Origin of the sequence: Bradyrhizobium niftali (genome assembly GCF_004571025.1) — a bacterium.
Classification (GTDB): domain Bacteria; phylum Pseudomonadota; class Alphaproteobacteria; order Rhizobiales; family Xanthobacteraceae; genus Bradyrhizobium; species Bradyrhizobium niftali.
On sequence record NZ_SPQT01000007.1, the window covers coordinates 112,703 to 168,880 of the forward strand.

Consider the following 56,178-nt stretch of genomic DNA (forward strand, 5'->3'; position numbering starts at 1 on the left):
GCGGGCCTTGAGCTCCTCGTCGGAGAGCTTGATGAGCTCGGGCTCCAGCGCGTTGATCGCGTTGACGCGGGACTGATATCCCTTCACCCGCCGGTCGTTGGCGGAGCCGAAAAATTTGCGGGCGAGCGCGCCGATCATGCCTAGTTCCTGTGTTCGCGATTTAACCGCGTTGCAGCCAAGAAGTTGTCACCCGCCTGCCTATCAACTCACCGTGACGCCTGATGGCGCCAGAGCCCGGACTGCGGGGGTCATCCGCCATATGGGTGGGAATTGGGCAAGTCTCGGTTCAACGGCCAAAAACGCAGCAAAATAAACGCCATCGCCATGGTCGCGACCGGGCAGAGATATGGCCCGGTCAGGGCCTTGTCAACGGCGGGCGCATTGCGGCTAATTCATCATTTTGACAGACTTTTCGCGTTGCCAAGCCCCCCTGAATTGGGCGAGTGTCCGCCCCGCTCGAGCAGCCCCCTGCTTCAACATAAGGATTTTCCATGACCACCTCGTTCCCGGTAACCAAAACCGGCCTGCGCTTCGGGCTTGCCACCGCCCTCGTGGGCTGCCTTGCGCTGGCGCTGATCGCGGGTCCCGGCCGGGCTGCCGACGATCCGGTCCTGGCGAAGGTCAATGGCGCGGAAATCAAGAAGAGCGACGTGGCCATGGCCGAGGAGGAACTCGGGCCGAGCCTTGCCCAGATGGACCCGGCGACCAAGGACGAGAACGTCCTGTCCTTCCTGATCGACATGAAAATCGTCAGCAAGGCTGCCGAAGACAAGAAGGTCGCCGACGGCGAGGAGTTCAAGAAGCGCCTGGCGTTCGCCCGCAACCGCCTCCTGATGGACAGCCTGCTCGCCAACGAGGGCAAGGCCGCCACCACCCCCGACGCCATGAAGAAGGTCTACGAGGAGGCCTCCAAGCAGATCACCGGCGAGCAGGAGGTGCGCGCCCGCCACATCCTGGTCGAGACCGAGGACGAGGCCAAGGCGGTGAAGGCCGAGCTCGACAAGGGCGCCGATTTCGCCGAGCTCGCCAAGAAGAAGTCGAAGGATCCGGGCTCCGCCGACGGCGGCGACCTCGGCTTCTTCACCAAGGAGCAGATGGTGCCGGAATTCTCGACGGTGGCCTTCGCGCTGGAGCCGGGCAAGATCTCCGACCCCGTGAAGTCGCAGTTCGGCTGGCACATCATCAAGGTCGAGGAAAAGCGCAGCCGCAAGGCGCCGGACTTCGAGCAGGTCAAGGCCCAGATCGAGCAGTACGTCACCCGCAAGGCCCAGGCCGACTACGTCGCCAAACTGCGCACGGAAGCCAAGGTCGAGCGGCTGGACCAGCCGGCGGCGGACGCGAAGCCGGCCGACGCGGCCAAGCCCTCCGACAGCAAGATGGCGCCCCCTGCGAAGAAGTAAGAATTCGCTGTCACTTCACGGACGCCAATAGTATCTAACGTCGAGATGGCCGGGCAAATGCCCGGCCATCTGCATATCCAGACCTCACCAAGGCGCCCCGCGATGTCCTCCTCCGTCTCTCCCCTCGCCCCGAAACACGTTCCCGACATGCCCGTGATCGCGGGCGTCCGCCTTGCGACGGCCGAGGCCGGCATCCGCTACAAGAACCGCACCGACGTACTGCTGGCGGTGATGGACAAGGGCACCGCGGTAGCCGGCGTCTTCACCAGGTCGAAATGCCCGTCCGCGCCGGTGGAATGGTGCCGCGCCAAGCTGAAGGGCGGCAAGGCGCGCGCCCTGGTCGTCAATTCCGGCAATGCCAACGCCTTCACCGGCAAGACCGGGCGCAGCTCCACCGCGCTGACCGCCAAGATCGCGGCCAAGGCCGTCGGGTGCAGCGAGAGCGAGATCTTCCTGGCCTCGACCGGCGTGATCGGCGAGCCGCTGGACGCGACCAAGTTCGACGGCGTGCTGGGCCGGCTGGCCGAGACCGCCGAGCCCGGCGACTATCTCGCCGCGGCCAAGGCGATCATGACCACCGACACCTTCCCCAAGGTCGCGACCGCGACCGTCAAGCTCGGCAAGGCCAAGGTCACAATCAACGGCATGGCCAAGGGCGCCGGCATGATCGCGCCCGACATGGCGACGATGCTGTCGTTCATCTTCACCGACGCGCCGATCGCGCCGGCCGCCCTGCAGGCGCTGCTCAAGAGCGGCGTCGAGGACACCTTCAACGCGGTGACGATCGACGGCGACACCTCGACCTCGGACACGCTGCTGGCCTTCGCGACGGGCGCTGCCGCCGAGCACGGCGCGCCCAAAATCAGCCGCGCCAGCGATCCCAGGTTGAAGGCCTTCGTCAAGGCCTTCAACCAGGTGCTCGCCAACCTCGCCGAGCAGGTTGCCCGCGACGGCGAAGGCGCGCGCAAGCTGGTCGAGATCACGGTCGAAGGCGCCAAGACCAAGGCGTCGGCGCGCAAGATCGCGATGTCGATTGCGAACTCGCCGCTGGTGAAGACCGCGATCGCCGGCGAGGACGCCAACTGGGGCCGCGTGGTGATGGCCGTCGGCAAGGCCGGCGAGCCGGCCGATCGCGACAAGCTCTCGATCTCCTTCAACGGCATCCGCGTCGCCAAGAGCGGCGCGCGCGATCCTGACTACGACGAAGCGCAGGTGTCGGAGGCGATGAAGGCGCCGGAAATCGCGATCAAGGTCTCGCTCGGCCTCGGCAAGGGCCGCGACCGCGTCATGACCTGCGACCTCACCAAGGAGTATGTCGCGATCAACGGGGATTACAGGTCATAGTCTCCATGACCACTCTCAAGCTCACACTGGTGGTGGCCTGCGCGCTTGTCGACGCCGACAAGCGCGTCCTGATCGCGCAGCGCCCCGAAGGCAAGTCGCTGGCCGGCCTCTGGGAATTTCCCGGTGGCAAGCTCGAGCCCGGCGAGCGGCCGGAGCAGAGCCTGATCCGCGAGCTGCATGAAGAGCTCGGCATTACCGTCGCCGAGCCGTGCCTGGCGCCGCTGACCTTCGCGAGTTACGGCTACGAGACCTTCCACCTGTTGATGCCGCTCTATATCTGCCGGCGCTGGGAGGGGATGGTCACCGCACGCGAGGGCCAGACTCTCGCCTGGGTCCGTGCCAACAAGCTGCGCGACTACCCGATGCCGCCCGCGGACATTCCGCTGATCCCGCATTTGATTGATTTGCTGATGTGAGGTCGAGGCGCTCAGCGCGTCTCAATCTCCATTGTCGTCCCGGACAAGCGCGCCCAAAGCGCGCGCAGATCCGGGACCCATAACCACAGGGTCATGTTGTCGAGGAAGTAGTCACTCCGAGTCGTGACAACAACTACTTCCTGTGGTTATGGGTCCCGGCCTTCGCCGGGACGACATCGAATTCTTGGGCGGCGGTCTCGGCAATGACGGAGAAAACGATTCAGCTCTCCCCCGCCTTCTTCACCGCCTCCGCCAGACTCGCCTTCGCCGACCCCGGCTTGAGCGGCTGCTGCTGGCTTGCATGCGGGGCCCAGCCGGAGAGCCAGATGATGTCGAACGTCGCGCGGATGCGGCCGTCGGCATCGGCGAAGCGCTCGGCATAGATTTCGGCCATCCGCAGCAGCGTCGCGCGCCGGCTCGGCGTGCGGCGGCGTTCGATCAGCACATTGGCCGCGCCCATGCGCCTGATATCCTGCATCAGCACAAAGGCATTGGCATAGCGCACCACGACGCGATCGACGTCAGTGACCGGCAGCGCAAAGCCCGCACGCTGCAACAGCGCGCCGATGTCGCGCAGATCGGCGAACGGCACGACGCGCGGAGACACCCCGCCCTCGCATTCGGCTTCGGCGGCAGCAAAAGCCTGCCGCAGCTCGGTCAGGCTATCACCGCCGATCATCGCGGCCAGCAGCAAGCCATCCGGCTTCAGCGCACGACGGACCTGCGCCAGCACGCCCGGCAGGTCGTTGACGAATTGCAGCGCAAGCGCCGAGACGACGAGATCGAGGCTGTCGGGCGTGAAGGGCAGCTTCTCCTCGCCGGTTTCGCCAAGTGCAATCCGCTGAAGTGACGGCAGCCGCGCGCGCAAGGCGGCGAGGCCCTCACCGGGCGTCCAGAGATCGGCCGGAGCGTGAAACTCCCGCATCACCGCGGCGAGCCGGTCGGACATGTCCTCGGCGACGCGATCGAGCAGGAAGCTCACCGCGCCTTGTGCCTGCGCACGGCGCTGCCGCGCGTGCAGCAAGGCACGATCGAACAAAGCGGGCGGGGTTTGCGGGGTCTGAGCCATGCCGCTGGTTACGCCGATCAAGCTCCTTCTGGCAATCGCTCTCGTGACCCGGCTCTGCGCAGCAGCGCTCTTAGCGCTGCTGCGCAGAGCCGGGTCCCATGCATCGGAGCACTCGGCGCGTTGCGCTGCGTCCGGGGCACGAGAGCGTGGCTTGAGCCCACGCCGACGTAACGCTAGCCTTCCCCCATGGAAGCCGACGCCGCCCCTTCCCGTTCCATCACTGCCCCTCTGCGTGCCGCATGGACGGCCGGCCGTCACGCGCTGGCGCGCGCGGCACGGCTGACGCTCGACATTGCGCTGCCGACCTTGTGCGTGTCCTGCCGTGAGCCGGTCGATGGCGAGGGCGCTTGCGCGGCCTGCTGGGCGCGACTGTCGTTCATTGAACGGCCCTATTGCCCGCGCCTTGGCATCCCCTTCGTCTATGACCCCGGCCCGGACATGCTGTCGATGGAGGCGATCGCGAGCCCGCCGGCCTACCAGCGCGCGCGAGCAGCCGTGCGTTATGACGACGTTGCGCGCACGCTGGTGCATGCGCTGAAATACCAGGACCGCACCGATCTGGCGCCCGCCATGGGCCGCTGGATGGCGCGTGCGGGCGGCGAGCTGCTCACCGGGGCCGACATGCTGATTCCCGTGCCCTTGCATTGGCGAAGGGCCTGGCGGCGACGCTACAACCAGTCCGGAGCGCTGGCGCGAAGCATCGAGCGGCAGAGCGGCGTCAAGGTCCGCGGCGAGGTGCTGCGCCGGGTGCGCGCCACCGAGCAGCAGATCGGCCTGTCGCGGGCCCAGCGCGCCACCAATGTGCAGGGCGCATTCCAGGTATCCCCCGACCGTCAGGCCGAGGTGCAGGGCCGCCGTATCGTCCTGATCGACGACGTCCTGACGTCTGGGGCGACGCTGGAGGCCTGCGCCCGTGCCTTGCTGCGGGCCAAAGCGGCCCAGGTGGACGTGCTGGTCTTTGCCCGGGTTGTGGAGACCCGGTAAAGTCCCATATAATTCAATGAATTCATGACATGAGAGCGCCAGACGACATGACCGCTGCTGTCGAGATCTACACCAGGCCGGGCTGCGGCTATTGTTCCGCGGCCAAATCGCTGCTGACCCGCAAGAAGGCGACCTTCGCGGAGTTCGACGTCGCCAAGAACCCGTCCTGGCGCGACGAGATGTACGACCGCGCCGGCGAGGGCTCGACCTTCCCGCAGATCTGGATCGGCGGCAGCCATGTCGGCGGCTGCGACGACCTCTACGCGCTCGACCGCGAGGGCAAGCTCGACGGCATGCTCGAAAGCGTGAAGGCTGAATCATGAGCGACAACAGGACCTTCACCGCCGCGATGGTGCAGATGCGCACCGGCCTGATGCCCGAGCCCAGCCTCGCGCAGGCCACCAGGCTGATCCGGCAGGCTGCGGCCAACGGCGCCGACTACGTGCAGACGCCCGAAGTCAGCAACATGATGCAGCTCAACCGCAAGGCGCTGTTCGAGCACCTCCAGAGCGAAGAGAACGACACCTCGCTGAGGGCTTATCGCGCGCTCGCGGCGGAGCTGAAGATCCACATCCATGTCGGCTCGCTGGCATTGCGTTTCTCGGATGAAAAAGCGGTCAACCGCTCGTTCCTGATCGGGCCCGAGGGCGATGTGCTCGCGAGCTACGACAAGATCCACATGTTCGACATCGAGCTGCCGGACGGCGAGAGCTATCGCGAATCCGCCAATTACCAGCCGGGCGAGACCGCCGTGATCTCCGACCTGCCCTGGGGCCGGGTCGGGCTGACGATCTGCTACGACGTGCGCTTCCCCGCGCTCTACCGCGCGCTGGCCGAGAGTGGTGCGTACTTCATCACCGTGCCCTCGGCCTTCACGCGCAAGACCGGCGAGGCGCATTGGCACGTGCTGCTGCGTTCGCGCGCGATCGAGACCGGCTGCTTCATCTTCGCCGCCGCGCAGGCCGGCCTGCACGAGAACAAGCGCGAGACCTATGGCCACTCGCTGATCATCGACCCCTGGGGCGAGATCCTCGCCGAAGGCGATGTCGAGCCCGGCATCATCATGGCTAAGATCGATCCGGCCAAGGTCGAGACCGCCCGCCGCGCGATCCCCTCGCTCCAGCACGGCCGTCGCTTCGGCGTCGCCGACCCCAAGGCCGGGCCGGATCATCTGCATCTGGTACGGGGATCGGCATGATCCGCTACGCGCTTCACTGCGACCGCAACCACGCATTCGAAAGCTGGTTCCAGAGCTCGTCGGCCTACGATTCGCAGGTGAAGCGCAAGCTCGTGACCTGCCCGATCTGCGGCTCGGCCAAGGTCGAGAAGGCGATCATGGCCCCGCGCATCGTCGGCAAGAAAGGCCGCGGGCCCGCCACGCCTCCGCCGGAGCCCGCTGCCGCAACCGCCACGCCCGAGGCCGCACCGTCAGGACCGACCTCCCTGATGATGGCACAGGAGCGCGAGCTGCGCGCCAAGCTCAAGGAGCTGCGCGACCACATCGTCAAGAACGCCGACAATGTCGGCGAGCGCTTCCCCAACGAAGCCCGCGCGATGCATTATGGCGACAAGGAGCACCGCCCGATCTACGGCGAGGCCTCGCCCGAAGAGGCCAAGTCGCTGATCGACGAAGGTATCGAGGTCTCACCGCTGCCGACGCTGCCGGAAGACAGGAATTGACGCGCGAAGCGCGTCATCTCGGGATGGTCCGCAGGACCATGCCTCAGATGCGCAATTGCGCATCGGGGGATCTCGAGAGTCCGGGTTGGCCCTTCGGGCGCCCCGGAATGACGACTACACCCCCACCAGCACCGCCACGCCGACCACGATCAGCGCGATGCCAAAGATCTCGCGTGGCGCGATCGGCTGCTTGAACGAGTAGTACGCCACGCCTTGTGCGAACAGCACCTCGATGAGGGCGAGCGTGCGGACATTCGCGGCCGCGGTCAGCGCGAACGCCAGGAACCAGAACTGTGAGGAGAAGGCGCCCATGAAGCCGGCGAACAGCGACGGCTTCCACAGGCCAAGGATCGCCTGCAGGATCTTGGGCGCGCGCCAGAGCAGGTAGATCGTCAGAATCAGAGTCTGCACGAACAGGCCCAGCACCAGCGTGAAGGACGCCGCCGTCACGAAGGACACGTTCGGCACCGTGATGATCGCGCCGCGGAAGCCGACCGCGGACAGCGCGAACGCCGCGGCCGCCACAAGCCCCAAAATAGTCGGCTTCAGCTCGGCAAAGCTTTTCTCACCGCCGGGTCGCAGCGCCGTGATGACGACGCCGACGGTCGCAACCACGATCGCCAGTACCTTCAGCAAGGTGAGATGATCGCCGAGGAAGACGAAGCCGAAGATCGCAGTCTGGATCGCCTCGGTCTTGAGGTAAGCCGTCGTCACCACAAAGGAGCGGTCGTTCATCGCGAGCAGCATCAGGCCCGTGGCGACGATCTGGCTGAGCGCCCCTAACAGCAACCAGGGCCAGAACACCGACGGCGGCATGCCGAGATGATCGCCGGTCGTGACCAGCACGACGCCAAGAAACAGCAGCGAGAACGGAAAGCCAAACAGGAAGCGGATATTGGTCGCGCCCCACGTCCCCAGCGGCTTCGTCAGCGAGCGCTGCATCGCATTGCGCGCGACCTGCCCGAGCGCGGCAATGACGGTGAAGGGAATCCAGAGGCTGGTGATGGTGAGCATGGGGGAGCGGGTGGGGGTTAAAGCGGGGAAGGACCGCAGCCAACCTGCAGCCAGCGTCGAGGCTGGTCAATTACGCGGATGTCATGGGTGCGATGCTCTCGCAACAAACTCAGTGTCGTCCCGGCCTAGTGCGCAATTGCGCACGGGGGGCCGGGACCCATAACCACAGGATTTGGTTTGGCGAAGACTCGTGGTTGCCAGCGCCGCGCGACAACCGCTCCCTGGGGGTATGGGTCCCGGCCTTCGCCGGGACGACACCTCTGGTGTTGCTGGAGCGAGCCCCTTACGAACGCCTCAGCCGCAACTGGCAGCCCTCACACCATCCCTTCCGCCACCACCATGTAGTTCACGTCCATGTCGGAGGAGAGGGTCCATTTGTCGGCGAAGGGGCTGTAGACGACGCCGGTCTGCTCGGTGATGACGAGGCGGTTGTCGAGCAGGTATTTCGTCAGCTCGTCCGGGGTGACGAACTTGTTCCATTCGTGGGTGCCGCGCGGCAGCCAGCGCAGGACGTATTCGGCGCCGACGATGGCGAGCGCAAAGCTCTTCCAGTTCCGGTTCAGCGTCGAGACCACCATCAGCCCGTTCGGCTTCAGCATCGCGGCGCAGCGCTTGAGGAAAACGCCGACATCGACGACGTGCTCGACCACCTCCATCGCCAGCACGATGTCGAAGCGCTCGCGCGGGTCGATCTCCTCCACCGTGGTGCAGCGGTAGTCGATCGCAAGATGGCTCTTGTCGGCATGCAGTTTTGCAGCCGCAATATTGCTCTGCGAGGGATCGACGCCGATGACCTGCGCCCCTAGCCGTGACAGCGGCTCACAGAGCAGGCCGGCGCCACAGCCGATGTCGAGCACGCGCAGGCCGCCGAGACAGTTGAGGCTGCGCACGTTGCGCTCGAACTTGCGGCAGGCGGCGTCGCGGATGTAGCCGAGCCGCAGCGGGTTGATCCGGTGCAGCGGCGCCATCTTGCCCTTGGGGTCCCACCACTCCGCCGAGAGTTTTGAGAATTTCGCGATCTCGGCGGCGTCGACGGTCGAGCCCGTTGGGGCGCTTGCGGTTGCGGAAGTATTTTGCTGCATGCTCATGGTTACGCGCGGTCCTACCGCGTGGTGATCGAACTACGGAAGGCGAGCGGCGAGGCGATGGTCCTGATCGTCTCGATCCCCTCGCCGACACCGCGAATGGTCACGTCGCCGTAGTTGAGAATTCGTCCAAGAATCGTCTGATCGACGTCGACGCTCTCGACCTTGTCCAGCGCCATCTCGAACGTGCGGCGCTTGATGAAGCCGGTCTTGTGCACAACCCTGAGGTTGGTGACGTCGGTCTCGGTGGTGAAGCGATGGAACCAGCCCTTCACGGTCCAATAGAGGGCCGCCAAAGCCACGAGGCCGGAGCCGACAAGGCAGAGCAGGACGAGCCCTTCGACGATGGTTTGCCGGGACAGGACGAACAGCGCCAGGGCCAGGATCCAGGCCACGATGGCCGGAAAATAGAAGATCCAGTGCGCATTGGTCGAATACAGCACCTTCTCGCCGGGCTGAAGAATCTCGTCGATATAGCGCGCCATGATCCCGGTTAACCCATTACCCCCAAGCCAGACCTCGAGCCTGCCCCCGCAGGAACCCGCTTGCCCCCGGCCCCGCCGCTATGTATACGCGCGGTCGGTGTCCGCGAGGCCCGTCCAGTGCGGGTCACCATACTGATCCTTATGAGGGAATGCACGCGTCGTCATGAGCCGCCTCGTGATGAAATTCGGCGGCACATCCGTCGCCAACATCGAACGCATCCGCAACGTCGCACGCCATGTGAAGCGTGAGGTCGACGCCGGCCACGAAGTGGCCGTGGTCGTCTCGGCGATGTCGGGCAAAACCAACGAGCTGGTGGCCTGGTGCACCGAGGCCTCGCCGATGCACGATGCGCGCGAATACGACGCCGTCGTCGCCTCCGGCGAACAGGTGACGTCCGGCCTCCTCGCCATCGTGCTCCAGAGCATGGGTATCCAGGCCCGCTCCTGGCAGGGCTGGCAGATCCCGATCAAGACCAGCGACGCCCATGCCTCGGCCCGGATCGAGGACATCGACGGCGGCGAGATCATCAAGCGCTTTAGGGATCGCAAGGAAGTCGCGGTCATCGCCGGCTTCCAGGGCATCAACCCCGAGACGAACCGGATCACCACGCTCGGCCGTGGCGGCTCCGACACCTCGGCGGTGGCGATCGCCGCCGCCGTCAAGGCCGACCGCTGCGACATCTACACCGACGTCGACGGCGTCTACACCACCGACCCGCGAATCGTGCCGAAGGCCAAGAGGCTCGACAAGATCGCGTTCGAAGACATGCTGGAACTGGCCTCGCAGGGCGCGAAAGTGCTCCAGGTTCGCTCGGTGGAACTCGGCATGGTCCACAACATGCCGATCTTCGTCCGCTCGAGCTTCGACAAGCCCGAGGATATCGACCCGCATGCCAACCAGCCGCCCGGCACGCTGATCTGCAGCGAGGAGGAGATCATGGAAAGCCACGTCGTCACCGGCATCGCCTTTTCGAAGGACGAAGCCCAGATTTCGGTGCGCCAGATCGAGGACAAGCCGGGCGTCGCCGCGTCGATCTTCGGCCCGCTGGCGGATGCCAACATCAATGTCGACATGATCGTGCAGGGCGTCTCCGAGGACGGCAAGACCACCGACCTCACCTTCACGGTGCCGGCCGCCGACTACACCCGCGCCAGGGACACGATTACCGCCGCCAAGGGCAAGATCGGCTATGCCCGGCTCGATACCGCCACCGACGTCGCCAAGATATCGGTAATCGGCAGCGGCATGCGCAGCCATGCCGGCGTCGCCGCCCAGGCGTTCTCGGCCCTCGCCGGACGGAATATCAACATCCGGGCCATCACAACCTCCGAGATCAAATTCTCGGTTCTGATCGACACCGCCTATACCGAGCTTGCGGTGCGGACCCTGCACACGCTCTACGGCCTCGATCAGGCTTAGGCTAATTTTCTCTTAGCGGTCGCAGCAAACGCGAAGGTGTACACACCTTCGCGTCTGGCAGGCGTTTTGCTTGGCAAAACAAGCCCCAATTCGCTATACGGCGAACAGGGTGGGCTGCCACATACTGTGCCCCAGTTGAGGCGGTGCTGATTCGGTTCAGGCGCCAAATCTGAAGAAGATTTGGACCCGGGCCGGCGCCGGATGAGCAAATTCGTTGTTTTTCTGGATTTTCGGGCGAGCCGCCGGGGCCCCTTTCGGGCCCGGCTGACGGAGGAGACTGAGGGTACATGCGGAGCGCGTCGGGAGGTCCCCGCGTCTTGTTGAGACGGCTCCGCGAAACCATGGCGGAGCAGGTCTCGGCCCAGGAGCGGCTGGACAAGATCGTGGTGCTGATCGCCGCCAACATGGTGGCCGAGGTGTGCTCGGTCTATGTGCTGCGCGTCGACAACACGCTCGAGCTCTACGCCACCGAAGGTCTCAACCGCGAGGCTGTGCATCACACCGTGCTCAGCGCCCATGAGGGCCTGGTCGGTCTCGTCGCCAGCGAGGCGACGCCGCTCAACCTCAGCGATGCTCAGAGCCATCCGGCCTTCTCGTTCCGCCCCGAGACAGGCGAAGAAATCTACCACTCCTTCCTCGGCGTGCCGATCCTGCGCGCCGGCAACACGCTCGGCGTGCTGGTGGTGCAGAACCGCGCCAAGCGCAATTATGTCGAGGAAGAGCTCGAGGCGCTGCAGACCACCGCGATGGTGCTGGCCGAGCTGATCGCTTCCGGCGAGCTGTCGGCGCTGGCCCAGCCGGGCCTAGAACCTGCCGCCCGCCATTCGGCGCAGAAGGTCGGCGCGATCCTGTCGGAAGGCATCGCGCTCGGCCATGTCGTGCTGCACGAGCCGCGCGTCGTCATCAAGGACTACATCGCCGAGGACCTGCCGAAGGAAATCAAGCGGCTCGACACCGCGCTCGCCAAGCTGCGCGCCGATCTCGACCGCATGCTGGAGCGCGGCGACGTCGCCGAGGGCGGCGAGCACCGCGAGGTGCTGGAAGCCTACCGCATGTTCGCCAACGACCAGGGCTGGTCGCACAAGCTGCACGAGGCGGTCGCGACCGGCCTCACGGCGGAAGCCGCCGTCGAGCGCGTGCAGTCCGACACCCGCGCGCGCATGCTGCGCTCGACCGATCCCTATTTGCGCGACCGGCTGCACGATCTCGAGGACCTCGGCTACCGCCTGATGCGGCAGCTGGTCGGCCAGGACCACGCGCCGTCACGCGAACAATTGCCCGACAACGCCATCGTCATCGCCCGCGCGATGGGCCCGGCGGCGCTGCTCGACTACGACCGCAAGCGCCTGCGCGGCATCGTGTTGGAGGAAGGCACCGCCAACTCGCACGTCTCGATCGTGGCGCGCGCGCTCGGAATCCCTGCGGTCGGCGAGGTGCCGAACGCGCCCGGAATCGCCGATCCCGGCGATGCCATCATCGTCGACGGCACGTCGGGCTCGATCTATGTGCGCCCCTCGCAGGAGATCGAGGCGGCCTTCGCCGAGCGCGTGCGCTTCCGCGCCCGCCGCCAGGCGCAGTACCTCGCGCTGCGCGACCGGCCCTGCGTCACCAAGGACGGCCAGAAGGTCGAGCTGATGATCAACGCAGGTCTCGCCATCGACCTGCCGCATATCGAGGACACCGGCAGCGCCGGCATCGGCCTGTTCCGCACCGAGCTGCAATTCATGGTCGGCCAGAGCCTGCCGCGCACCAGCGACCAGCTCGCGCTCTATCGCACCGTGCTGGATGCGGCGGGCCCCAAGCCCGTCACCTTCCGCACGCTCGACATCGGCGGCGACAAGGCGCTGCCCTATATGGAAGCGGTGATCGAGGAAAATCCGGCGCTCGGCTGGCGCGCGATCCGGCTCGGGCTCGACCGCCCCGGCCTGCTGCGCGGCCAGATCCGCGCGCTGCTGCGCGCCGGCGGCGGCCGCGCGCTGCGCATCATGTTCCCGATGATCTCGGAGGTCGCCGAGTTCGATTCGGCGAAGGCGCTGGTCGAGCGCGAGCTCACCTATCTGCGCCAGCATGGCCACACGCTGCCCGAACGCATCGACATCGGCACCATGGTCGAGGTGCCGGCGCTGCTGTATCAGCTCGACGAGCTGCTGAAGAAGGTCGATTTCATCTCGGTCGGCTCCAACGATCTGTTCCAGTTCCTGTTCGCGGTCGACCGCGGCAATGCCAAGGTCTCCGAGCGCTTCGACACCATGTCGGCGCCGATCCTGCGCGCGCTCCGCGACATTGCCCGCAAGTCCCATGCGGCGCAGAAGTCGCTGTCGCTCTGCGGCGAGATGGCCTCCAAGCCGATCGGCGCGCTGGCGCTGATCGCGATGGGCTATCGCTCGCTGTCGCTGTCGGCGACCGCGCTCGGCCCGGTCAAGGCGATGGTGATCGATCTCGATGCCAAGAAAGCCGAGGCGATGCTCGGCCCGTTGCTGGACGCGCCAAGCGGCAGCGTCTCGATCCGGCAGAAGCTGACGGAATTTGCCGAGGCCGAAGGCCTGGCCTTGTAGCGGGCCTGTCGCCCGCGTCCGCCGCCTCGCCGCCTTCCGCCATTTGAGACTTACCCGATGTCGTCACTCCCTGAAGCCAAACTGGACGTCCTGCTCGCGCATCACGCTTCGCTCGAGGCCGAATCGCTCGGACAGCTCGCCTCCGAGCGCTACGTGCAGATCACGCGCGAGCTCGCCGAGATCACACCGCTGATCGAGGCGGTCAAGACTTACCGGTCCGCGGTTAAAGAACTCGCCGACACCGAGGCGCTGATCGCCGATCCCGCGACGGATGCGGAGATGCGCGGCATGGCGGAAGCCGAGCGCGACGAGCTGGCTCCAAGGATCGAGGATCTCGTCCAGAAGATCCGCGTCGCGCTGCTGCCCAAGGACGCCATGGACGACCGCAACGTGGTGCTGGAAATCCGCGCCGGCACCGGCGGCGACGAGGCCTCGCTGTTCGCCGGCGACCTGTTCCGGATGTACGAGCGCTTCGCGAGCCTGCAGGGCTGGAAGGTCGAGGTCATCTCGGCGAGCGAAGGCACCGTCGGTGGCTACAAGGAAATCATCGCGGAGGTGCAGGGCCGCGGCGCGTTCTCCAAGCTGAAGTTCGAATCCGGCGTGCACCGGGTGCAGCGGGTGCCCGACACCGAGACGCAAGGGCGCATCCACACCTCGGCCGCCACCGTCGCGGTGCTGCCCGAGGTCGAGGATGTCGACGTCGAGATCAAGAACGACGATCTGCGCATCGAGACCATGCGCGCGCAGGGCGCCGGCGGCCAGCACGTCAACAAGACCGAATCGGCGATCCGCATCACCCACATCCCGACCGGCATCGTGGTGATGATGCAGGACAGCCGCTCGCAGCACAAGAACCGCGCCTCGGCCATGAACATCCTGCGCTCGCGCATCTACGACGCCGAGCGGCAACGCGTCGATGCGGCGCGCTCGGCCGAGCGCAAGGAAAAGGTCGGCTCCGGCGACCGCAGCGAGCGCATCCGCACCTATAATTTCCCGCAAGGGCGCGTCACCGACCACCGCATCAATCTGACGCTCTACAAGCTGCCGCAGGTGATCGCGGGGGAAGCGCTCGGCGAATTGACCGACGCGCTGACCACCGAGCACCAGGCTGCACAGCTCGCCGCGCAAGGCGCGGCGGCGTGACGCCCCGCGTGAGCGACCGCTTCACCGGACAATCGGTCGAGAGCGCACGGCGCGCACTGGCGGCGCAACTGCGATCGGCGCAGCTCGACGAGGCCGAGCTCGACGCCCGCATCCTGCTTGGCGCTGCGCTCGGCCTCGATCTCACCGGCCTGATGACACAGGCCGCCCGGCTCCTCACGGAAGGGGAGGCCTTGCGGCTCGCGCAGCATGCGCAACGCCGGATCGCGGGCGAGCCGGTGGCGCGCATTCTCGGCACGCGCGAATTCTGGGGCCTGCCGTTCCGCCTGTCGGAAGCAACCCTGGTCCCACGCCCCGACACCGAAACGGTGGTCGAGCGTGCGCTCGAACTTTTCCGCGAGCAGAAGGCAATCCACCAGCCACGCATCGCCGACATCGGCACCGGATCCGGCGCGATCCTGCTGGCGCTGTTGCACGATATTCCCGGCGCCTTCGGCGTCGGCACCGATCTCAGCCCGAACGCGCTCGAGACCGCCAGGGGCAATGCCGCAGCCCTCGGCCTTGCCGACCGCTCCGCCTTCGTCGCCTGCTCCTATCTGGCGGCGCTTCGTGGCCCGTTCGACCTCATCGTGTCGAACCCGCCCTATATCCCCTCCGCCGAAATTCCGAAATTGAGCGTCGAGGTGCGCGAGCACGATCCGCACCTGGCGCTCGACGGCGGCAATGACGGATATGACGCCTACCGCGCCCTGATCCCGCTGGCGGCCGAGCGTCTCGCGCCCGGCGGAGCGCTGATCGTCGAGGCCGGACAGGGCCAGGCCCGAAATATTGAAACCCTGATGACGGCAGCGGCGTTAGTGGTGGACAGGCCAGCCAAGGCCGATTTGGCGGGTATCCCGCGGGCCGTTTCGGCCCGAAAAATGCCCCCATAAAAGCCGGATTGGCCTGCAAAAACCTCTTGGAATATCCCTTGGGACCGACTACCTTCTACTCAACACATCGGTGTCGGCCCCGTACACCTACGGGCGAAAGCCGGGCTCTCGAGCGAGAGCTTCACTGATTTTAGGTTCCAAGCCGCAGGTCCTGTTAAGCGCGATGGCCCATTGAGGTGCGCAGCTTTCCGACCGCAAAGTGAACGAAAGCCTGATATTGCGCGCGAAGACTAACGCAAGAAACCAGGGCTTGTTTTGGCAGGCAAAATGAATGGGTTCGCTGGCGATGAATGCTGGCGGGTGGGGAACGCGTCTTTGTTGAACGCGACGGTCGACGAACATTGGCAGGGTTCAAGCCGCTTCTCGCGCGCGAGCGACAGGAGCGATGTGAACCGCTGTCATCAGGTCACTCCTAGCAATCAGTAATGCGTGCAACCTTTAGGGCTGGAATTAAAGGCAGGACATGAGAAACGGTCAGAACAAGCAGCGGATGCGCAACCGCAACAACAACAACAATAACAACAACCGGCGCGGCCAGAACCCGATGACCCGGGTCTACGAGTCCAACGGACCCGATATCAAGATCCGCGGCACGGCTTCGCATATCGCTGAAAAGTATCTCCAGCTCGCGCGCGACGCGCGCTCCTCGGGCGATCCCGTTGCAGCCGAGAACTACTACCAGCACGCCGAGCATTATTTCCGGCTGATCGCGGCCGCCCAGGAGCAGTTCCGCCAGAACCAGCAGCCGCGCGGCGACGAGCCCATCAGCAGCAATAGCGACGACGGCGAAGACGACGGCGAGAATTTCTCGAATTTCGGCCAGGAGCCGGGCTTCGTCCCGCAGCCGCAACAGCAGCAGCCATTCATGCGCGACCGCGACGGCCAGCGCGATCATCAGCAGCGTGATCACCAGCAGCGCGACAACCAGCCGTCGTACCAGCGCGACAACCAGCAGCCGCGCGAGCACCGCGAACGCGACCATCGTCCGCAGCCGCCGCAATATCAGCCGCAGCCAATGCCGCCGAACCAGCCGCAGCCCGTCATCGCCGATGCCGGCAGCGTCGATCGCCTGCCCTCCTTCATCACCGGCGCGCAGCCGCAAGTGAATGTTGGCGGTCAGGGCGGCTTCGAGGGCGGTGGTGGTGGTGGCGGCGAGCGCTTTCCGCGCCGGCGGCGCCGGCCGCATGGCCCCCGCCCCGAGCGCGAAGCCGCTCCGGCCGCGTCCAGCGACGATCTGGCGCCCGGCGAGTAAGCTTCTTCTGATTTTCTGATCTGCATCGTCCCGGCCCCCGCGCCGGGACGATTTGTTTTCAGCTGCGCGTCACCGTCGAGGACGGCACCAGCACCGGCTTCAACGATGGAATCAGCCGCGCCCGCTCGCGCTTGGCGGGGATCGCGCGATAGACCTGCTTGGTGGCCTCGACGATGTGCACGCCGGCAAAGGGCAGCGACAGCGCCGCCCCGGCGCGCTCCCACATCTGCGCCGATTTCAGCACCCAGCCGCCGGCATAGGGCGGCATGAACAGCGCCTCGCCCCATGCGGTCGGCGTGAACCAGGTCTGCCGCAGCAGATCGGTGATCTGCGAGCGCGAATAGGGCCGGCCGTGGCCGAACGGCGTATTGTCGCTGCGCGTCCACACGCCGCGCCGGTTCGGGATCACCGCGATGACGCGGCCGGACGGCGACAGCACGCGCCACACCTCGCGCAGCAGCGCAGCCGGGTCGTCCGACATCTCCAGCGCGTGGACCAGCAGGATGCGGTCGACCGCGGAATCGGGAAGCGGCAGCGAGAATTCATCCACCAGCGAGGCCAGCGCCGGCCGCCCCGTAGGCCATTTCAGGACGCCCTGGGCTGCCGGCATGAAGGCGAGGCAGCGCTCGGCGTCCTCGCGGAACAGCCCGAGATAGGGCGTGGGATAGCCGATGCCGAGCACGCGCTGGCCCTCGGCGCGCGGCCAGCGCTCCCTGATGCCGCGATTGATCATTTGCCGCGCCACAATCCCGAGGCGACGGGAATAGAACTCGCGGAGGTCGACGACGTCGATGCTCATGACGGCAATGTAACATGCGCAAGGCCGCGGCTGCGCGCCGAATATTGCATTGCCTGCGCAACGTTAACGCCATATTTGTCTGCCGGGGCTGAGCGCGAAGGAGATGTCATGGCTGCCGAAATTCGTACTTTCAGCTGTTTAAACGACAATTTCGGTTACCTGATCCACGATGTGGAAACCAAGGCGACGGCGTCGATCGACGCGCCGGAGGCCGGCCCCATCCTGAAGGCGCTGGAGCGCGAAGGCTGGCAGCTCACCGACATCCTGATCACCCATCATCACGGCGATCATGTCGGCGGGGTCGCCGAACTCAAGCAGAAATATAATTGCCGCGTCGTCGCGCCGCACGACCAGACCACGAAAATCGCCAACGTCGACCTGCGCGTGGCCAATGCCGACGTGGTCAAGATCGGCAACCTGCTGGCGCGCGTCGTGGAGACGCCCGGCCACACGCTCGACCACATCTCCTACGTGTTCGACACCGAGAAGACGGTGTTCGCCGCCGACACGCTGTTCTCGATCGGCTGCGGCCGCGTCTTCGAGGGCACCTACCCGATGATGTGGGATTCGCTGTTGAAGCTGCGAGCCCTGCCCGACGATTTCAAGCTCTATTGCGGCCACGAATACACCGCCTCCAACGTCAAGTTCGCGCTCAGCGTCGATCCCGACAATGCGGCGCTCCAGGCGCGCGCGGCGGAGGTGACCAGGCTCCGCGCCGAGAACAAGCCCACGATACCCTCACTGCTTGGTGACGAGAAGCGAGCAAACGTGTTCCTGCGCGCCGATGACCCTGCAGTCGCAGCCAGGCTACACATGAAGGGTGCGGATGCCGCCGCGGTGTTCGGCGAGCTGCGCGAGCGCAAGAACAAATCCTGAAGAAGAAGTCCTGAAGAGCAAATCCTGACGGGGATCGATGCCGACCGCAGCCGAGATCATCGCGCGCCTTGAACTCCGACCGCACCCCGAAGGCGGGCACTATCGCGAGACGTTTCGCGACCAGACCACGGACGCCAACGGACGTTCGCGCTCGACCCTCATTTACTTCCTGCTTGCGCGCGGCGAACGCTCGCACTGGCACCGGATCGATGCGGTCGAGATCTGGCATTATTATGCCGGCAGTCCGCTGATGCTGCGCATCGCGCATGAGGGCTGCTCCCAGCACGAGGTCCGCCTCGGCACGGATCTCGTGAGCGGCGAACGACCGCAGGCCATCGTGCCGGCCGATGCATGGCAGATGGCCGAGACAACCGGTGAATGGACACTGGTCGGCTGCACCGTCGCGCCGGCCTTCGAGTTCGCGAAGTTCGAGCTCGCGCCGAAGGGCTGGGAGCCGTAGCTCCACACCGTCATTCCGGGGCGCCGCGCAAACGGCGAACCCGGAATCTATCTCGCCACCATAGACGCGGATAAATGGATTCCGGGTTCGCACGTCGTGCGCCCCGGAATCACAGTCACCGCTTCCTGAGCACCATGTCCTTTGCCGCGATCAGGCCGCCGCCGGCGATCAAGACCGCGGCGATGGCGATGTTGGCACTGGCCTTGGCGAAGCCGGCGGCGATGAGGAAGCCGGTCGACAATAGCGGCGTCGCATAGGAGGCAGCGCCGAGCACGCGGATGTCGCCGCGCTTCATGCCGATGTCCCAGGCGTAGAACGCGGCACCGACGGGGCCGATGCCGAGCGCGACGACCGAAAGCCACTGCACCGTGGTCTCGGGCCACACGGTGGTTTCGAGCACACCGTGCATCAGTGCGGCGAGCACTGATGTGGCGAGACAGAAACCCGCGACCGCATCGGTCGGCACCGCCTTCAATCGGCGCGACAGCACCGAATAGGTTGCCCACACGAAGGCGGCGATGAAGGCCGCGATCAACCCCGGCACCGCCCCCGGCGCAAAGCCGGAGGTATTGCCGGCGAACAGCAGCACAGTGCCGACGAGGCCGAGTACGGCGCCGACGATGTGATGCACGGCCAGCCGCTCGCCCGGCAGGAACGACGAGAACAGCACGATCAGCAGCGGCCAGAGATAGTTGAGCAGACCGGCTTCAGCCGGCGGCGCGAAGCGCAGCGCGAGGAAATACAGCGCGTGATAGCCGAACAGCCCACCGACGCCGACCACCCACACGACCAATGGCTGGCGCAGGCTTTTCGCCGCCTCGCCACGGCCGATCCAGGTGAGGAGGCCGACGAGGCCGCCGATCGCGAAGGTCATCGCGGCGAGCTGGAACGCCGGGATCTTTCCGGTCGCCACCGTCATCACTGACAGCAGTGACCACATCAGGATCGCGGTCAATCCGATCAGCGTCGCGGTGCGGGGAGTCATCGGCCACTACTTTCGACATGGCCGGACTTGTTCCGGCCATCCACGTTCTTTGGGGACCTTGTAAAGACGTGGATGCCCGGGACAAGCCCGGGCATGACGACCGACTAATATCGCCAGAGAACGTGATGCGATCGCATCACACCATGTACTGACCGCCGTTGACCGTCAGCGTCGAGCCGGTGATGGCGCCGGCCTCGTCGGCGGCGAGGAACACGACCGCGCGCGCGATCTCCTCGGGCTCGCCAAGGCGGCCGATCGGGATCAGCGGCAGGATGGACTTTTCCAGCACGTCCTTCGGCACCGCCTGCACCATTTCGGTGTTGATGTAGCCGGGGCAGATCGCGTTCACGGTGACGCCGCCCTTGGCGTTCTCCAGCGCCAAGGCCTTGGTGAAGCCGATCTCGCCGGCCTTCGCGGCGGAATAGTTCACCTGGCCGAACTGGCCCTTCTGGCCGTTGATCGAGGAGATGTTGATGATGCGGCCGAACTTGCGCCCGCGCATGCCTTCGATGACCTGGCGCGACATGTTGAACAGCGAGCCGAGATTGGTGCCGATCACGGCGTTCCATTGCTCGAGGCTCATCTTGTGGAAGGCGCCGTCCTTGGTGATGCCGGCATTGTTGACGAGCACGTCGATCGGGCCGACCTCGGCCTCGACCTTCTTCACGCCCTCGGCGCAGGCGTCGAAACTGCTGACGTCCCATTTGTAGACGGCGATGCCGGTCTCGGCCTTGAACTTCTCCGCCGCCGCATCGTTGCCGGCATAGCTCGCCGCGACCTTGTAGCCCGCCGCCTTCAGCGCCTTGCTGATTGCAGCTCCGATGCCCCGCGTACCACCCGTCACCAATGCAACACGTGCCATATCGTATTCCTTCCCTTGGACTCTTCGGACGTTTCTGAGTGATCGTTTTAGACGCGGATTATGCGGGACGTTTGACGGACATCAAGAACAAAACGCCCGGCGTGAGCCGGGCGTTTCTCTTTAGTCGAGGCTAATGCGGTTGCGAAGAATATTTGATTTGCAATCGCCGCCTTTTTAGTCGCGTGCAACGCACTCACTTATGTGTGCAGCGCACGCGCAAGATCCACGTACGCTGCGCGTCAGCTATCTTCAGTCGCGCGCCAGACACATCGCGATACCCATGCCGCCGCCGATGCACAGCGTGGCAAGGCCCTTCTTGGAATCGCGCTTCTGCATCTCGTGCAGCAGCGTCACCAGCACGCGCGCGCCGGAGGCGCCGACCGGGTGGCCGATCGCGATCGCGCCGCCGTTGACGTTGACCTTGGAGGTGTCCCAGCCGAGGTCCTTGTTGACAGCGCAGGCCTGTGCCGCGAAGGCCTCGTTGGCCTCGATCAGGTCGAGGTCGCCGACGTTCCAGCCAGCCTTCTTCAGCGCGGCGCGCGAGGCCGGGATCGGGCCCGAGCCCATGATCTTCGGATCGACGCCGGCCTGAGCCCAGGACACGATGCGCGCGAGCGGCTTCTTGCCTTCCTTGGCAGCCTGCTTCGCGGTCATCAGCACCACGGCGGCAGCGCCGTCATTGATGCCCGAGGCCGAACCCGCAGTGACCGTGCCGTCCTTCTCGAAGGCGGGACGGAGCTTGGCCATCGCATCGAGCGTTGCGCCATGGCGCGGATATTCGTCGGCGCTGACGACCACGTCGCCCTTGCGGGTCTTGATGGTGACGGGGACGATCTCGTCGTTGAACTTGCCGGCCTTCTGCGCGGCCTCGGCCTTCTGCTGCGAGGCGACCGCGAACTCGTCCTGCTGGGCGCGGGTGATCTGCCACTGGCGCGCAACGTTCTCGGCGGTGTTGCCCATGTGGTAGCCGTTGAAGGCATCCCACAGGCCGTCCTTGATCATGGTGTCGACGAACTCGACCGGGCCCATCTTGACGCCGCCGCGCAGGTACTGGGCGTGCGGAGCCATGCTCATGGATTCCTGGCCGCCGGCGACCACGATCTCGGAATCGCCGTTGAGCAGCGCCTGATAGCCGAGCGCAACCGTGCGAAGACCAGAGCCACAGAGCTGGTTGATGCCCCAGGCCGGGCTCTCCACCGGAATGCCGGCGGCGATCGAGGCCTGGCGAGCCGGGTTCTGGCCTTGAGCTGCGGTCAGGATCTGCCCCATGATGACTTCGGAGACCCGGCCGGGCTCGATGCCACCGCGCTCCAGCGCCGCCTTGATGGCGATGGCGCCGAGATCGTGGGCGGGAAGGGTCGCGAACGCTCCGTTGAAGCTTCCGACCGGGGTGCGGGCGGCGCTGACGATGACGACATCGTCTGACATGGGCATCTCCTGGGGTTGAATGGGGGCAGACGGGGCTGGGGAAACGGCTCGCCAGTCTCGGACGGCATCCTGTTAACGTCGTTGAGGCATGTCAATCGGCCGGTGGCCGAATTCATGCCGCAACGCATTCAAAATAGCGTTCTTGGCGCTTTCGCAAGCACGTTTTTGCTGCCCGATTAACCGTGGCGCACAAAACGGTAGCGTGACCCCTTTGAAAATGCTTATTTTGTTGCGTTGCGTACTCTTCCCGCCCTGCGGCATTGGCCCGCCGGGTTCCCGTTCTCAGCGTCTTGCAAGTGAGAGCCCATGGCGAAATCAGACCAACCCACCACCATCAAGAAATACGCGAACCGCCGGCTCTATAACACCGGAACGAGCACCTATGTGACGCTGGAAGACCTCGCCGCCATGGTCAAGGATGGCGAAGATTTCCTGGTCTACGACGCCAAGACCGGCGACGACATCACCCGCTCCGTGCTCGCTCAGATCATCTTCGAACAGGAGAACAAGGCCGGCCAGAACCTGCTGCCGACCACCTTCCTGCGCCAGCTCATCCGCTTCTACGGCGACAGCATGCAGATGGTGGTGCCGAAATATCTGGAACAGTCGATCGCGACGCTGACCCAGGAGCAGGAGAAGTTCCGCAAGCAGATCGCCAACACGCTGTCGGGCACGCCCTTTGCGCCCCTGGAGGAACAGGTCCGCCGCAACATGGAGCTGTTCCAGCAGACGTTCTCGATGTTCAAGCCGTTCGCGCCTGGCGCGGTCCGCCCGGCGGCTGCGCCAGAGCCTGAGCCCGATGCGAACGCCGAGCCGGCCAAGGACAGCAACATCGACGATCTGCGCCAGCAGATGAAGGAAATGCAGGAACGCCTCGAGCGGATGTCGAAGAAGGAAGAGTAGGATTTCTCGGCGCGCCAAAGCGCGCTGCCTACTATTTCTTCCGATGCGGCCACTTGCTCCGCTGTCGTCCCGGCGCAGGCCGGGACCCATACCCCCAGGGAGGAGTTGCGGCGCGACGCAGGTAACCCCGAGTCATCGCCAAACCACATCCTGTGGTTATGGGTCCCGGCCTTCGCCGGGACGACGTTGGGGAGATATTGTGCTTCCGCATCATTATTGCGAGCGCAGCGAGGCAATGACGGGACAGGCGGCCCCTACGCCGCCAGCTTCACCGCATGCGCAAAGTCCCAATAGAGCTTGCGCGCCCTGGTGTAGAGCGGGCCCGGCTCCAGCTCGCGCTCGTCGATGCGAATCACGGGCGCGACCTTGGCGAAATTGCCGGTTGAAAAGATCTCGTCGGCGGCGAGGAAGTCGGCATAGCGCAGCGTCGTCTCGACCACGGTGACGCCGTCGGCGCGAAGCAGGCCGATGACGCGCTGGCGCGTGATGCCGTTGAGGAAGGTGCCGTTCGGCACCGGCGTGAACACCACGCCGTCCTTTGCCATGAACACGTTGGAATTGCCGAACTCGGCTACATTGCCGAGCATGTCGAGCATCAGCGCGTTCTGGAAGCCACGCGCAGCGGCCTCCGCCAGCGCGCGCGAATTGTTGGGATAGAGGCAGGCCGCCTTGGCCTCGACCGGCGCGCATTCTGCCGTCGGCCTGCGGAACGGCGACAGCGTGATGGCGTTGCCGACGGGTTTGGGCATCGGCGCCTCGTAGATGCACAGGCACCAGTTGGTGGTCTCGGGGTCGAACAGCACGCCGCCGCCCGCCCCGTTCTGCGCCCAGTACATCGGACGGACATAAAGCTCGGCATTGTCAGCGAAACGCGCGATGCCTTCGTTTGCGAGCGTGAGCCAGGTGCCGGCATCGACCACCGGCTTCAGGCCGAAGTTGACCGCGGATTGATTGGCTCGGGCGACGTGACGGTCGAGATCGGGTGCGACGCCTTCGAACGCGCGCGCGCCGTCGAACACGACCGAGCCGAGCCAGGCCGCATGCGTGCGCGGGCCCATGATCGGCACATTCCCGTCGTGCCATTTGCCCTCGAAGAAGGTCCAGCTCGGCGAATATTCGATGGGTTTCTTGATCTCGGCCATGACCGGCCTCCCCTGAAACATCCGGGCACTATTATCCCAATTTCTAAATGATTCCCTGCGGGAAATAACCACCCTCCCCTGGAGGGGGAAGGGATCGAAGCGAAATAACATTGAGGGGCAAACCGGATATAATGCCGGCCACGTTACGGAGTCCTCCATGCCGCTCGATCCGCTCGCGAAGCGTTTGTTGACCATGATGGCTGCGGCAGGGCCGCAGGCGCGAAGCCGGCCGAGCGTCGAGGCGCGGCGACAGTCGCTGGCGAAGCTGATGCAGTTTGCGCGCGCTGACGCCCCTGACGTGACCGCCTCGGACGGCACACTGCCCGGCCCCGGCGGAGAGGTTCCCTATCGGCTGTATTCGCACGCAAGCGCCAGCGAGCGCGCGCCGGGCTTCGTGTTCTTTCACGGCGGCGGACTGGTCGCCGGCAGCATCGCCACGCACGACCGCATCGCGGCGGCGCTTGCGCATGCCACCGGCTGCCGCCTGGTCTCGGTCGACTACCGCCTCGCGCCGGAGCACAAATTCCCCGCCGCGGTGGACGACGCGATCGCCGCCACCGAATGGGTCGCGCGTGAAGCGTCGTCCCTCGGCATCGACGCCGAAAGGCTCGTGGTCGGCGGCGATTCCGCCGGCGCTACGCTCGCCGCGATCGTGTGCCAGGAAGCGCTGCAGAACGCCGGCCTTTCCATCGTCGCGCAATGCCTGATCTGCCCGGTGCTGGATTTCGAGGAGACCTCGCCTTCGCGCGAGGCGTTCGCCGAGGGCCATCTGATCGATCGCATCACGATCGAGGCCGATCTCGCCGACTACCTGCCCGGCAGCAACATCGATACCGGCGATCCCCGCATCTCACCGCTGCGCGCGACCCGCCTTGCGGGCCTGCCGACCGCGATCATCCATACCGCCGAGTTCGACCCGATGCGCGACGAAGGCAATGCCTATGCGCGCAAGCTGCTCGCCGCAGGCGTCGCCGTCGAGCACGTCTGCCATGACGGCATGGTCCACAATTTCCACGCCATGGGCGCGATCCTGCCACAGGCACAGCTCGTGCTGTCGCAGATCGGCGAACAGGTGCGGCGGGCGGTGGAGACGTAAAAGCGCGAATCACACGCGCGCGTCGAGCACGGCTCTGGCTGCCACTACATATTCGGGCCAATGCGCATCCGCATAGCGTTCGGCCTGCCGCACGCAGGTGACATTGGGCGCATGGGCGGCCGCAATCGTGCGCGCGAAGCGCTCTTCGGCTACCGTCACGTCGTCGGGCTCGGGCGACGGTAAGGCAGCGGCCACGGCAGTCGGGGCCACGGCGAGTCCCGCCAGACCGGTGAGCAGGATGCGGCGTGACGTATTCATGGCTGTCGTCCTTCAATTGTCCGGCCTGCACTCCGGCCGGCGCGTGTGTCGGTGCGATCACAGCAGAGTAACCGCGTGCATCCGTGCAGTCCATCGCTTGCGGATAGCGCTTGACCCCACGAACGATCACGTTCCATCTAACAACGGTTCCGCCATTAGATCGCCACGCGTCGGATTGTCACGTGCCTCATCACCGCCAATCGAACCTTCAGGCCTTGCGCGCTGCTGCGATGGGACTGTTGTGCCTGACGATGTCGGTGGGCGCTGCCTTTGCCGCTGACGAGAAGGACGAGGCCGCAAAGCCTGATGTCCCGAACCTCTATCTCGATCTTCGAACGACCTATGCGACGATACCCGCTGGCACGCTCGGGATCGGCTTCGGCAACACGTCCTTGTCGGCCGCGTTCCAAGCGCTGGCGGCGCGCAGGGGCACGACGCTGCCGAACGGCCTGCCCGCGGCAAAATCCATTGCCGTCGACCTGCCGCTGACGGTCGATGTCAGTGATCGCGTCTCGCTCTATGGCGGCGTGTCGGGCTCGACGACGGACATCGGCGGCGGCTGGTCGGCATTCGACATCACAAGCTGGAACATCGGCGTACAGGCCGACCTTTATCAGCAGAACGGCGGAAAAATCCCGACCATCACGCTGCAATCGACCCTGACGCAGTCGGTGCCGAACGAGCAGGGCATGACGACTTCGTTCAACAACATCCTGGAATTCGACTACGCGCTCGACGAGGACGAAACGCGGGGTTGGCTTGCCGGCGTGCAATACACCCACACCGATATCGCGAGCCAGCTCGCCAGTATCCGGCCAAACACGATCCTCTATGCCGGCGGTTATTACCAATGGCCGAGCAATTGGAAGTTCACCGGACGGCTCGGCGTGCAGTCGTTCGGCGGCGCGCAGATCGCAGGGCGAACGCTGGCGGAGTCCTTCACCCAACCGATCCTGCGGCTCGACCTCGACCGCATGGACGACAACGACAACCGCCTGTTCGGCATCACTGCGCAGATCGCGTGGATGCCGAAGCCGTCCTACCAGCTGACGCTGCGCACGCCGCTCTACGCCGTGCGAAACTGATCGCAGCCAGGAGCTTTCCGCATCGGCCGCATCGCGCGTCAACCGATCGTTAATCCTCATCCGAAAACATCGATCGCGTTACATCGCCGCAAGGAACCTTGCGCGAAACTGGACCAGCTTTTCGCATCGTATTTCGCTTTGGAGGTTGCGAATGTCCCGCTTGGTTCCGGAACGGACGTTCCTTGCAGGGAAGATCTTTTTCAACTTCGGCCAGTCGTCGATCGATTGCGTCGTGCGCCGGCTGTCCGAGGAGGCTGCGACGCTCGAGATGGAGAGCGGCCTTGGCGTGCCCGAACGGTTCCAGCTCAGGCTCGCGGGGCGTGAGACGCTGACCTGCCGCGTGATCTGGCGATCGGACCGTCAGGCCGGCGTCGCCTTCGAGCAGCCGGGCAGCGTCGAGCGACCAGCCGGTGAGGAGCGGGAACGCTCGTCGGACGCGCTGATGCGCGGCCAGATGCTGGCGCTGCGTGCCGCGCTCGATCATGTGCCGACCGGCATCGTGCTGCTCGACTCCCACCTCAGGGCCCGCCTGATCAACCGATCGTTTCGCCAGATGTGGCGCCTGCCCGACGAGGTTGCCGACAGCAATCCATCCATTCTCACGCTGCTTCATCACGGACGTGACACCGGAGCCTATGAGGTGCCGGACCCGGACCTCGATGCGCTGGTGGCGGAGCGGGTTCGTGTGATCGAGGCGGGCGATCCGACGCCGATCGATCTGCGCCGGACCAACGGCGATGTCGTGCGCGTACAGGTCACGCCGTTGCCCGACGGCGGGCGGATGCTGACCTATACACCCGTCACCGACATTGTGCGCTGCTCCGACGAGCTGAAGCTGCTGCGGGATGCGCTGGAGAATGTTCAGGATGGGGTCCTTCTTCTCGACTCCGACCTGCGCGCGACCTTCATGAACCGGCGTATGCGGCGCTTTTGGGAGGTCAGCGAAGACGAGGCCGCGAGCCGGCCGACCTATTCGTCGCTGGTGCGACGCCTGCATCGCGCCAGCGCGCCCAATCTTCCAACGAACGAGCTCGCGAAGTTTCCGGCGAGACGCGTCGAAGAGGTCAAGGCCGGCGATCATGTGCGCGACCTGCAGACGCCGGACGGCCGGCGCATCCGGGCCCATTGCACCACGATGTCGAATGGCGGCCGCATGCTGACCTATGTCGACATCACCGATCTGACGCAAAAAGCCGCGATGCTGGAGACGCTTGCCACCACCGATCCGCTCACCGGCCTCTACAACCGCCGCCACTTCCTCGACAGCCTCGATGCGGAATGGAGCCGCTTTCAGCGCTATTATCGCTCGGTCTCGGTGCTGATGCTCGATATCGACCACTTCAAGTCGGTCAACGATCGCTACGGCCATGCAGTGGGCGACGCCGCGATCAAGGCGGTTGCGGCCACGTGCCTCGACGGCAAGCGCAAGTCGGACATCGTCGGCCGTCTCGGCGGCGAGGAATTTGCGGTTCTCCTGCCCGAGACCAGCCTGTCCCGTGCAAGGACTGTCGCCGACCGCATCCGCAAGCGCGTGATGAGCGCGCAGATCGTCGCCGACAGGATTCAGTTCGGCGTCACCGTGAGCATCGGGATCGCCGAGGCCACCGTCAGCATGTCAGGCATCGACGCGCTGATGGGCGCGGCCGACCATGCACTCTACCAGGCCAAGGCCGAGGGCCGCAATCGCTGCATCGCCTGGGCGCCCCCGCCGCCTGCAAGCAAGGCGGCGGAGTGATCGAAGGAAGCAGCGGCTATTCCGGCACCGGCACGTCGAAGGTGTTGAGCGTGACCGAGACCATGCAATAGACGCCGACGAGATAAGACAGCTCGGCCGCACCATGCTCGCCGAATTCCTTGACCGCGGCACGCCAGGTCAGTTCCGGCAGCACGCCGCCGCTCACGAGCGCCGATGCGACGTCGTATGCGACCGCCTCCTGCTTGGTGAGATCCACCGGCCGCTGCCCGGCGACGATGGTCGCAAGCTTCTCGTCGGAGAGGCCGCGCTGCTCGGCCACCAGCACATGGGCATAGAGCTCGTAGCCGGAACGGAAATGCGAGCCGGTGACGAGGATCGCGACCTCGCGCACCGGCGCCGGCAGCAGCGGGTTCGACGCGATCGCCTTGACCAGCTCCCACACCGGCTTGCCGAAGCGCGGCTCGCGGATCCAGGGATTCCAGGGCCCGAGCAGCGCGCCGTCGTCTCGCATGTTCACAAAGCCTTTGAAATGGTCCTTGATGCCGGCTCGCATGTCATCATAGAGCGGCTTTTGTTCGTCGGTCAGATCCTTCGGATCGAGAATGGGAAGGCGCACGGCAGGATCTCCTCGTTGAGACGCCGCGAAGCTCGCCCGCACGCGTGTGCATGGCAAGTGAAGTTGCCGTGACATTCGGTTCGGGGCCGGTCACCGCCCGACGGCGTCGGTTACGGCGCCTCCGAGCGCGCCAGCGGCTCGCCCAGCGTATGCATCAGCCGGTTAGCCCAGCCGAAGATCGCGGCCGACAGCACCAGGTCGAGCTGCTCGAGCTCGCTCAGCCCGGCCTCGCCGAGTGCGCGCGCGTCCTCTGCAGTAGCTTCGATCGGCGTCGTCGAGAGCTTTGTAGCGAAATTGAACAGTGCCTGCTGGCGCGCCTCCAGCGTGGCATCGCGCTCGTCGGCAAAGATCTCCTCGACGACGTTGTTGCGCCCGGAGTAACTGATGAAGCGTGAGGCGTGCACGGCGGCGCAATAGATGCAGCGGTTGACGACCGAGGCACTCAGCGCGCCGAGCTCACGTTCGGCCGGCGACAAGCCGTCCTTGCCATACATGATGAGGTTGAACAGCGGCGAGCGCACCGCGAGCGATTCCGGGTCATGCGCCAGCGTCAGCACGTAAGGCGAGACGCCCTTGTTGGAGGGCGTGACCTTCATCGCCGCGAGCTGCTCTGACGTCGCCGAGGCGAGCTCGACCGGCGTGACATAGGGCGACCAGGTCGGAATCGTGGCGGTGAAGTTGTGGACGACCTCGCTCATCGGGCTTCGACCTCTTTCAGGAGCCTGAGGCCGGCCAGGACCCGCAGCTGGTAGTTCACGAAGGCGGCAAGCTCGGACAGCCGCACGATATCGGCCTCGCTGACGCCGACCGTCTTCAGCGCCGCGATGTCCTGTCGCGTCGCCTCGCGCGGCGACAGCGTCAGCAGGTCGGCATGGCGGGCCATGGCGTCGTGCAGGGAATCGCCACACACGCCGCCGGGCCGTGCAAGGGTGGCCAGGTCGAGATCGCTCGCATGCGCCAGATAGGATTCGTAATGCGCGGTCAGCGCCTCGTCGCCGACGTGCCGGCACATCCGCGCCGCGAGCGCTGCCCGCAGGCCGTGGCTCAGGCCGCCGGGTTCGCGCGGCAGCAGCACCGCGTCATGGGCGGCTTCGCTGAGGCGCAAAATCTCGGCGCGGGCGTTCAGAGCCTGGCCGAGCCGTGACGCCGCGCGCACGCCGGCAATGGTTTCGATCAGCGTGGTCAAGCAACACTCCGCGGGCTCTGTGGATTGACAACATCCTCGACGGCAAGCGTCAGCGGCTGCGCCGTATCCAGAAACGACGCCAGGGCAGTCTCGAACGGCGTTGGATCGAGGCCGCGTGCTTTCAGCCATGCGGGGTCATAATAGGTCTGCCGATAGCGCTCGCCGGAATCGCAGATCAGCGTGACCAGCGATCCGGTTTGGCCGGCGCTACGCATCTCCGAAGCAATGCGGCACAGCGCCAGGAAATTGGTGCCGGTGGAACCGCCGACGGATCGGCGCAGCCGGCGCGACAGTACGTTCATCGCCGCAATCGTTGCTACGTCCGGGATCTTCATCATGCGGTCGACAACGCCAGGCACGAAGGACGGTTCGCAGCGCGGCCTGCCGACGCCCTCGATCAGCGAGGGCCGCTCGCAAACGTGGGAGCGGTCCTGCGAACGGAAGCAGTCGAAGAAGGCGGAATGCTCGACATCGGCGACGCAGAGCCGCGTAGGATATTGGCGATAGCGCAAATACCGTCCGATGGTGGCCGAGGTGCCGCCGGTGCCGGCGCCCATCACGATCCAGTCCGGCAGCGGACGCGGCTCGCCCTGCAATTGCGTGAAGATCGATTCGGCAATGTTGTTGTTGCCGCGCCAGTCGGTGGCGCGCTCGGCGAAGGTGAACTGGTCCATGTAGTGGCCGTTCAGGCGGGTGGCGAGCGCGGCAGCCTCGGCATAGAGCGCGCGGCCGTCGTCGATCAGATGGCAGTTGCCGCCATAATGCTCGATCGCAGCGATCTTCTCCGCCGAGGTCGTGCGCGGCATCACGGCGTAGAAGGGCACGCCGATCATCTGCGCGAAATAGGCTTCCGACACCGCGGTCGACCCCGACGATGCCTCGACGACGGGCGTGGCTTCGCGGATGTGGCCATTGCAGAGCGCGTAGAGGAACAGCGAGCGCGCCAGCCGATGCTTCAGGCTGCCGGTCGGATGCGTGGACTCGTCCTTCAGATAGATATCGATGCCGGCAAGCGCGGGCACGATCAGCCGGATCAGATGCGTGTCGGCCGTGCGGCATTGGTCGGCCTCGATCGCAGCTACAGCCTCGTCAACCCAGCCGCGCCGGAAGGCCGGACCGGCCGGATTGTGGTGGCGAAAGGGGGTTGGCTCCATCGGCATGACAAGAATCCTCTCATAATACTTCTTGCACATCAAGAATTATTGATCATTCTATATCCACATAATGCAAGCGACATGACCATGAACCAGGACGTTATCGACATCCGCCTTCTCGAGGCCTTCGCCGCCGTGATGTCGGCCGGCAGCATCACCGGCGCGGCGCGGCTGCTCGGCCGATCGCAGCCGGTCGTGACGCGTCAGATCCAGGATCTCGAAGCTGACGTCGGCTATCTTCTGTTCACCCGGAACGGCCCGCGCATCAGCCCGACGCCAAAGGGCTTGCTGTTTCATGCCGAGGTCGAGCGGCTGCTGATGGGCTTGAAGCACATCCGCCAGCGCGCCAACGCGATCGGTGCAGGTGCGCTTCCCGTGCTCAGCCTGGCAGCGATCCCGGCGCTGGCGGCCGGCTTCGTCCCGGCCGCGCTCGCAGCGCTCGAACGCGAGTTGCTGCCAAGCCAGGTCCACGTGCAGGCGCTCTCGGCCGAGAACGTCGTGCAATCGGTGCTGTCGCAGTCGGTCGATTTCGGCCTTGCGAGCCTGCCGATCCAGCATCCCGGGCTCGACGTGCAGTGGGTCTGCGAGGTGCCCTGCGTCGCGTGCCTCGCGATGGATCATCCGCTGGCGAAAAAGAAGGTCATTCGCCTGAAGGATCTTGCTGGCGTCCGGCTGCTGACGATGGCTAACCCCTACCGGCTTCGCCGCCGGGTGGAGGAGGCGCTGGAGCGTGAGGGTGTCGTGCCCGCTGAGGTCATCGACACCAACGCTTCGCTGACGGCGATTGCCATGGCCAAGCAGTCGCTCGGCATCGCCGTGGTCGAGCCGGTGCTGACCTCCAGCCTGCCGGTGGAGGGCGTCGTCACCCGGCCCCTGGACGTGTCCATTCCCTTCCTGTTCGCCGCGATTGCGCCGACCGGGCGCGAGCTGACGCCGACGGTCGCCGCGCTCAACGACGCACTGCGCGCTGCGGTCGCGCTGATGCCTGGCGCAAGGCTGCATAGCGGCGCCGCCGCGCTGGCCGAGGCCAGCGATGAAACCAGTGAATTCGAGAAAGCTCCCTCATGACGACGATGACACCTGACGCGGCGGGCCTCGCGGCGCTTGAAGCGCGCCTGAAGCAGGATCTGGCCTGGCTCGAACTGCCGGCCAAGTCGTGGGTGCCGCGCCGCGTCGTCGATGGCGAGAGCGTCGTCGACGTCGTCATCGTCGGCGCAGGCATGGCCGGCCTCGTCGCCTCCGCCATGCTCAGGCGTCTCGGCGTCGACAACCAGCTCGTGCTCGATCGCGCGCGCGCCGGTGAGGAAGGTCCCTGGGTCACGTTCGCCCGGATGCGGACGCTGCGCTCGCCCAAGGAATTGACCGGCCCCGCGATGGGCATGCCGGCGCTGACCTTCCGCGCCTTCTACGAGGCGCAATATGGCAGGCAGGCCTGGCAGGCGCTTCACCGCGCGCCGCGCACGATGTGGATGGATTACCTGATCTGGTACCGCAAGGTGCTGGGCCTGCCGGTCCGCAACGGGGTTTCGGTCGAGCGAATACAGGCGCGCTCCGATGAATTGTTCACACTCGAAATCAGCGAAGGCGGCACGTCGCGGCAAATTCTCGCGCGCCACGTCGTGCTGGCGACGGGGCGCGACGGCCTCGGCGGTGCTTACGTGCCGTCGCTGTGCGACGGCATCGACCGACGTTTCTGGGCGCATTCGTCCGCCCCCATCGACTTCGAGAGACTTCGCGACAGGCGTGTTGCCGTCGTCGGCGCGGGCGCATCCGCGATGGACAACGCAGCGATGGCGCTGGAAGCGGGCGCAGCGCGGCTCGACCTCTTCATTCGGCGCGCGGACATCCCGCGCGTCAACAAGTTCACCGGCATCGGCAGCCAGGGCGTCGTCCACGGCTTTGCCGGCCTGTCGGATGACTGGAAATGGCGTTTCCTCGATCACACGCTGAAGGCGCAGACGCCGCCGCCGCGTCAAAGCGTGCTGCGCGTCTCCGCCTATCCGCAGGCGCATTTCCATCTCGCAAGCCCGATCGATGATCTCGTCGTCGCGGGAGACCATCTCATAGTGACGACGCCGAAGGGCCGCTATGCGACCGATTTCATCATCTTCGGCACGGGCTTCAAGGTCGACCTCGCGTTGCGCGACGAGCTTGCCGAGTTCGCGCCGCATATCCGCTTCTGGTGCGACCGCTTCCCGGCACCTGACGGCATGGACAATGCCGAGCTGGAGAACTCGCCAGACCTCGGCGACAGCTTCCAGTTCCTGGAGAAAGAGCCCGGCGCCTGCCCGATGTTGGCGCGGCTGCATTGCTTCAACTATCCGGCGACGCTGAGCCACGGAAAGCTCTCCGGCGATATCCCCGCGATCAGCGAGGGCGCCGACCGGCTCGCGCGCGGCATCGTCCGTCGCCTGTTCGTCGAGGATCGCGAGATTCATTTCGCCAACCTCAAGGCCTTCGCCACGCCGGAACTCGCCGGCGACGAATGGCAGGATGCCGACGTCACCCATCAACCCGCCGAATAGGCGCAACCGGACAGGCAAGCGAGAGATGCAGACGAACAGGAAAGCCATCGCGGCCGCGATCGCCGGCAACGCGCTGGAGTGGTACGACTTCACGGTGTTCGCGCTGATGACACCGATCATCAAGAACCTGTTCTTCCCGGTCGACCCGAAAATTCCGGGCAGTGAGATCAACGCGCTGCTGCTGACCACCGCGCTGTTCGGCACCGGCTTCTTCATGCGGCCGATCGGCGGCCTCGTGCTCGGCTATTTCGGCGATCGCAAGGGGCGGAAGGCGGCGATGACGCTCGGCATGGGCATCATGGCCGTGTCGGTCGCGCTGTTGGCGTTGACGCCGACCTACGCCACGGCCGGCATTGCGGCGCCGCTGATCGTGCTGTTGGCGCGGCTGTTGCAGGGCTTTTCGGTCGGCGGCGAGTTCGGCACCTCGACCGCCTATCTGATCGAAGCGGCGCCTCCCGGCCGCACCGGCTTCTATGGCTCGTGGCAGATCGCCGGCCAGCTCATGGCCAACGTGCTCGGCGCAGTGCTGGGCGCCGTCCTGACGCTGGCGTTCACGCAGGAGCAGCTTGCCGCCGGCGCCTGGCGCATTCCCTTCTTCGTCGGCCTCGTGATCGTTCCGATCCTGCTCTATATGCGCGCCAGCGTCATCGAGCCCGAAGCTTCCCGGCGCAGCATGGCGACGGTGCACAAGGACAATTTCATCGCCGCGCTCAAGAATCCCGGCCGCAATTTCCTGATCGGCATGGGCATGGTGGTGGCGAGCGCCGTGTCGTTCTACGTCACCTTCGGCTACACCGTGACCTATGCCAAGGAGGTGCTGAAGCTGCCGCTGATGCAGAGCTTCCTGGTGCAGATGATCGCGGCAATCGTGATGGTGATCGTCGTGCCGATCGCGGGCGCCGTCTCCGACCGCTATCCGCGCAAGCCGCTGTTGCTGGTCTCGTTGATCGGCTATTTCGTCTCGCTCTACCCGCTCTATGCCTGGGTGATCTCCGAGCCGTCGATCGCAAGGCTGCTGGTCGCCCAGGTCGTCATCGGCTTCTTCAGCGCCTTCTTCCTCGGCGTCTACTGCACCACGCTGGTCGAGCTGTTCCCGATCCGCATTCGCTCGACCGCGCTCGCGATCGTCAACAACGTCGCGGTGCTGGTGTTCGGCGGCTTTGCCCAGTTCTTCGTGACCTGGCTGATCGCGCTCACCGGCTCCCCGCTGGCGCCTATCTTCTATGTCATGATCGGCGTCGGCCTCGGGCTGATCGCGGTGATCGCGATGCGGCCGGAGGACGCCGAGCGGGAGCAGGTCGCGGACGGCGTCGTCGAACCGGCATCGTGAAGCCGCTCAAAACTCCAGCGGTGCGTTGTCGACGACTTCCTTCATCACGAAGAAGGTGCGGGTCTGGCGCACGCCGGGCAGCGCGATGAGCTGCTCGCCATGGATGCGGTTGAAGTCCTCCATGTCGCCGACGCGGATCTTGAGGAAATAGTCGAAGTCGCCGGCGACGAGGTGGCAGTCGAGCACGAATTTCAGCTTTGCGATCGCCTGCTCGAAGATGGCAAAGCTTTCCGGCGTCGAGCGGTCCAGCACGACGCCGACCATGACCAGGGTCCCCTTTGCCACCTTCTTCGGGGCAACCATGGCCCGGACGGCGGCGATGAAGCCGTCCTCGAACAGGCGCTGGGTGCGGCGATGGCAGGTCGCGGGGCTGATCGCGACGGTTTCGGCCAGCTCGGCATTGCTGAGCCGGCCGTTATTTTGAAGCAATCTCAATATCTTAAGGTCTACGCGGTCTAACCGGGACGACATGGAAGGAACTTCCGATATATGATCGATTTCTGAAAGAAATATTAGCTAACCTGCCATTCTTCGCAAGATAACATGCAATACGGGCGCAGCATTCGAGAGCACATTCCTTATCACCTATGCTAGTCGCTGCGGCCAGCTCAACACCAATCGGGATGACCTGACCGTGCTGGAAAAATTCGCGCGCTATCCGCTGACCTTCGGCCCGACGCCCATCGAGAAGCTGGAGCGGCTGTCGAAGCATCTCGGCGGCAATGTCGAGATCTATGCCAAGCGCGAGGACTGCAATTCCGGTCTCGCCTATGGCGGCAACAAGCTGCGCAAGCTCGAATACATCATCCCGGATGCGATCGCCTCCAACGCCGACACGCTGGTCTCGATCGGCGGCGTGCAGTCCAACCACACCCGCATGATCGCCGCCGTCGCCGCCAAGATCGGCATGAAGTGCCGCCTGGTGCAGGAAGCCTGGGTGCCGCACGAGGACGCCGTCTATGACCGTGTCGGCAACATCATGCTCTCGCGCATCATGGGCGCCGACGTGCGCCTGGTCGACGACGGCTTCGACATCGGCATCCGCAAGAGCTGGGAGCAGGCGATCGAGGAGGTGAAGGCCGCGGGCGGCAAGCCTTACGCGATTCCCGCCGGCGCCTCCGTGCACAAATTTGGCGGGCTCGGCTATGTCGGCTTCGCCGAGGAAGTGCGCAAGCAGGAAGCCGAGCTCGGCTTCAAGTTCGACTACATCGTGGTCTGCACCGTCACCGGCTCGACCCATGCCGGCATGCTGGTCGGCTTCGCCGCCGACGGCCGCGCGCGAAAGGTGATCGGCATCGACGGGTCGTTCACCCCGGCGCAGACCAAGGCGCAAGTGCTTTCGATCGCGCAGAACACGGCCAAGCTCGTCGAGCTCGGCAAGGACATCGTTGCAGACGATGTCGTGCTGATCGAGGACTACGCCTATCCAGCCTATGGCGTGCCGTCGGAAGAGACCAAGGAAGCGATCCGCCTCACCGCGCGTCTCGAAGCCATGATCACCGACCCCGTCTACGAGGGCAAGTCGATGCAGGGTCTGATCGACCTGACGCAGAAGGGCTATTTCGAGAAGGGCGCGAAGGTCCTCTACGCCCATCTCGGCGGCGCCCCGGCGCTCAACGGCTACGGGTATGCGTTCCGGAATGGCTGAGGTTGCCCGCCTCGCGCCTCATTTACCGCTGTCGTCCCGGCGAAGGCCGGGACCCATACCCCCAGGGAGCAGTTTGGCGAAGAACGTCGTCGCGCGTGCCCCAAGACAAATCACGCGGTATGGATCCCGGATCGGCGCTCCGCTACTGGACAGCGCTTCGCGCTGCCAGGCGCTGCGCTTGTCCGGGATGACGATGTGGAGAGGGTTGGCGCGCTAACAACCGCTACCGCGCCCCCTACCGCGTCCTGATGATCCGCAGCAGCTCGTCGCCGTAATGCTCGAGCTTCTTGTCGCCGATGCCGGGCACGTTGCGGAGCTCGTCCAGCGTGGTCGGCCAGGCCCGCACGATACCGTCGATGGTGGCATCGTGCAGCACCACATAGGCCGGCACGCCGCGTTCACGCGCAACGTCCGAGCGCCACGATCGCAGCCGCGCGCGCAGCTCGGGATCGACGTCGCCTTGCGGAGCGCTTGCGGCAGGCGCGAGATCGCCGCGGCGGGATTTGGCGCGGCTGGAACGGATGCGCGTGCCGGGCGCCTCCTCGCGCAGCCACACCTCGGTCTCGCCGCGTAGCACGCCGCGTGCGGAGTCCGTCAGCTTCAGCGCGCCATAGGCTTCACTGTCGCTCTGCAAATGGCCCATCGCCACGAGCTGGCGCAGCACCGTGCGCCACTGCTTTTCGTTGAGCTCGCGCCCGATGCCGAATACCGACAGCTTGTCGTGGCCGAACTGCGTGACCTTCTCGGTCAGGCGGCCGATTAGCACGTCGATCAGGTGCATTGCGCCGAAATGCTGGCCGGTGCGATAGACGCAGGAGAGCAGTTTCTGCGCCAGCACCTTGCCGTCGCGCATCTTTGGCGGCGTCAGGCAATTGTCGCAATTGCCGCAGGTTTCGCCGTGCACGATCTCGCCGAAATAGGCGAGCAGCCGCCTGCGCCGGCACTGCGCAGTCTCAGCGAGCCCGACCAGCGCGTCGAGCTTGCCTATCGACACGCGCTTGAAATCGTCGGAGCCGCTGGACTCGTCGATCATGCGGCGCTGCTGCACGATGTCGGAGAGGCCATAAGCCATCCATGCCGCGGACGGCTTGCCATCGCGGCCGGCGCGTCCCGTCTCCTGGTAATAGGCCTCGATGCTCTTGGGCAGATCGAGATGGGCAACGAAGCGCACGTCGGGCTTGTCGATGCCCATGCCGAAGGCGATGGTCGCCACGATGACGATGCCGTCCTCGTTGAGGAAGCGGTCCTGGTTGCGCGAGCGCACGCTGCTGTCGAGCCCGGCGTGATAGGGCAGCGCGGCAATGCCGGCATCGTCGAGCGCGGCGGCGACCTCCTCGACCCGGTTGCGCGACAGGCAGTAGACCACGCCGGCATCGCCCGCATGGCGCTCCCGGATGAACTCCTTGAGCTGCGACACCGCATTGCGCTTGTCGACGATCTCGTAGCGGATGTTGGGCCGGTCGAAGCTGGAGACGAATTGCGGACTGCCCCCAAGCTGGAGCCGTTCGACGATCTCCTTCCGCGTCAGCTCGTCGGCGGTTGCGGTCAGCGCGATGCGCGGCACCTCGGGGAACCGCTCGGCGATGATGGAGAGGCCGACATATTCGGGGCGGAAGTCGTGGCCCCATTGCGAGACGCAATGCGCCTCGTCGATGGCGAACAGTGCGACCTTGGCCTGTGCCAGCATCGACAGGCAGCGCGGCGTCACCAGCCGTTCCGGCGCGACATAGAGCAGGTCGAGATCGCCCGCGATCAGGCGTCGCTCGATGTCGGAGGCCTCCTGCGGCGTCAGCGACGAGTTCAGCGCGGCGGCGTTGACCCCGGCCTCGAGCAGGCCGGCGACCTGGTCGCGCATCAGCGCAATCAATGGCGAGACCACGATGCCGCAGCCTTCGCGCAGCAACGACGGCAGCTGGTAGCACAGCGACTTGCCGCCGCCGGTCGGCATCAGCACCAGGCAATTGCCGCCATCGGTGACATGCCGGATGATCTCGCCCTGCGCGCCGCGGAACCCCGGCAGGCCGAACACCGAATGCAGCACCGACAGCGCGTCGCGGCCGTTGGCCGGCGCGGGCAGCGGAGCGATGGAAGGGACATTCATGGGTGTGTCGGAGGCCGTGGGATTCGTCACAAGGCCAGTCGCATGCTGGCGCGGGCGTGGCAAGGCTGTTCGCGCGGCAAGGCCGAGTCTTCCCCTCTCCCCTTGTGAGAGAGGGTGGCTCGCCGCGTAGCGGCGAGACGGGTGAGGGGTTCTCTCGACGGCTTCGATAGAGGTTGATTCGCTGAAACAGACCCCTCATCCGGCGCTTTGCGCCACCTTCTCCTACAAGGGGAGAAGGAAGAAAGAGCTACGCCCCGATCCTTCGCAATGCCTCTGCAACGGTCACGATCGGTATGTCGCGCTTGCCGGCCGCCTCAAGCGCATGGCGCATCAGCTGCGGCGTGCAGCCATAGGGGCTCGGCGCGTTCGCGACGTCATGGCCGTAGAAGATGAGCCATCCGCCGCTCTCGACCGCCTCGTCGAAATAGCGATCGACGCCCGCCGCATCGATCTCGCAATCGACCAGCGGTGAGGCGCGCAGGAACTGGAGGTCGATGACGTCGCGATTGACGCCGGGCAGAATGCCGCGTGCCGAGCGGAAGGTTCTTGCGAGCTGCGGCTTGCGCCAGACCGAGGCGAGGCCGTACGGATAGGCGAAATTCTCCAGCGCGATCGAGGACTCGATGGCGCGGAGATGGCTGCGGTTCCGTTCGATCTCGCGGGTCATGGCGGCCTCGTCGAGATCGACCGCGCACTGGTGCGAAAAGGTGTGGCAGGCGATCTCGTGGCCGGTACGGTGAAGCCGCACGATCGCGTCGCTCGACAGCCCATGCCAGTGATCCGACGCCCGGTCGATCAGGCTGCCGGCGATGTAATAGGTGCCGCGGCCGCCATGCGCTTCGAGGAGCGAGGCGCCCTCGCCGGCGGCACTATCGGGGGCATCGTCGAAGGTAAAGCTCACCATCGGCGCATGCGCGGTCAGCCGGTGCGGCGCGGCACGGAAGTGCCGGGCGAGCCGATTGCTCACGCGTCCCTGGAGTGCCGACCACACGACTGCGTTTCCTGTGATTCTGTGATTCCGTATTTCTCTACTGAAACATTCGCGCGCCGGTTGAGGCAAGCTTAACGCTTGGGTAATCCTAACGCGGAACCAACGCCCTTGGGCTGGCGCGCAAGGACCGCGGCCTCGGCTTCCGCACCGAGATATTGCAGCCAATTACGGAATAGGGCTGCCGCTGCGCTGCCAGCGGCGATATCAGCGCGCAAGTTCAGCGCCGGGAGGTCGTTGGTCAGCGCCGGATGGCGCTGGTGTCTCGCCTTCTTCTCGAAGCGCGCCAGCTTCTCTTCCGTCGCTGCGTCAAAATAGCTCATGGGCAAATGCGGATAATTCTCGCGCTCACGCGCGAGGTAACGGCCGATGTCGCGCAGATACTCGCGCTGAAGCGACAATGCGTCATATTCGGGGTGGCCCTGGAAGAACACGAAGCGGCTGGCATATTGGCGGACGAAGACGTCGACGCCGGCCAGCGCCGAGCGTGTCAGCACCCGATAGCCGGCCTGATCGAGGTCGCTCTCGACAATCTCGTTCAGGCGCGAATGCGAAACCTTGAGCGGCGCGGGCACGGCATGCGTCAGCGGGTCGCTCGTGACGGCCGCGCAGTCGAAGATGCCGTGACACTTGGCCGGCAACCGTCGCCGCGCGATGCCGTCGAGGTGCAGGACTGCGGCATGCGCGGCAAGGCATGACCAGATCGTCGAGCGCGTGTTGGCCTTGGCCCAATCGACCAGATCGGTGAGGTCGCGCCAGTACGGCTCCTGGTCGAGCTCGGGCGCGACCGGCTCGGCACCGGTCACGATCAGCCCGTCGAACCGCTGACGCTTGAGGTCCGCGAGATCGGAATATTCGCTCTCGACGTGCCATTTCGCTTCGGGCGAGCGCTTGACCGAGGGCAGCGAGAAGCAGTGGAAGCGGATGCGGCGCGGGCCCGCGGCGGCCTGGAGCAGCTTCATGAACTGCCGCTCGGTCGCCTTCAGCGCCGGATCAGGCATGTTGTTGATCAACCCGATGGTGAGCTCGGCGCCGGCATGATCGCGCGCCAGATCGCCCTCGGCCGGCACCAGCGCCGGGCTCGATATCCCGTGATCCCTGTTGATCAGGATCGTCATCGGGGCCGTCGCCTACTCCGCGGCCTGGAGGCGCGACGACGGACAGGCTTTCTCCAACGCCTGGTCGATGTCCTCGATGATATCGGCGGCATGCTCGATGCCGATGGACAGGCGGATCGTCTCCGGCAGCACGCCGGCGACGCGCTGCTGCTCCGCCGACATCTGCCGGTGCGTGGTCGAGGCCGGATGGCAGGCCAGCGATTTGGCGTCGCCGATATTGACGAGGCGCGTGATCAGCTTCAGCGCATCGTAAAAGGCCTTGCCGGCCTCCATGCCGCCCTTGATGCCGAAGGTGAACAGCGAGGAGGCGTTGCCGTCGAGATATTTCTGGACCAGCGGGTAGTAGGGGCTGTCCGGGAAGCCCGTGTAGTTGACCCAGGCGACGCGCGGGTCGGTGCGGAGGAATTCGGCCACCTTGCGCGCGTTCTCGACATGGCGCTCCATGCGCAGCGCCACGGTCTCGATGCCCTGGAGCAGCAGGAAGGCGTTGAAGGGCGACAGCACCGAGCCCATGGTGCGCTGATAGACGCTGCGCGCGCGCTCGATATAGGCGGTCCTGCCGAAACGCTCGGCATAGACGAGGCCGTGATAGGAAGCGTCCGGCTTGTTATAGGCGGGGAAGCGGTCGGCGTATTTCGCCCAGGGGAAGTTTCCGGAATCGACGATGGCGCCGCCGAGCGTGGTGCCGTGGCCGCCCAGGAACTTGGTCAGCGAATGCACGGCGATGTCGGCGCCGTAGTCGAACGGCTTGAGCAGGATCGGCGTTGCGACCGTGTTGTCGACGATCAGCGGCACGCCGTGGGCGTGCGCGATCTTCGCCAATGCCTCGATGTCGCAGACATTGCCGGCGGGATTGCCGATGGTCTCGGCGAACACCGCACGGGTGTTCTCGTCGATCAGCTTCTCGATTGCATCCGGCTTGTCGCTCTCGGCGAAGCGGCCCGTGATGCCCTGGCGCGGCAGAATGTGCGAGAGCAGCGTGTGCGTGGTGCCGTAGAGCTGCGGCACGGACACGATGTTGCCGCCGTGATCGGCGACGTTGACGAAGGCGAAATGCAGCGCCGCCTGGCCGGTCGCGACCGCGAGCGCACCGACGCCGCCTTCGAGCTGGCTGATGCGCTTCTCCAGCACCGCGCTGGTCGGATTGGCAATGCGGCTGTAACGGAAACCCTCGGCCTCGAGATTGAAAAGGGCCGCGCCGTGATCGGCGCTGTCGAATGCGTAGGCCGCGGTCTGGTAGATCGGCACGGCAACCGCGTGCGTGGTGGCTTCGGGCTCATAGCCGGCGTGAATAGCGATCGTCTCGTTGCGCATCGTGCCACCTCCGCGTGGAGCGGGCCGCACTTATTGGCCTGTATGAGGCATGTGCGTTGTCCGCCGTCCTCGTGTTAGAGGCGGGTGGTAAAGCGGGCAATAATTCGCCTAGAGATCGAGGAAGTAACCCTAACGGTTATTGGTGAATTGGCTAAAATACCAATCAAATTGGATTAACGAATTCATACGCCTTGGCGCGACGCCCTTCCTTCTCCCCTTGCGGGAGAAGGTGGCGTAGGCGGCCTTCGGCTGCCGTTGTTAAGAGAACGCCGAAGCGAAGCTTCGGCTATGGCGCCGGATGAAGGGTATCCATCCGTTCGGCTAGATGCGCGCTTGTGGGGTGAGACCCCTCACCCGTTTCGCCGCCTTGCGGCGAGCACCCTCTCCCACAAGGGAGGGGGTGAGAGTGCTGCTACTCCATCGTCTCCCAGAGGCGATGGGCGAGCACGCCCGCGCGCTTCTCGATCGCCGCCGCGGCATCGAGCGCGAGGTCCTCGCGATAGCGCCCGGTGATGAGCTGCACGCCGATCGGCTTGCCCTCGTGCAGCGCCACCGGCACCACCGCGCCGGGCAGGCCCAGCACGTTGATCGCGGAGATGAAGCGTATCCCGCCCCAGAACACCTCCTGCACGCGCTCGGCGCTGACCGTGTCGTCGCGCGGGCCCGGCGTCGGACTGACCGTGGTCGGCGCCAGCACGACCGGATAGTCCTCGAAGAACAGCTGCCAGGCGCGGATGTGGCCGTTGCGCGCGGCCGTCGCCTGCATCCAGGCCTTGAGATCGAGCACGTTGGCCTTGGTCTTCATGCCGTTCCACGCCTTGTGGAAATCCTCGGTCGTGACCTTCAGCATTGCGGCCTCCTGCATCACCATCGTCTCGTTGGTGATGATGTCGCACCAGGTCTGCCAGACGCCGTTGATGTCGGGCACCTCGACCTCGCTGACGCGATAACCGGAACGCTCGAGGTGATCGGCGGCCTGGCGCAGCGCCGCGGCGACGGACGGATCGACGTTCATGTCGTCGGGGATCTTCGCCAGCGCGACCTTGATCGGTCCCTTCGGCTTCGACCCGACCAGCGGCGCCGGCACCCACCAGGGATCACGCGGATCGCGCTGGCTCATCACCTCCAGCGCAAGGCGGACGTCGGCGACGTGGCGGGCGAGCGGCCCCTGCGCCGACATCAGATGCGCCAGCATCGGTCGCTCGGCCGTTGCGCTGCCGTTGAAGGCGGGGATGCGGCCCTGCGTCGGCTTGATGGTGGCAATGCCGTTACAATGCGCCGGCCAGCGCAGCGAGCCGCCGATGTCGTTGCCGTGGGCGATGGTGCCGATGCCGGCGGCCACCGCCGAACCAGCGCCGCCCGAGGAGCCGCCGCAGGTGATATCGGGGTCCCAGGGGTTCAGCGTCAGCCCATGCAGGGGATTGTCGGTGAAGCCGCGGAAGGAGAATTCCGGCGTGTTGGTGAGACCGATGACGATCGCGCCGGCCTTCTTCAGGTTGCGGACAACCGGCGCATCCGACGGCGCGATGAGGTCCTTGTTGGCGGGCACGCCGTTGAAGTTCGGCCGGCCTTCGTAATCGACGTTTTCCTTGATGGTGATGGGCACGCCGTGCAGGAGGCCGAGCTCGCCGCCCTTGGCGCGCTGCTTGTCGGCCGCATGCGCGGCCTTCAGCGCTTCCTTGCTGAGATCGACGACGACCGCATTCAGCCTGGGATTGACCGCGCGCATCCGATCCAGATGCGCCTCGACGGTCTCGACCGCGGAGATTGCGCCGTTGCGGATCGCGGCCGCGGTGTCGACCGCAGACCATTGCCAGACCGGTCCCTTGGGACGGCGCGCCGTGGCCGGTTTGCGCGGGGGCGCCTTCTTGACTGCCTTCTTCGCGGCTTTCGCGACGGCGCCCTTGCGGGCGGTGGCTTTCTTGCTCGAGGTCTTCGTTACTTTCCTTGAAACACTTTTCTTCTTGCTTGCCGTCTTCTTCGCCACGCCGCATCTCCTGAAAATTGCGCCGCGGAGGTTATGGAGATCACGCGACCGTGTACAGGGCGCGTTTCTGCATGGCGCGTTGTCGCGACGCTCTGTCACGGCCCCGGAGCGAGAGACGTTCGTGAACCTTTGCGCGCCCTGTCTTGACCCACATAGAGGTTGAATGGCGCAACAAACGAGCGCCAAGATTGCGGCAACCAGTTTTTTGACGCAGCTATTTCGACATCGGCAGATTGGAGCATTTTCCATGCTCACAGAATTCGACGGCGGATACGGCGAACAACCCTTTCGCGACCTGTGCGCCAACTACCCCGGCGCTGAAGCCTACGATCCCCACGATTTCCGGATTGAATGGGGACCGATCTTTCACCGCGGCCGGCTCGACGGATCGGCGCGCGTGCTGATCGTCGGCCAGGACCCCGCCCAGCACGAGACCATCGTGCGCCGGATCCTTGTCGGCACCGCGGGCCGCCGGACCCAGGGCTTCCTGGCCAAGCTCGGCATCACGCAGAGCTACGTGATGGTGAACACCTTCCTGTACAGCGTTTACGGCCAGAGCGGCGGCTCCAAGCACAAGAACGAGCCCGGCATCGTCGACTATCGCAACAAATGGTTCAAAGCCGTGCTGGGCCCCGGCAACATCGAGGCTGTCGTCTCGCTCGGCGGCCTCGCGGACGAGGCCTGGAAAGCCTGGCTCAAGAGCTCCGACGGCGCGGCCTACAAGACCCTCGCGTATCAGCACATCACCCACCCGACCTGGCCGGAAAGCTCTGCGCATGATTCGGCGACGCAGGCCGTGAATACCAAGATCATGCTGACCAAATGGAATGCCGCCCTTGCCGCGCTGGCGCCTGAGGTCGAGCATCCCGACGTGCCGACGGCACTCGTGCCGTATGGCGACGCCTTCAAGCCGTCCGAACTCGTCGACATCATTGCAAAAGATCTTCCGGCGGGACTGCCGGCCTGGATGCGTGGAGACACGCCATGGGCCGTACGCCAGGGCGCTGACGCAGCAACCAAGCGGCGCACGATCACGATCACCATTCCCGATGGGGTGATTCCATGAGCCCGGCCGCAAGCCCGAAGCGATGGGCGCTGACCGGCCGGATCGTGACGATGGCCGCGGAGGGCGACGTCATCAAGAACGGGACGATCTTCATCGAGGATAATCGGATCGCCGCGATCCTGCCCAAGGGACGGCCGGCCCCAACGGGCTTCGAGGCCGTTGCCGCGGTGGCCACCGGCGGCACCATCTATCCCGGCCTGATCGAGCTGCACAATCACCTCAGCTACAACATCCTGCCGCTCTGGCGCGTGCCACAACTCTTTGGCAATCGCGACCAGTGGCAGAACGCCAAATCGTACAAGACGTCCGTGACCGGCCCCATGAGCGCGATCGCTCTTGCCGACGACGGCTCGCTGCTGCCGGCCCTGGTTCGCTATGTCGAAGCCAAATGCCTGGTCGCGGGAACGACAACGAGCCAGGGGATCACGCTGTCGAACTGGAGCGGCACGATCCACAAATACTACAAGGGGGCGCTACGCGCGGCCGAGATCGGAAGCCCACCCGATCTTCCGCGGGCACACTCCAAGATTCCAGACATCGATGCCGAGGATTGGGCGAAGTTCGACAACGAGCTCAAATCATCGGCGTGCTTCCTGCTGCATCTCAGCGAAGGCATCGACGCCAAGGCGCACAGCCACTTCCTCGCCTTGCGCAACTCCGCGGGAGACTGGGCGATCGAGCCGTCGCTGGCCGGTATTCATTGTACGGCGCTCGATGCGACCGACTTCGGAACCATGGCTGAAAACCATGCCAAGGTCGTGTGGTCGCCCCTCAGCAATCTGCTGCTCTATGGCAAGACGACCGACGTCGTCGCCGCGCGCATGGCAGGCCTCACCGTCGCGCTGGGCTCGGACTGGTCGCCCTCCGGCAGCAAGAACCTGCTGGGCGAGCTGAAGGCGGCGAAGGTCGTATCCGCGCATTTCAATCTCGGCTTCAGCGACTACGACATCGTCGCGATGGCGACGCGCAATCCCGCCACGATCCTGAAATGGGAAGGTAAGTTGGGGACGATCGCCAAGGGCAAGTTCGCCGATCTCCTGGTCGTGAAGGGAGTGACCGGCGATCCCTACGGCCATCTGATCAAGTCGCGCGAGCAGGATATCGTCCTGGTCACGATCGGCGGTCGGCCGCGCTACGGGACCAAGAAGGCCATGCAGCAAGCCGGCGCAAGCGGCGAGGCCCTCAAGATCGGCAGGAGCGCGCGGACGATCGATTTCACCTCGCCCGACCAGGATCCGGGGATCGAGAACGTCACGCTGGCGGAGGCGACGAGCCGCCTGGGCGCCGCGCTCGGCAATCTCGGCACGCTGCAACCGCATAGCATCGCCATGAGCGCGGCGATCGCCAGCGGAACGGTGTCACGAACCGGATGGCGCCTCGCACTCGACGAGCAGTTCGGCAACAATGTCCAATTGCGCCCGCGGCTCGCCTATAACGGCGTCCGGACCGGCCCCGATCTGGCGGCCGTCGCAGCGGTCGCCGAGCCGCTGCATCCGATCAAGCTCGATGGTCTCACGGTGGCGGGCGATCCCGTCTTCCTGGACACGCTGAAGAGCGAGCCCAACCTTCCGCAAGGACTGGGCGCAGCGATTGCCGCCTTCTATTAGCCATCCGTCACACCAGCGGCGGATTGAGCCGCGCAAAGCCCTCCTGGATGCGATAGGGGTAATAGGGATAGGGCGGCATGACGGCGCTCGCCTCGTCGAGGCGCTTGATCTGGTCCGAGCCCAGCGACCAGCCGACCGCACCGAGATTGTCGCGCAGCTGCGCCTCGTCGCGGGCCCCGATGATCACGGAGGAGACGGTAGGGCGCGACAGCAACCAGGCGATCGCGACCTGCGGTACGGTGCGGCCGGTCTCGGCTGCAATCGCGTCCAACACGTCGACGATCGCGTAAAGCCGCTGCTCGTCCACGGGCGGGCCGAATTGCGCGGTGGCGTGCAGGCGGCTCTCTTGCGGCAGCGGCTGGCCGCGCCGGATCTTTCCGGTCAGCCTGCCCCAACCGAGCGGGCTCCAGACCAGCGCACCGACGCCCTGGTCGTGCGCGAGCGGCATCAACTCCCACTCATAGTCGCGGCCGAGCAGCGAGTAATAGACCTGGTGCGCGACATAACGCGGCCAGCCGTGGCGGTCCGCCATGGCGAGCGACTTCATTAACTGCCAGCCGGCGAAATTGGAAACGCCGACATAGCGCAGCTTGCCGGAACGCACGAGCGTATCGAGGGTCGACAGCACCTCCTCGATCGGCGTGAACGCGTCGAACGCATGAAGCTGAAGGAGGTCGATCGTTTCGGTGCCGAGCCGTCGTAGCGCTGCCTCGACCGAAGTCAGCAGCCGCTGCCGCGATGAGCCGGCATCGAGCGGGCCATCGCCCATTGGCAGGCTCATCTTGGTCGAGATCAGCACCTTGTCGCGGCGGCCCTTGATCGCAGCACCGAGAATCTCCTCGGAGGCACCGTTCGAATAGACGTCGGCGCTGTCGAACAAATTGACGCCGGCATCGAGGCAGATGTCGACCAGCTTGCGCGCCTCCTCCGTACCGCTGCGGCCCCAGGCAGAGAATAGAGGGCCCTGGCCGCCGAAGGTGCCGGTGCCGAAGCTGAGGACGGGGACCTTGAGTCCGGAGGCGCCGAGATTGCGGTATTCCATGATCGCTCTCCTATTCCGCCGGGCACGCCGCGACGACGACCGCGGTACGGTCGAGCCGGAGGCTCCACAGCGCCAGCACGAGGCCGACCGCGGTGATGCCGGCCGCCACCAGAGGCAGCGCGGAGAGGCCAAGCCCGCGGTCGATGGCGACGCCACCGGCCCAGGCACCCAGCGCGTTGCCGAGATTGAACGCGGCGATGTTGAGGCTCGAGGCGAGCGTGCGGCCGCTGGGGCCGGCCGCCTCCAGCACGCGAAGCTGGAGCGGCGCGACGGTTGCGAAGGCGGCGATGCCGAGCAGCAGGATCAGCGCGATGGCCGCGATCTTGACCGACAGCACCGCGGCAAGGCCGAGCAGCACGATGGCGAGCGCGGCGAGCGTGCCGATCAGGGCCCGCGCCAGGCCGCGGTCGGCGAGCTTGCCGCCGGCGACATTGCCGATCGCAAGACCCGCGCCGAACACCAGCAGGATCGGCGAGACCGCAGCCTCCGAAAAGCCGGTGAAGCGCGTCAGGATCGGCTGGATATAGGTGAACACGACGAACAGGCCGGCGAAGCCGAATACGGTCATGGCGAGGCCCAGCAGCACCTGCGGACGTCCGAGCACCGCGACCTCCTCGGCAAGCGAGATCGGCTTGTCGCCGTTGCCGACATGGCCAGGCACGAACGCGGCCACCACGGCGAAGGCGATCACGCCGATCACCGTCACGGCCCAGAACGCAGCGCGCCAGCCGAGCATCAGGCCGAACCAGGCGCCGAAGGGCACGCCCAGAAGCGTCGCGACCGTGAGGCCGATGAACATGGTTGCGATCGCCGAGGCGCGCTTGTCCTCGGCGACGAGGCTGGTGGCCACCACCGAGCCGACGCCGAAGAAGGTGCCGTGGGCCAGCGAGGTCAGCACCCGCGCCGCCATCAGCAATTCGTAGTTCGGCGCCAGCGCACAGGCGGCATTGCCGAGCGTGAAGATCGCCATCAGCGCCAGCAATACGGTTTTGCGCGGCATCCGCCGCGTCGCCAGCGTCAAGACCGGCGCACCGACGAACACGCCGAGCGCATAACCGGAGATGAGCAGGCCCGCGACCGGCACGGAGACGTGCATGTCGGCGGCGACCTGAAGCAAGAGGCCCATGATGATGAATTCGGTGGTGCCGATGCCGAAGGCACCGGCGGTGAGCGCGAGAACGGCGGGAGGCATGCGGGACTCCAATGGATGGTACGAGCCACGCAGATAGCCGCGCTGCGGCAAAACCATTAGCATGTCCGCAATCCAATCATTTATGACGTGAATTCAACATGGCCCGCTTCGACACCAACCGCTCTGCCGAGATGGAGGTCTTTGTCCGCGTCGTCGACCTGGGCGGGTTCACCCAGGCCGCGCGAAAACTGCGGCTGACGCCGTCGGGCGTCAGCAAGCTGATCTCGCGGCTGGAGGCACGGCTCGGCTCGCGGCTGATCAACCGCACCACGCGCAAGCTCACGCTGACGGAGGAAGGCCAGGCGTTCTACCAGCGCGCCGTGCGTATCCTCGCCGAGATGGAAGAGGCCGAACGCGAGGCGGCCTCAGGCGCGGCACCGCGCGGACGGCTCACCGTCAACAGCAACATTCCCTTCGGCATGCTGCACGTAATGCCGCTGATCCCGCGCTTCCTGGAAATGCATCCCGACGTCACGCTCGATCTGGTGCTGACCGACACGCTGATCGACCTGATGCAGGAGCGCGCCGATGTCGCCATCCGCGTCGGCCCGCTGCGCACCTCACGCCTCGTCGCGCGAAAGCTCGGCACCAGCCGCATGGTCGTGATCGGCGCACCGAATTATCTCGCCCGCTTCGGCACGCCGAAGATTCCGGCGGATCTCGCCGATCACCGCGGCATCGGCTGGACCTTTCCCCGCAGTATCCGCGGCTGGCAATTCAAGCGCGGCGACCGCACCGAGGAAGCGGTCCCGCCGCCGGCCGCCCGCGCCAGCGACGGCGAAGCCGCCCGCCGTCTCGCACTCGGCGGCGTGGGTCTTGCCCGCCTCGCCCTCTTCCACGTCGGTCCCGACATCGAATCAGGCCGCCTCGTCCCGGTCTTGCAGAACTACAATCCCGGCGACCGCGAAGACATTCACGCCGTCTATGTCGGCCACACCGCGCCGCTCCCGGCGCGCGTCCGCGCGTTCATCGATTTTCTCGCCGAGCACGTGCGGGTGAGCGACCCGGCGCTGAAGCGCGCGGGCGATGGGAAATGGAAATTGGTGGGATGAGGCCGATGGCGGAGGGAGTGTCAGTCCCAGAGCCGACAGGCCGCTCGACGCCTCGGCTACGCACGGGATTCACAACACGACGCCGGGGCCGTGAAGGGGCGAATTGTGCACGGGAGTGAACACGCAGGACAGATCGACCACCGCTACGCCGGCTGTAATCATCCAAATGAGGCGGCGTCCAACCCTGATGGAGCGCGTTTCGTAACGTTAAGAACGCTATTCGTCCCAGCACTCATCCCTTCATCCCTGTTCCCGCGCCGGCGGCCCCCAAATACTTGTCCGCTCGAACGATTCAATCATAGTCGGGCTTCCCTCTCCGGAGAATACCGGCCGTAAGACCAAACGGTTTGACCAATAGCAGCGGCAGGGTGCGAGACAGATGCAGAAGGGATACGTCTCCCGAATTGGGTTGTGCATGATGGTCGTGCTCGCCACAGTCGTAGCCGCGCATTCCTTGCGATACTACGCCGCGTTGGAAAACGTATGGTTCGGCATCGATCCAGATATCAAGGCAGTCATACTGCAAGCGCCTCTGAAGGCGTTAACTCACATGCTCATAGCCCCTGCCGCCTTGGTCCTGGGACCGTTACAATTCTTTCCGGGGCTACGCGCGCGCCATCCGACGCTGCATCGTTGGTCCGGCCGAACTTACGTCCTAGCGTGCGTTACGAGTGGAACAGGAGCGTTGGCTACGTCACCCTTTGCTTCGGGTGGCTGGGTGGCTGGCGTCGGCTTCGGGATTCTCGCTGTATTGTGGATCGGCACGACTGTAGCGGCTTGGATTTCGGCCGTGCAGGGAAGGCTTGAGTGGCATCGGCTACTTATGCGATTCAGCTACGCGATGACCTTCGGAGCCGTTGTCCTTCGCCTGCAGATTCCGATCGGTTAGCATTGGGGTACGGCAGCTATTCCAGCATGTCTCCGATTCTGGCGTTTACGTCGTGGATTCCCAATGTCTTGATCGTCGCTCTGTATTCGACCTTGGAAGCTCGTTGGCGATCTCGGTGGGTTCAATGAAGCCTCCGTGCCCCGCACGCCAAACATGGCGAACAATGAACGTATGCTAATTCCCGCTGAGATAGGCGCTGTGAAGAATATCCGGATTCTGCCGCAACTCCTCGGGTTCGCCCGAGAAGCGAATATATCCCCGCTCCATGACATGGACGCGATGGGAGATTCGCAATGCGATATGCGTGAACTGCTCGATCAACAGTACCCCGACGCCATCAGCGGCGAGCTGAATGATCACCGGAACCAGCCTGGCTACGATCACGGGGGCAAGGCCAAATGACAATTCATCCGCAAGGATGTAGCGCGGGCGCTCGACGATGGCCTGGGCAAGTACGACCATTTGTTGCTGACCGCCGGAGAGCGACCCCGCTCGCGCGCCGAGTTTTGGGCGAAGCTCGGGAAACGTATCGAGCGCCGCCTCGATACCATCCTCCCGCTTGCGACCCGGCAGATGATGACCGGCGACCCGGAGATTATCGAGGACCGATAGTTCGCTGAGCACGTGGTGGCCTTCGGGGACGGCCGCAATTCCGAGACGGCGAACCTGCTCGGGCCTGAGGCCACCAATGGACCTTCCGTCGATGAGCACGTCGCCGGAGGAAACGGGCAACGCACCCGCCGCGGCGAGAACGAGCGAACTCTTGCCAGCTCCGTTGGCGCCGAGAGAGCCGTAACCCGCCCCGGTGGAATCTCGAGGTTCACGCCATGCACGACCTGCTTGCCACCGCGTGCAATCGCCAGACGCTCGATCCGGAGGCAATCGGTCATGCCGTTTCTCCAAGGTATGCGGCACGCACTTTCGGATCCTTCAAGGTCGGACCTACCGGGCCGTAGGCGATCACGGTGCCGAAATCGAGAACCAGCATCTTCGAGCAGGTCGATGAGATCAGGTCGACGTCGTGATCGACGAGCAGCACCTGGGCCCCGCAGAACGCCGGGATGCCAACAATAGTCTTGCGCAGGAAATCCGATTCGGATTCGCTAAGGCCGGCTCCGGGTTCATCCATCATGATGATCTTCGGGGCGCCGACGATGCATCGCGCGATTTCGACCATCCGCCGGTCGCTTGTCGCGAGGGCTCCCCCCATCAGATGGGCCCGATCCGAGAGACCGGTATAGCGCAGAGCCGCATTGATGACGTCGTTGCGGCTGCTCGTCCCGTAGGGAACATGATCGAGCATCCCCGCGATATTGTCCCGCACCGAGAGATTGAGCACCACCTGCTCGGTCTGGAAGGTTCGACGGATCCCGAATGCTGACCGCCGATGCGTCGCAAGACGCCCGATGTCCTGCCCGTCGATCCTGACGGACCCGGCGGTTGGCGTGATGAAGCCGCTGAGCACGTTAAGCAACGTCGTCTTGCCCGCGCCATTGGGACCGACCAATCCCGTTACCGCTGCATCGAGCGATGCCGTCAGCGCATTCAACGCTGTCACCCCGCCGAACCTGACCCCCAGGCCGTCGATCTCGATCATACTGCCTTCTCCCGTCGCACCTGTCTGGCAAACACCTTGATGCGCCCGACGGTATCAAGGATCTGGCCCGCAACGCCGCCCGGGGCGGTAATCAACGCATGCAACAGGCCCGCTCCAAAGACGATCGTCGCGATATTGCCGTCGATGTGCCAATCGTTGAGGAGTCCGGGAACAGCGCGCAGCAGCAGGCCCGCCAGAATCGGCCCCAGCCAGCTATAGGCGCCGCCGATAAGGGTCACCGCGAAGAGCAACACAGATTCGCTCGCCGGAAACGAGGTCAGGTCGAGCGTGCCGATGAGACCCGCGAGCAGCCCGCCGCAGATGCCCGCAAGGAAGCCGGCGAGCGCGAAGGCCCATATCTTGTAGGCGACGATATTGACGCTCGCCGACAGGGCGCAAGCTTCGCTGCGACGTATCATCGCCCAGGCGCGCCCGGCTCGCGAGCGCTGATGCCAGAGGACGAAGAGATAGCCGATGACGAGCGCTCCCAGGCAATAGCGAAAATAGGCGGCGTCCGTCGTTGCCAGCCCGGGGCGGTCCATATACTGGCGCGGCCCATTATAGATCTTGCCAATGAAGCCGGCTCCACCGTCGGGGAAATCGATGGCGGTGATCACCACCTGGAAACCACCCGCGATCATCAAAGTGACCAGCGCAAGATAGAGACCGCGCATGCGCAGTGCCGGCAGCCCGAAGATCAGACCCAGCAGAGCGGCGCCGACACCACCGCACAGCAACGACATTTCGAAGGGCCAATGAATTGCATGCCAGGAACGCAACGCAACCCAACCGCCGACGCCGACCAAGGCGAACTGGCACAAGGAAACCATGCCCAACTGCGCATAGATAATTGCGGTGGCAAGCGAGCCGAGCGCCAGGATAGCGGAGGCGGTCAGCACACGCAGCCAGTATGAACTGGCGATTTCGGGCACCGCCAGCGCCACCACCAGCGCAGTGGCAACTCCGGCAGCGACTCCGACCAACGCGCGGTGGCGCGGGCTCCCCGCGGGCGCGCCCGAGCGCACATCGTCTGCTCCCAGTCCAGCCCCGCCGCTGATCAGTGGATGCCCATGGCGCTGCAGGAAAACCAGCGCGACGATGGCAAAAACGAAGGGCGTCAATGTGCGGTAGGGCGCGACGGACGGAAATGGCGTGCCGATCGCTTCGATCACACCGATTGCCAAGCCGCCCGCAACCGCGATACCCAGCGATTGCACACGGCCGGCAATTGCGGCGGCGATCACCGGAATGACCATGAATGTCAGGAACAGGGGCTGCATCCGCGCAAGGTTGGCGAGCAGGATGCCGCTGACACCGGCAATCAGTCCCGACATCGCCCACGCCCAGGAATCGACCGTCAGGACGGGCACGCCGAGCATCGCACTGATGTCCCGGCGGTTGGCAAGCGCGCGCATCGCCAGCCCCATCCGCGTCCATCCCAGAAAGAAGATCGTGCCGACCGTAACAAGACATGTGAGCCCTAACGCGATCAGGCGCGTGTAGGTTACCCGCACATCCAGGATGCGCACGCCCAGACTGTCGGTCGGAAGACGTAGAACACGGCCGTATTCGCCCCAGAAGAAATCCATGACCCCGAGCAGCACGAGCGCCAGGCCAAGCGTAGCCACCGCTCGAACCACTGGATCGCTATGAGCTACACGCGGAGCAAGGAGCCGGCCATAGGCCAGCGAGACCGCCATAGCTGCGATCACGCCCGCGATCCACCCGATCCAGGGAGGGCCACCTGAGTTTCCGATCTGCCAGGCGATGATCGCCGAGAGCGCACCGATCGCGCCCTGCGCAAGGTTGACGACACCAGAAGCCCGGAAGAGGATTACGATTGCGACTGCCGAGAGCGCATATACCGCGCCGGTGGCGAGCCCGGAAACGACGAAAGGACCAAGGTTTGGCACGATCATTCACTCGATTGATTTGAGGCGCATGCGCTCAGCGGAGCGTCCGGTCGTGGACAATCGGCTTTGCCGCCGATGACCAAGGGCGTGAATTGTCGCCCCTGGTCCGTTTTCCGACGCGACCCACACCGGCTCGCCTACTTGCGAATACCCAGCTCTTTCTCCGTCGCCAGGACGTCTGCCAGATCGGGATCATCCACCCCGAAGCAGGACTGCTGGGTCACCCATTTCTCGCCCGACGTCACGGCCACCGACCCGGCGTGGTTGGGATTATGCCGATTGCCCGGCCCAAAATACCACGGGCCGCACGCGATGTCGGATTGAAGGCCCGACTTCATACCGCGGAGGGCGGCCGTAACAGATGTGCGGTCGATCTTGGCCGGGTCCATTGTCAGCATGACCTCGACGATCCAACGCGCTGCCAAATAACCCGCCTGATTGAAAGTATCGCGCTGGACATTCTTGGACGCATACTTGTCGAGCACCGCATACCAGTTCAGCATGTCGGGCGATTGCTTGTCGAAAGGTTCGAGCTCGAGCTGGGCGTAGACCTTGTTGTCCCAATAGGGACCGATCGTTTTCGGAAACTCGAGATTGTAGACCGAGGTCGGCGCGGCGAACTTCACCTTGGAACCGAGGTCCTGGTCCTCGGCGGCCTTGAGCAAGGCAATCACGCCGTCACGCGGCAAGCTCGCCTCGATCAGGTCGGGCTTGAACGACATCGCCTGGAGGACGATGGAAGTCATGTCGATCGCCGCGGGATCGATCAGGATCACGTTGACCGCCACACCCTTGGAAGCACCCCACGCCTTGACGCCGTCGCAGGAGAAATCGCCGACGCCGGGAATGTTGGGCGCGACACAGACGACACTCTTGATGCCGAACTTCCCATGCATGTACTGCACTGCGCCAAGGTTGCTCAACCGAGGACCAGCGTTCGTTGACGAATAGTTCCTCCCAAAGAAGCAATCCCGGGGGATGCCAACGCCGGCGACGACAAGCACCTCGTTCTTTTCGTAAGTCGCCTGGTTAGCGGCGCATTCGACGAAGCTGTTGCTGCCGACCAGGGCAACCACCTTCTTATCGGTCACCAGCTTGGCCGCAGCTTGAGCGGCCTGCTCGGGCTTCCAGGCGTCGTCCTCCAGCGTGTACTCGATCGGGCGGCCATTGATGCCGCCATTCTCGTTGACGCACTTGAAATACGCCGCAGCCGCATCGCCCGAAGAGCTGAAGTCCGCCGGGCCTGTCCGACCAACGATGCCGCCAATCGAGATGGGCGCACCGGTCGCAGCCTTGCCGGTATTCAATCCGCATTTCGGCGCGGAGGCAGCTTCTGCGGGATCATTGAACGCTAGCGCTGCAAGCGTGCATGCGACGGCCGCCACGGCCGCTTTTATCGATCGTCTCATCAAATTCCCCCTTTTGTTACGTGATTGACGGCTGCGACCACCGCAAGTCTTCTTTGTGAAGCCCGCCGCCAGGACTCCACGCGGTCCAAAGCCAGTCTCACTTGTCAGAACCCTCAT

At 65.2% G+C, this 56,178-nt stretch carries 53 protein-coding genes (1 of these 53 running past the window's edge); 26 read left to right on the forward strand and 27 right to left on the reverse strand.

Going from position 1 to position 56,178, the window contains the following annotated elements:
- Positions 1 to 138, reverse strand: the 5' portion of a protein-coding gene (secA, locus tag E4K65_RS15490; RefSeq protein WP_135174909.1) for a preprotein translocase subunit SecA. The gene continues 2,703 nt to the left of window position 1, outside the view; only the first 138 of its 2,841 coding nucleotides appear in the window; the start codon lies at positions 136 to 138; its stop codon lies beyond the left edge, outside the window.
- Positions 139 to 491: 353 nt separating this feature from the next.
- Between secA and E4K65_RS15495 the strand changes: the two genes are divergently transcribed.
- The 3 genes from E4K65_RS15495 to mutT all read left to right on the forward strand — a co-directional run bounded on the left by E4K65_RS15495 (position 492) and on the right by mutT (position 3,160).
- Positions 492 to 1,400 carry a peptidylprolyl isomerase gene (locus E4K65_RS15495; protein WP_135174910.1) on the forward strand — a complete coding sequence of 303 codons (909 nt, stop codon included), beginning with the start codon at positions 492 to 494 and terminating at the stop codon, positions 1,398 to 1,400.
- A 102-nt stretch (positions 1,401 to 1,502) separates the two neighbouring features.
- Complete coding sequence (gene argJ / locus E4K65_RS15500; protein WP_135174911.1) at positions 1,503 to 2,744, forward strand: bifunctional glutamate N-acetyltransferase/amino-acid acetyltransferase ArgJ; 1,242 nt, start codon at positions 1,503 to 1,505, stop codon at positions 2,742 to 2,744.
- Between the two features lie 5 nt (positions 2,745 to 2,749).
- The gene (gene mutT / locus E4K65_RS15505; RefSeq protein ID WP_135174912.1) at positions 2,750 to 3,160 is read left to right on the forward strand and encodes an 8-oxo-dGTP diphosphatase MutT; all 411 of its coding nucleotides are present in this window, start codon (positions 2,750 to 2,752) and stop codon (positions 3,158 to 3,160) included.
- Between the two features lie 220 nt (positions 3,161 to 3,380).
- On the opposite strand, the gene E4K65_RS15510 is transcribed toward mutT, so the two are convergent.
- Positions 3,381 to 4,229, reverse strand: coding sequence for a methyltransferase domain-containing protein (locus E4K65_RS15510; protein WP_135174913.1), 849 nt, complete (start codon positions 4,227 to 4,229; stop codon positions 3,381 to 3,383).
- Positions 4,230 to 4,415: 186 nt separating this feature from the next.
- Between E4K65_RS15510 and E4K65_RS15515 the strand changes: the two genes are divergently transcribed.
- From E4K65_RS15515 to E4K65_RS15530, 4 genes are read left to right on the forward strand one after another with little or no spacing between them, the layout of a single operon-like run.
- Positions 4,416 to 5,213: a ComF family protein gene (locus tag E4K65_RS15515; protein ID WP_135174914.1), complete on the forward strand. Its 798-nt coding sequence runs from the start codon at positions 4,416 to 4,418 to the stop codon at positions 5,211 to 5,213.
- Positions 5,214 to 5,260: 47 nt separating this feature from the next.
- Positions 5,261 to 5,536, forward strand: a complete 276-nt coding sequence (gene grxC / locus E4K65_RS15520; protein ID WP_135175013.1) for a glutaredoxin 3 — start codon at positions 5,261 to 5,263, stop codon at positions 5,534 to 5,536.
- A complete protein-coding gene (locus E4K65_RS15525) occupies positions 5,533 to 6,411 on the forward strand; it encodes a carbon-nitrogen hydrolase family protein (protein WP_135174915.1) in 879 nt (292 codons plus the stop codon). Before grxC ends, E4K65_RS15525 begins: the two co-directional genes overlap by 4 nt.
- Positions 6,408 to 6,893, forward strand: coding sequence for a DUF1178 family protein (locus tag E4K65_RS15530; RefSeq protein ID WP_135174916.1), 486 nt, complete (start codon positions 6,408 to 6,410; stop codon positions 6,891 to 6,893). The genes E4K65_RS15525 and E4K65_RS15530 overlap by 4 nt, the downstream gene beginning before the upstream one ends.
- 114 nt (positions 6,894 to 7,007) lie before the next feature.
- Here the strand turns inward: E4K65_RS15530 and E4K65_RS15535 are convergent, their stop codons facing one another.
- The 3 genes from E4K65_RS15535 to E4K65_RS15545 all read right to left on the reverse strand — a co-directional run bounded on the left by E4K65_RS15535 (position 7,008) and on the right by E4K65_RS15545 (position 9,477).
- On the reverse strand, positions 7,008 to 7,907 hold the full coding sequence (locus tag E4K65_RS15535) for an EamA family transporter (protein ID WP_135174917.1): 900 nt from the start codon (positions 7,905 to 7,907) through the stop codon (positions 7,008 to 7,010).
- Positions 7,908 to 8,221: 314 nt separating this feature from the next.
- A complete protein-coding gene (gene ubiG / locus E4K65_RS15540) occupies positions 8,222 to 8,995 on the reverse strand; it encodes a bifunctional 2-polyprenyl-6-hydroxyphenol methylase/3-demethylubiquinol 3-O-methyltransferase UbiG (RefSeq protein ID WP_167770837.1) in 774 nt (257 codons plus the stop codon).
- A gap of 14 nt (positions 8,996 to 9,009) precedes the next feature.
- Entirely contained in the window at positions 9,010 to 9,477 is a 468-nt protein-coding gene (locus E4K65_RS15545) for a PH domain-containing protein (protein WP_135174918.1), read from the reverse strand.
- 163 nt (positions 9,478 to 9,640) lie between these two features.
- Here E4K65_RS15545 and E4K65_RS15550 point away from each other — a divergent pair, with 163 nt between their 5' ends.
- The 5 genes from E4K65_RS15550 (at position 9,641) to E4K65_RS15570 (ending at position 16,737) form a co-directional block, all read left to right on the forward strand.
- The gene (locus E4K65_RS15550; protein ID WP_135174919.1) at positions 9,641 to 10,897 is read left to right on the forward strand and encodes an aspartate kinase; all 1,257 of its coding nucleotides are present in this window, start codon (positions 9,641 to 9,643) and stop codon (positions 10,895 to 10,897) included.
- Between the two features lie 287 nt (positions 10,898 to 11,184).
- On the forward strand, positions 11,185 to 13,452 hold the full coding sequence (ptsP, locus tag E4K65_RS15555) for a phosphoenolpyruvate--protein phosphotransferase (RefSeq protein ID WP_135174920.1): 2,268 nt from the start codon (positions 11,185 to 11,187) through the stop codon (positions 13,450 to 13,452).
- A 57-nt stretch (positions 13,453 to 13,509) separates the two neighbouring features.
- Positions 13,510 to 14,595, forward strand: coding sequence for a peptide chain release factor 1 (gene prfA, locus E4K65_RS15560; RefSeq protein WP_135174921.1), 1,086 nt, complete (start codon positions 13,510 to 13,512; stop codon positions 14,593 to 14,595).
- Positions 14,592 to 15,485 (forward strand): peptide chain release factor N(5)-glutamine methyltransferase, encoded by an 894-nt coding sequence (prmC, locus tag E4K65_RS15565; protein ID WP_135174922.1) that lies wholly within the window; start codon positions 14,592 to 14,594, stop codon positions 15,483 to 15,485. The genes prfA and prmC overlap by 4 nt, the downstream gene beginning before the upstream one ends.
- A gap of 463 nt (positions 15,486 to 15,948) precedes the next feature.
- On the forward strand, positions 15,949 to 16,737 hold the full coding sequence (locus E4K65_RS15570; RefSeq protein ID WP_135174923.1) for a DUF4167 domain-containing protein: 789 nt from the start codon (positions 15,949 to 15,951) through the stop codon (positions 16,735 to 16,737).
- A gap of 58 nt (positions 16,738 to 16,795) precedes the next feature.
- Here the strand turns inward: E4K65_RS15570 and E4K65_RS15575 are convergent, their stop codons facing one another.
- The gene (locus tag E4K65_RS15575; RefSeq protein ID WP_011083053.1) at positions 16,796 to 17,536 is read right to left on the reverse strand and encodes a methyltransferase domain-containing protein; all 741 of its coding nucleotides are present in this window, start codon (positions 17,534 to 17,536) and stop codon (positions 16,796 to 16,798) included.
- Positions 17,537 to 17,644: 108 nt separating this feature from the next.
- Between E4K65_RS15575 and gloB the strand changes: the two genes are divergently transcribed.
- Together gloB and E4K65_RS15585 are read left to right on the forward strand one after the other, a co-directional pair.
- Positions 17,645 to 18,412 carry a hydroxyacylglutathione hydrolase gene (gene gloB / locus E4K65_RS15580; RefSeq protein WP_135174924.1) on the forward strand — a complete coding sequence of 256 codons (768 nt, stop codon included), beginning with the start codon at positions 17,645 to 17,647 and terminating at the stop codon, positions 18,410 to 18,412.
- A gap of 37 nt (positions 18,413 to 18,449) precedes the next feature.
- Entirely contained in the window at positions 18,450 to 18,872 is a 423-nt protein-coding gene (locus E4K65_RS15585) for a cupin domain-containing protein (protein WP_011083055.1), read from the forward strand.
- Positions 18,873 to 18,987: 115 nt separating this feature from the next.
- Here the strand turns inward: E4K65_RS15585 and yddG are convergent, their stop codons facing one another.
- The 3 genes from yddG to E4K65_RS15600 form a co-directional block, all read right to left on the reverse strand.
- The gene (gene yddG, locus E4K65_RS15590) at positions 18,988 to 19,857 is read right to left on the reverse strand and encodes an aromatic amino acid exporter YddG (protein WP_135174925.1); all 870 of its coding nucleotides are present in this window, start codon (positions 19,855 to 19,857) and stop codon (positions 18,988 to 18,990) included.
- A 136-nt stretch (positions 19,858 to 19,993) separates the two neighbouring features.
- Entirely contained in the window at positions 19,994 to 20,719 is a 726-nt protein-coding gene (gene phbB / locus E4K65_RS15595; protein WP_130215883.1) for an acetoacetyl-CoA reductase, read from the reverse strand.
- A 249-nt stretch (positions 20,720 to 20,968) separates the two neighbouring features.
- A complete protein-coding gene (locus tag E4K65_RS15600; protein ID WP_135174926.1) occupies positions 20,969 to 22,147 on the reverse strand; it encodes an acetyl-CoA C-acetyltransferase in 1,179 nt (392 codons plus the stop codon).
- 306 nt (positions 22,148 to 22,453) lie between these two features.
- Between E4K65_RS15600 and phaR the strand changes: the two genes are divergently transcribed.
- Positions 22,454 to 23,050: a polyhydroxyalkanoate synthesis repressor PhaR gene (gene phaR / locus E4K65_RS15605; RefSeq protein WP_135174927.1), complete on the forward strand. Its 597-nt coding sequence runs from the start codon at positions 22,454 to 22,456 to the stop codon at positions 23,048 to 23,050.
- Positions 23,051 to 23,304: 254 nt separating this feature from the next.
- Here the strand turns inward: phaR and E4K65_RS15610 are convergent, their stop codons facing one another.
- On the reverse strand, positions 23,305 to 24,192 hold the full coding sequence (locus E4K65_RS15610) for a branched-chain amino acid aminotransferase (RefSeq protein ID WP_135174928.1): 888 nt from the start codon (positions 24,190 to 24,192) through the stop codon (positions 23,305 to 23,307).
- 157 nt (positions 24,193 to 24,349) lie between these two features.
- Between E4K65_RS15610 and E4K65_RS15615 the strand changes: the two genes are divergently transcribed.
- Positions 24,350 to 25,288 carry an alpha/beta hydrolase gene (locus E4K65_RS15615; protein WP_135174929.1) on the forward strand — a complete coding sequence of 313 codons (939 nt, stop codon included), beginning with the start codon at positions 24,350 to 24,352 and terminating at the stop codon, positions 25,286 to 25,288.
- A gap of 9 nt (positions 25,289 to 25,297) precedes the next feature.
- On the opposite strand, the gene E4K65_RS15620 is transcribed toward E4K65_RS15615, so the two are convergent.
- A complete protein-coding gene (locus E4K65_RS15620) occupies positions 25,298 to 25,546 on the reverse strand; it encodes a hypothetical protein (RefSeq protein WP_135174930.1) in 249 nt (82 codons plus the stop codon).
- A gap of 215 nt (positions 25,547 to 25,761) precedes the next feature.
- Between E4K65_RS15620 and E4K65_RS15625 the strand changes: the two genes are divergently transcribed.
- On the forward strand, positions 25,762 to 26,631 hold the full coding sequence (locus tag E4K65_RS15625) for a hypothetical protein (protein ID WP_167770853.1): 870 nt from the start codon (positions 25,762 to 25,764) through the stop codon (positions 26,629 to 26,631).
- A gap of 151 nt (positions 26,632 to 26,782) precedes the next feature.
- A complete protein-coding gene (locus E4K65_RS15630; protein ID WP_135174931.1) occupies positions 26,783 to 28,366 on the forward strand; it encodes a sensor domain-containing diguanylate cyclase in 1,584 nt (527 codons plus the stop codon).
- A 16-nt stretch (positions 28,367 to 28,382) separates the two neighbouring features.
- Here E4K65_RS15630 and E4K65_RS15635 read toward each other — a convergent pair whose 3' ends face one another.
- The 4 genes from E4K65_RS15635 to E4K65_RS15650 form a co-directional block, all read right to left on the reverse strand.
- Positions 28,383 to 28,943, reverse strand: coding sequence for a carboxymuconolactone decarboxylase family protein (locus E4K65_RS15635; RefSeq protein ID WP_028149518.1), 561 nt, complete (start codon positions 28,941 to 28,943; stop codon positions 28,383 to 28,385).
- A 110-nt stretch (positions 28,944 to 29,053) separates the two neighbouring features.
- The gene (locus E4K65_RS15640; RefSeq protein WP_135174932.1) at positions 29,054 to 29,641 is read right to left on the reverse strand and encodes a peroxidase-related enzyme; all 588 of its coding nucleotides are present in this window, start codon (positions 29,639 to 29,641) and stop codon (positions 29,054 to 29,056) included.
- A complete protein-coding gene (locus E4K65_RS15645) occupies positions 29,638 to 30,129 on the reverse strand; it encodes a CMD domain-containing protein (RefSeq protein ID WP_167770838.1) in 492 nt (163 codons plus the stop codon). Before E4K65_RS15645 ends, E4K65_RS15640 begins: the two co-directional genes overlap by 4 nt.
- A complete protein-coding gene (locus tag E4K65_RS15650) occupies positions 30,126 to 31,283 on the reverse strand; it encodes a PLP-dependent cysteine synthase family protein (protein ID WP_167770854.1) in 1,158 nt (385 codons plus the stop codon). The genes E4K65_RS15645 and E4K65_RS15650 overlap by 4 nt, the downstream gene beginning before the upstream one ends.
- Positions 31,284 to 31,370: 87 nt before the next feature.
- Here E4K65_RS15650 and E4K65_RS15655 point away from each other — a divergent pair, with 87 nt between their 5' ends.
- From E4K65_RS15655 to E4K65_RS15665, 3 genes are read left to right on the forward strand one after another with little or no spacing between them, the layout of a single operon-like run.
- Entirely contained in the window at positions 31,371 to 32,351 is a 981-nt protein-coding gene (locus E4K65_RS15655; RefSeq protein ID WP_135174934.1) for a LysR family transcriptional regulator, read from the forward strand.
- Positions 32,348 to 33,808: an NAD(P)-binding domain-containing protein gene (locus tag E4K65_RS15660; RefSeq protein WP_135174935.1), complete on the forward strand. Its 1,461-nt coding sequence runs from the start codon at positions 32,348 to 32,350 to the stop codon at positions 33,806 to 33,808. Before E4K65_RS15655 ends, E4K65_RS15660 begins: the two co-directional genes overlap by 4 nt.
- A 25-nt stretch (positions 33,809 to 33,833) precedes the next feature.
- Entirely contained in the window at positions 33,834 to 35,138 is a 1,305-nt protein-coding gene (locus tag E4K65_RS15665; protein ID WP_167770839.1) for a citrate-proton symporter, read from the forward strand.
- 6 nt (positions 35,139 to 35,144) lie between these two features.
- Here the strand turns inward: E4K65_RS15665 and E4K65_RS15670 are convergent, their stop codons facing one another.
- Positions 35,145 to 35,609, reverse strand: coding sequence for an Lrp/AsnC family transcriptional regulator (locus E4K65_RS15670; protein WP_135174937.1), 465 nt, complete (start codon positions 35,607 to 35,609; stop codon positions 35,145 to 35,147).
- A 163-nt stretch (positions 35,610 to 35,772) separates the two neighbouring features.
- Here E4K65_RS15670 and E4K65_RS15675 point away from each other — a divergent pair, with 163 nt between their 5' ends.
- Positions 35,773 to 36,786 (forward strand): 1-aminocyclopropane-1-carboxylate deaminase, encoded by a 1,014-nt coding sequence (locus E4K65_RS15675; protein WP_027545292.1) that lies wholly within the window; start codon positions 35,773 to 35,775, stop codon positions 36,784 to 36,786.
- A 235-nt stretch (positions 36,787 to 37,021) separates the two neighbouring features.
- Here the strand turns inward: E4K65_RS15675 and recQ are convergent, their stop codons facing one another.
- The 5 genes from recQ to E4K65_RS15700 form a co-directional block, all read right to left on the reverse strand.
- Positions 37,022 to 38,887: a DNA helicase RecQ gene (recQ, locus tag E4K65_RS15680; RefSeq protein ID WP_135174938.1), complete on the reverse strand. Its 1,866-nt coding sequence runs from the start codon at positions 38,885 to 38,887 to the stop codon at positions 37,022 to 37,024.
- 247 nt (positions 38,888 to 39,134) lie between these two features.
- Positions 39,135 to 39,878, reverse strand: coding sequence for a polysaccharide deacetylase family protein (locus E4K65_RS15685; protein ID WP_135174939.1), 744 nt, complete (start codon positions 39,876 to 39,878; stop codon positions 39,135 to 39,137).
- Positions 39,879 to 39,949: 71 nt separating this feature from the next.
- Positions 39,950 to 40,993, reverse strand: coding sequence for a homoserine O-succinyltransferase MetA (gene metA / locus E4K65_RS15690; protein WP_135174940.1), 1,044 nt, complete (start codon positions 40,991 to 40,993; stop codon positions 39,950 to 39,952).
- A gap of 12 nt (positions 40,994 to 41,005) precedes the next feature.
- On the reverse strand, positions 41,006 to 42,307 hold the full coding sequence (locus tag E4K65_RS15695) for an O-acetylhomoserine aminocarboxypropyltransferase/cysteine synthase family protein (RefSeq protein ID WP_135174941.1): 1,302 nt from the start codon (positions 42,305 to 42,307) through the stop codon (positions 41,006 to 41,008).
- Between the two features lie 412 nt (positions 42,308 to 42,719).
- Positions 42,720 to 44,294 (reverse strand): amidase family protein, encoded by a 1,575-nt coding sequence (locus E4K65_RS15700; RefSeq protein WP_135174942.1) that lies wholly within the window; start codon positions 44,292 to 44,294, stop codon positions 42,720 to 42,722.
- 247 nt (positions 44,295 to 44,541) lie between these two features.
- Here E4K65_RS15700 and E4K65_RS15705 point away from each other — a divergent pair, with 247 nt between their 5' ends.
- Together E4K65_RS15705 and E4K65_RS15710 are read left to right on the forward strand one after the other, a co-directional pair.
- On the forward strand, positions 44,542 to 45,360 hold the full coding sequence (locus E4K65_RS15705) for a uracil-DNA glycosylase family protein (RefSeq protein ID WP_135174943.1): 819 nt from the start codon (positions 44,542 to 44,544) through the stop codon (positions 45,358 to 45,360).
- Positions 45,357 to 46,967 carry an amidohydrolase family protein gene (locus tag E4K65_RS15710; RefSeq protein ID WP_135174944.1) on the forward strand — a complete coding sequence of 537 codons (1,611 nt, stop codon included), beginning with the start codon at positions 45,357 to 45,359 and terminating at the stop codon, positions 46,965 to 46,967. The genes E4K65_RS15705 and E4K65_RS15710 overlap by 4 nt, the downstream gene beginning before the upstream one ends.
- Before the next feature lie 7 nt (positions 46,968 to 46,974).
- Here E4K65_RS15710 and E4K65_RS15715 read toward each other — a convergent pair whose 3' ends face one another.
- Together E4K65_RS15715 and E4K65_RS15720 are read right to left on the reverse strand one after the other, a co-directional pair.
- Positions 46,975 to 48,009 (reverse strand): aldo/keto reductase, encoded by a 1,035-nt coding sequence (locus tag E4K65_RS15715; protein WP_135174945.1) that lies wholly within the window; start codon positions 48,007 to 48,009, stop codon positions 46,975 to 46,977.
- Positions 48,010 to 48,019: 10 nt separating this feature from the next.
- Positions 48,020 to 49,201, reverse strand: coding sequence for an MFS transporter (locus E4K65_RS15720; RefSeq protein ID WP_167770840.1), 1,182 nt, complete (start codon positions 49,199 to 49,201; stop codon positions 48,020 to 48,022).
- A 98-nt stretch (positions 49,202 to 49,299) separates the two neighbouring features.
- Between E4K65_RS15720 and E4K65_RS15725 the strand changes: the two genes are divergently transcribed.
- Both E4K65_RS15725 and E4K65_RS50025 read left to right on the forward strand, forming a co-directional pair.
- The gene (locus E4K65_RS15725; protein ID WP_135174946.1) at positions 49,300 to 50,253 is read left to right on the forward strand and encodes a LysR family transcriptional regulator; all 954 of its coding nucleotides are present in this window, start codon (positions 49,300 to 49,302) and stop codon (positions 50,251 to 50,253) included.
- Positions 50,254 to 50,803: 550 nt separating this feature from the next.
- On the forward strand, positions 50,804 to 51,142 hold the full coding sequence (locus tag E4K65_RS50025; protein WP_430649030.1) for a DUF2306 domain-containing protein: 339 nt from the start codon (positions 50,804 to 50,806) through the stop codon (positions 51,140 to 51,142).
- Positions 51,143 to 51,316: 174 nt separating this feature from the next.
- On the opposite strand, the gene E4K65_RS15735 is transcribed toward E4K65_RS50025, so the two are convergent.
- The 4 genes from E4K65_RS15735 to E4K65_RS15750 all read right to left on the reverse strand — a co-directional run bounded on the left by E4K65_RS15735 (position 51,317) and on the right by E4K65_RS15750 (position 56,178).
- Positions 51,317 to 52,057, reverse strand: a complete 741-nt coding sequence (locus E4K65_RS15735; RefSeq protein ID WP_209312066.1) for an ABC transporter ATP-binding protein — start codon at positions 52,055 to 52,057, stop codon at positions 51,317 to 51,319.
- Positions 52,029 to 52,739, reverse strand: a complete 711-nt coding sequence (locus E4K65_RS15740; RefSeq protein WP_135174948.1) for an ABC transporter ATP-binding protein — start codon at positions 52,737 to 52,739, stop codon at positions 52,029 to 52,031. Before E4K65_RS15740 ends, E4K65_RS15735 begins: the two co-directional genes overlap by 29 nt.
- Complete coding sequence (locus E4K65_RS48210) at positions 52,736 to 54,658, reverse strand: ABC transporter permease (protein WP_135174949.1); 1,923 nt, start codon at positions 54,656 to 54,658, stop codon at positions 52,736 to 52,738. Before E4K65_RS48210 ends, E4K65_RS15740 begins: the two co-directional genes overlap by 4 nt.
- A gap of 131 nt (positions 54,659 to 54,789) precedes the next feature.
- A complete protein-coding gene (locus E4K65_RS15750) occupies positions 54,790 to 56,178 on the reverse strand; it encodes an ABC transporter substrate-binding protein (protein WP_235885648.1) in 1,389 nt (462 codons plus the stop codon).

Coding starts and splice junctions, on each gene's coding strand:
- E4K65_RS15650 (WP_167770854.1), bottom strand. CDS start 31,283: ATGGAGCCAACCCCCTTTCGCCACCACAATCCGGCCGGTCCGGCCTTC.
- grxC (WP_135175013.1), top strand. CDS start 5,261: ATGACCGCTGCTGTCGAGATCTACACCAGGCCGGGCTGCGGCTATTGT.
- yddG (WP_135174925.1), bottom strand. CDS start 19,857: ATGACTCCCCGCACCGCGACGCTGATCGGATTGACCGCGATCCTGATG.
- E4K65_RS15640 (WP_135174932.1), bottom strand. CDS start 29,641: ATGAGCGAGGTCGTCCACAACTTCACCGCCACGATTCCGACCTGGTCG.
- E4K65_RS15575 (WP_011083053.1), bottom strand. CDS start 17,536: ATGAGCATCGACGTCGTCGACCTCCGCGAGTTCTATTCCCGTCGCCTC.
- E4K65_RS15610 (WP_135174928.1), bottom strand. CDS start 24,192: ATGGCCGAGATCAAGAAACCCATCGAATATTCGCCGAGCTGGACCTTC.
- E4K65_RS48210 (WP_135174949.1), bottom strand. CDS start 54,658: ATGATCGTGCCAAACCTTGGTCCTTTCGTCGTTTCCGGGCTCGCCACC.
- E4K65_RS50025 (WP_430649030.1), top strand. CDS start 50,804: ATGCTCATAGCCCCTGCCGCCTTGGTCCTGGGACCGTTACAATTCTTT.
- recQ (WP_135174938.1), bottom strand. CDS start 38,887: ATGAATGTCCCTTCCATCGCTCCGCTGCCCGCGCCGGCCAACGGCCGC.
- prfA (WP_135174921.1), top strand. CDS start 13,510: ATGTCGTCACTCCCTGAAGCCAAACTGGACGTCCTGCTCGCGCATCAC.
- E4K65_RS15585 (WP_011083055.1), top strand. CDS start 18,450: ATGCCGACCGCAGCCGAGATCATCGCGCGCCTTGAACTCCGACCGCAC.
- E4K65_RS15655 (WP_135174934.1), top strand. CDS start 31,371: ATGAACCAGGACGTTATCGACATCCGCCTTCTCGAGGCCTTCGCCGCC.
- E4K65_RS15535 (WP_135174917.1), bottom strand. CDS start 7,907: ATGCTCACCATCACCAGCCTCTGGATTCCCTTCACCGTCATTGCCGCG.
- E4K65_RS15740 (WP_135174948.1), bottom strand. CDS start 52,739: ATGATCGAGATCGACGGCCTGGGGGTCAGGTTCGGCGGGGTGACAGCG.
- E4K65_RS15620 (WP_135174930.1), bottom strand. CDS start 25,546: ATGAATACGTCACGCCGCATCCTGCTCACCGGTCTGGCGGGACTCGCC.
- E4K65_RS15695 (WP_135174941.1), bottom strand. CDS start 42,307: ATGCGCAACGAGACGATCGCTATTCACGCCGGCTATGAGCCCGAAGCC.
- E4K65_RS15615 (WP_135174929.1), top strand. CDS start 24,350: ATGCCGCTCGATCCGCTCGCGAAGCGTTTGTTGACCATGATGGCTGCG.
- metA (WP_135174940.1), bottom strand. CDS start 40,993: ATGACGATCCTGATCAACAGGGATCACGGGATATCGAGCCCGGCGCTG.
- E4K65_RS15725 (WP_135174946.1), top strand. CDS start 49,300: ATGGCCCGCTTCGACACCAACCGCTCTGCCGAGATGGAGGTCTTTGTC.
- E4K65_RS15600 (WP_135174926.1), bottom strand. CDS start 22,147: ATGTCAGACGATGTCGTCATCGTCAGCGCCGCCCGCACCCCGGTCGGA.
- E4K65_RS15525 (WP_135174915.1), top strand. CDS start 5,533: ATGAGCGACAACAGGACCTTCACCGCCGCGATGGTGCAGATGCGCACC.
- E4K65_RS15660 (WP_135174935.1), top strand. CDS start 32,348: ATGACGACGATGACACCTGACGCGGCGGGCCTCGCGGCGCTTGAAGCG.
- argJ (WP_135174911.1), top strand. CDS start 1,503: ATGTCCTCCTCCGTCTCTCCCCTCGCCCCGAAACACGTTCCCGACATG.
- E4K65_RS15750 (WP_235885648.1), bottom strand. CDS start 56,178: ATGAGGGTTCTGACAAGTGAGACTGGCTTTGGACCGCGTGGAGTCCTG.
- E4K65_RS15705 (WP_135174943.1), top strand. CDS start 44,542: ATGCTCACAGAATTCGACGGCGGATACGGCGAACAACCCTTTCGCGAC.
- E4K65_RS15710 (WP_135174944.1), top strand. CDS start 45,357: ATGAGCCCGGCCGCAAGCCCGAAGCGATGGGCGCTGACCGGCCGGATC.
- E4K65_RS15510 (WP_135174913.1), bottom strand. CDS start 4,229: ATGGCTCAGACCCCGCAAACCCCGCCCGCTTTGTTCGATCGTGCCTTG.
- E4K65_RS15720 (WP_167770840.1), bottom strand. CDS start 49,201: ATGCCTCCCGCCGTTCTCGCGCTCACCGCCGGTGCCTTCGGCATCGGC.
- gloB (WP_135174924.1), top strand. CDS start 17,645: ATGGCTGCCGAAATTCGTACTTTCAGCTGTTTAAACGACAATTTCGGT.
- ptsP (WP_135174920.1), top strand. CDS start 11,185: ATGCGGAGCGCGTCGGGAGGTCCCCGCGTCTTGTTGAGACGGCTCCGC.
- E4K65_RS15670 (WP_135174937.1), bottom strand. CDS start 35,609: ATGTCGTCCCGGTTAGACCGCGTAGACCTTAAGATATTGAGATTGCTT.
- E4K65_RS15665 (WP_167770839.1), top strand. CDS start 33,834: ATGCAGACGAACAGGAAAGCCATCGCGGCCGCGATCGCCGGCAACGCG.
- E4K65_RS15630 (WP_135174931.1), top strand. CDS start 26,783: ATGTCCCGCTTGGTTCCGGAACGGACGTTCCTTGCAGGGAAGATCTTT.
- mutT (WP_135174912.1), top strand. CDS start 2,750: ATGACCACTCTCAAGCTCACACTGGTGGTGGCCTGCGCGCTTGTCGAC.
- phaR (WP_135174927.1), top strand. CDS start 22,454: ATGGCGAAATCAGACCAACCCACCACCATCAAGAAATACGCGAACCGC.
- E4K65_RS15530 (WP_135174916.1), top strand. CDS start 6,408: ATGATCCGCTACGCGCTTCACTGCGACCGCAACCACGCATTCGAAAGC.
- E4K65_RS15515 (WP_135174914.1), top strand. CDS start 4,416: ATGGAAGCCGACGCCGCCCCTTCCCGTTCCATCACTGCCCCTCTGCGT.
- phbB (WP_130215883.1), bottom strand. CDS start 20,719: ATGGCACGTGTTGCATTGGTGACGGGTGGTACGCGGGGCATCGGAGCT.
- E4K65_RS15550 (WP_135174919.1), top strand. CDS start 9,641: ATGAGCCGCCTCGTGATGAAATTCGGCGGCACATCCGTCGCCAACATC.
- E4K65_RS15545 (WP_135174918.1), bottom strand. CDS start 9,477: ATGGCGCGCTATATCGACGAGATTCTTCAGCCCGGCGAGAAGGTGCTG.
- E4K65_RS15715 (WP_135174945.1), bottom strand. CDS start 48,009: ATGGAATACCGCAATCTCGGCGCCTCCGGACTCAAGGTCCCCGTCCTC.
- ubiG (WP_167770837.1), bottom strand. CDS start 8,995: ATGAGCATGCAGCAAAATACTTCCGCAACCGCAAGCGCCCCAACGGGC.
- E4K65_RS15495 (WP_135174910.1), top strand. CDS start 492: ATGACCACCTCGTTCCCGGTAACCAAAACCGGCCTGCGCTTCGGGCTT.
- E4K65_RS15570 (WP_135174923.1), top strand. CDS start 15,949: ATGAGAAACGGTCAGAACAAGCAGCGGATGCGCAACCGCAACAACAAC.